This is a genomic window from Dialister hominis (assembly GCF_007164725.1).
GTDB classification, from domain to species: domain Bacteria; phylum Bacillota; class Negativicutes; order Veillonellales; family Dialisteraceae; genus Dialister; species Dialister hominis.
On sequence record NZ_AP019697.1, the window covers coordinates 2302710 to 2360380 of the forward strand.

General features: G+C 50.0%; 43 protein-coding genes (1 of these 43 only partly in view). 28 read left to right on the forward strand and 15 right to left on the reverse strand.

Annotated features, from left to right (window positions below; all coding sequences use genetic code 11):
• Positions 1–407: 407 nt before the first annotated feature.
• From Dia5BBH33_RS10565 to Dia5BBH33_RS10580, 5 genes are all read left to right on the forward strand, one after another.
• A complete protein-coding gene (locus Dia5BBH33_RS10565) occupies positions 408–1304 on the forward strand; it encodes an isocitrate lyase/PEP mutase family protein (RefSeq protein WP_022382174.1) in 897 nt (298 codons plus the stop codon).
• Positions 1305–2057: 753 nt separating this feature from the next.
• Positions 2058–3875, forward strand: coding sequence for a sulfatase-like hydrolase/transferase (locus Dia5BBH33_RS10570; protein ID WP_144269331.1), 1818 nt, complete (start codon positions 2058–2060; stop codon positions 3873–3875).
• A 393-nt stretch (positions 3876–4268) separates the two neighbouring features.
• Positions 4269–4433, forward strand: coding sequence for a PAS domain-containing protein (locus tag Dia5BBH33_RS11125; protein WP_162501808.1), 165 nt, complete (start codon positions 4269–4271; stop codon positions 4431–4433).
• A gap of 39 nt (positions 4434–4472) precedes the next feature.
• On the forward strand, positions 4473–5951 hold the full coding sequence (locus Dia5BBH33_RS10575) for a GGDEF domain-containing phosphodiesterase (protein ID WP_144269332.1): 1479 nt from the start codon (positions 4473–4475) through the stop codon (positions 5949–5951).
• 29 nt (positions 5952–5980) lie between these two features.
• Positions 5981–6553, forward strand: coding sequence for a peroxiredoxin (locus Dia5BBH33_RS10580; protein WP_144269333.1), 573 nt, complete (start codon positions 5981–5983; stop codon positions 6551–6553).
• A gap of 76 nt (positions 6554–6629) precedes the next feature.
• Here the strand turns inward: Dia5BBH33_RS10580 and Dia5BBH33_RS10585 are convergent, their stop codons facing one another.
• Entirely contained in the window at positions 6630–7151 is a 522-nt protein-coding gene (locus tag Dia5BBH33_RS10585) for a hypothetical protein (RefSeq protein WP_231939257.1), read from the reverse strand.
• Positions 7152–7336: 185 nt separating this feature from the next.
• On the opposite strand from Dia5BBH33_RS10585, the gene Dia5BBH33_RS10590 reads away from it, so the two are divergent.
• The 6 genes from Dia5BBH33_RS10590 to Dia5BBH33_RS10615 all read left to right on the forward strand — a co-directional run bounded on the left by Dia5BBH33_RS10590 (position 7337) and on the right by Dia5BBH33_RS10615 (position 16624).
• Positions 7337–8776: a class I adenylate-forming enzyme family protein gene (locus tag Dia5BBH33_RS10590; protein WP_108850284.1), complete on the forward strand. Its 1440-nt coding sequence runs from the start codon at positions 7337–7339 to the stop codon at positions 8774–8776.
• Positions 8777–9019: 243 nt separating this feature from the next.
• The gene (locus Dia5BBH33_RS10595) at positions 9020–10303 is read left to right on the forward strand and encodes an adenylosuccinate synthase (protein ID WP_144269334.1); all 1284 of its coding nucleotides are present in this window, start codon (positions 9020–9022) and stop codon (positions 10301–10303) included.
• A gap of 435 nt (positions 10304–10738) precedes the next feature.
• Positions 10739–11110, forward strand: coding sequence for a hypothetical protein (locus Dia5BBH33_RS10600; RefSeq protein ID WP_022381565.1), 372 nt, complete (start codon positions 10739–10741; stop codon positions 11108–11110).
• Positions 11110–11958, forward strand: a complete 849-nt coding sequence (locus Dia5BBH33_RS10605) for an IS3 family transposase (RefSeq protein ID WP_117899158.1) — start codon at positions 11110–11112, stop codon at positions 11956–11958. The genes Dia5BBH33_RS10600 and Dia5BBH33_RS10605 overlap by 1 nt, the downstream gene beginning before the upstream one ends.
• Before the next feature lie 612 nt (positions 11959–12570).
• Entirely contained in the window at positions 12571–14211 is a 1641-nt protein-coding gene (locus Dia5BBH33_RS10610) for an IS3 family transposase (RefSeq protein ID WP_144269335.1), read from the forward strand.
• A 328-nt stretch (positions 14212–14539) separates the two neighbouring features.
• A complete protein-coding gene (locus Dia5BBH33_RS10615) occupies positions 14540–16624 on the forward strand; it encodes a transglycosylase domain-containing protein (RefSeq protein WP_144269336.1) in 2085 nt (694 codons plus the stop codon).
• Positions 16625–16797: 173 nt separating this feature from the next.
• On the opposite strand, the gene Dia5BBH33_RS10620 is transcribed toward Dia5BBH33_RS10615, so the two are convergent.
• From Dia5BBH33_RS10620 to Dia5BBH33_RS10635, 4 genes are all read right to left on the reverse strand, one after another.
• Positions 16798–17673: an IS3 family transposase gene (locus Dia5BBH33_RS10620; protein WP_108850042.1), complete on the reverse strand. Its 876-nt coding sequence runs from the start codon at positions 17671–17673 to the stop codon at positions 16798–16800.
• A complete protein-coding gene (locus Dia5BBH33_RS10625) occupies positions 17670–18368 on the reverse strand; it encodes a helix-turn-helix domain-containing protein (protein WP_162297576.1) in 699 nt (232 codons plus the stop codon). The genes Dia5BBH33_RS10620 and Dia5BBH33_RS10625 overlap by 4 nt, the downstream gene beginning before the upstream one ends.
• Positions 18369–19664: 1296 nt before the next feature.
• Complete coding sequence (locus Dia5BBH33_RS10630; RefSeq protein WP_022382536.1) at positions 19665–20123, reverse strand: arsenate reductase/protein-tyrosine-phosphatase family protein; 459 nt, start codon at positions 20121–20123, stop codon at positions 19665–19667.
• A 113-nt stretch (positions 20124–20236) separates the two neighbouring features.
• Positions 20237–22102 (reverse strand): SEL1-like repeat protein, encoded by a 1866-nt coding sequence (locus tag Dia5BBH33_RS10635; protein ID WP_144269337.1) that lies wholly within the window; start codon positions 22100–22102, stop codon positions 20237–20239.
• Positions 22103–22526: 424 nt separating this feature from the next.
• Here Dia5BBH33_RS10635 and Dia5BBH33_RS10640 point away from each other — a divergent pair, with 424 nt between their 5' ends.
• The 7 genes from Dia5BBH33_RS10640 (at position 22527) to Dia5BBH33_RS10670 (ending at position 33478) form a co-directional block, all read left to right on the forward strand.
• Positions 22527–25904, forward strand: coding sequence for an EAL domain-containing protein (locus tag Dia5BBH33_RS10640; RefSeq protein ID WP_144269338.1), 3378 nt, complete (start codon positions 22527–22529; stop codon positions 25902–25904).
• A 63-nt stretch (positions 25905–25967) separates the two neighbouring features.
• Positions 25968–27329, forward strand: a complete 1362-nt coding sequence (locus Dia5BBH33_RS10645; RefSeq protein WP_144269339.1) for a sensor domain-containing diguanylate cyclase — start codon at positions 25968–25970, stop codon at positions 27327–27329.
• A gap of 535 nt (positions 27330–27864) precedes the next feature.
• Positions 27865–29232 carry a hemolysin family protein gene (locus tag Dia5BBH33_RS10650; protein ID WP_108850272.1) on the forward strand — a complete coding sequence of 456 codons (1368 nt, stop codon included), beginning with the start codon at positions 27865–27867 and terminating at the stop codon, positions 29230–29232.
• On the forward strand, positions 29216–29947 hold the full coding sequence (locus Dia5BBH33_RS10655) for a hypothetical protein (RefSeq protein WP_144269340.1): 732 nt from the start codon (positions 29216–29218) through the stop codon (positions 29945–29947). Before Dia5BBH33_RS10650 ends, Dia5BBH33_RS10655 begins: the two co-directional genes overlap by 17 nt.
• A 450-nt stretch (positions 29948–30397) precedes the next feature.
• Positions 30398–31201: a uridine phosphorylase gene (udp, locus tag Dia5BBH33_RS10660; protein ID WP_144269341.1), complete on the forward strand. Its 804-nt coding sequence runs from the start codon at positions 30398–30400 to the stop codon at positions 31199–31201.
• Positions 31202–31317: 116 nt separating this feature from the next.
• The gene (locus Dia5BBH33_RS10665) at positions 31318–32895 is read left to right on the forward strand and encodes an IS1182 family transposase (RefSeq protein WP_143332102.1); all 1578 of its coding nucleotides are present in this window, start codon (positions 31318–31320) and stop codon (positions 32893–32895) included.
• Between the two features lie 322 nt (positions 32896–33217).
• Positions 33218–33478 carry a hypothetical protein gene (locus tag Dia5BBH33_RS10670; protein ID WP_108850270.1) on the forward strand — a complete coding sequence of 87 codons (261 nt, stop codon included), beginning with the start codon at positions 33218–33220 and terminating at the stop codon, positions 33476–33478.
• 339 nt (positions 33479–33817) lie between these two features.
• Here the strand turns inward: Dia5BBH33_RS10670 and Dia5BBH33_RS10675 are convergent, their stop codons facing one another.
• The 3 genes from Dia5BBH33_RS10675 to Dia5BBH33_RS10685 form a co-directional block, all read right to left on the reverse strand.
• Positions 33818–34369, reverse strand: coding sequence for a hypothetical protein (locus tag Dia5BBH33_RS10675; protein WP_144269342.1), 552 nt, complete (start codon positions 34367–34369; stop codon positions 33818–33820).
• A 60-nt stretch (positions 34370–34429) separates the two neighbouring features.
• Positions 34430–35608: a Na+/H+ antiporter NhaA gene (gene nhaA / locus Dia5BBH33_RS10680; protein WP_022382545.1), complete on the reverse strand. Its 1179-nt coding sequence runs from the start codon at positions 35606–35608 to the stop codon at positions 34430–34432.
• 268 nt (positions 35609–35876) lie between these two features.
• A complete protein-coding gene (locus tag Dia5BBH33_RS10685; protein WP_144269343.1) occupies positions 35877–36767 on the reverse strand; it encodes an AraC family transcriptional regulator in 891 nt (296 codons plus the stop codon).
• A gap of 257 nt (positions 36768–37024) precedes the next feature.
• Between Dia5BBH33_RS10685 and mnmE the strand changes: the two genes are divergently transcribed.
• The 3 genes from mnmE (at position 37025) to rsmG (ending at position 41578) form a co-directional block, all read left to right on the forward strand.
• A complete protein-coding gene (mnmE, locus tag Dia5BBH33_RS10690) occupies positions 37025–38404 on the forward strand; it encodes a tRNA uridine-5-carboxymethylaminomethyl(34) synthesis GTPase MnmE (protein WP_108850267.1) in 1380 nt (459 codons plus the stop codon).
• A gap of 543 nt (positions 38405–38947) precedes the next feature.
• Positions 38948–40819, forward strand: a complete 1872-nt coding sequence (mnmG, locus tag Dia5BBH33_RS10695) for a tRNA uridine-5-carboxymethylaminomethyl(34) synthesis enzyme MnmG (protein ID WP_144269344.1) — start codon at positions 38948–38950, stop codon at positions 40817–40819.
• Positions 40820–40867: 48 nt separating this feature from the next.
• Complete coding sequence (rsmG, locus tag Dia5BBH33_RS10700; protein WP_144269345.1) at positions 40868–41578, forward strand: 16S rRNA (guanine(527)-N(7))-methyltransferase RsmG; 711 nt, start codon at positions 40868–40870, stop codon at positions 41576–41578.
• 368 nt (positions 41579–41946) lie between these two features.
• On the opposite strand, the gene Dia5BBH33_RS10705 is transcribed toward rsmG, so the two are convergent.
• Positions 41947–42432, reverse strand: a complete 486-nt coding sequence (locus Dia5BBH33_RS10705) for a hypothetical protein (RefSeq protein ID WP_144269346.1) — start codon at positions 42430–42432, stop codon at positions 41947–41949.
• A gap of 611 nt (positions 42433–43043) precedes the next feature.
• Between Dia5BBH33_RS10705 and Dia5BBH33_RS10710 the strand changes: the two genes are divergently transcribed.
• Positions 43044–43541, forward strand: coding sequence for a phage holin family protein (locus tag Dia5BBH33_RS10710; RefSeq protein ID WP_022382675.1), 498 nt, complete (start codon positions 43044–43046; stop codon positions 43539–43541).
• Positions 43538–44125, forward strand: a complete 588-nt coding sequence (locus Dia5BBH33_RS10715) for a GH25 family lysozyme (RefSeq protein WP_144269347.1) — start codon at positions 43538–43540, stop codon at positions 44123–44125. The genes Dia5BBH33_RS10710 and Dia5BBH33_RS10715 overlap by 4 nt, the downstream gene beginning before the upstream one ends.
• A 239-nt stretch (positions 44126–44364) precedes the next feature.
• Here Dia5BBH33_RS10715 and Dia5BBH33_RS10720 read toward each other — a convergent pair whose 3' ends face one another.
• From Dia5BBH33_RS10720 to Dia5BBH33_RS11130, 3 genes are all read right to left on the reverse strand, one after another.
• Positions 44365–45240 carry an IS3 family transposase gene (locus tag Dia5BBH33_RS10720; RefSeq protein ID WP_108850042.1) on the reverse strand — a complete coding sequence of 292 codons (876 nt, stop codon included), beginning with the start codon at positions 45238–45240 and terminating at the stop codon, positions 44365–44367.
• Positions 45237–45935 carry a helix-turn-helix domain-containing protein gene (locus tag Dia5BBH33_RS10725; protein WP_162297576.1) on the reverse strand — a complete coding sequence of 233 codons (699 nt, stop codon included), beginning with the start codon at positions 45933–45935 and terminating at the stop codon, positions 45237–45239. Before Dia5BBH33_RS10725 ends, Dia5BBH33_RS10720 begins: the two co-directional genes overlap by 4 nt.
• 113 nt (positions 45936–46048) lie before the next feature.
• On the reverse strand, positions 46049–46219 hold the full coding sequence (locus Dia5BBH33_RS11130; protein ID WP_157952058.1) for a hypothetical protein: 171 nt from the start codon (positions 46217–46219) through the stop codon (positions 46049–46051).
• 104 nt (positions 46220–46323) lie between these two features.
• Here Dia5BBH33_RS11130 and Dia5BBH33_RS10730 point away from each other — a divergent pair, with 104 nt between their 5' ends.
• The 3 genes from Dia5BBH33_RS10730 to Dia5BBH33_RS10740 all read left to right on the forward strand — a co-directional run bounded on the left by Dia5BBH33_RS10730 (position 46324) and on the right by Dia5BBH33_RS10740 (position 47484).
• Positions 46324–46896: an RNA polymerase sigma factor gene (locus Dia5BBH33_RS10730; RefSeq protein WP_157952057.1), complete on the forward strand. Its 573-nt coding sequence runs from the start codon at positions 46324–46326 to the stop codon at positions 46894–46896.
• 117 nt (positions 46897–47013) lie between these two features.
• Positions 47014–47220, forward strand: coding sequence for a DUF2922 domain-containing protein (locus tag Dia5BBH33_RS10735; RefSeq protein ID WP_108850259.1), 207 nt, complete (start codon positions 47014–47016; stop codon positions 47218–47220).
• 36 nt (positions 47221–47256) lie between these two features.
• Positions 47257–47484 carry a DUF1659 domain-containing protein gene (locus Dia5BBH33_RS10740; protein ID WP_108850258.1) on the forward strand — a complete coding sequence of 76 codons (228 nt, stop codon included), beginning with the start codon at positions 47257–47259 and terminating at the stop codon, positions 47482–47484.
• A 617-nt stretch (positions 47485–48101) separates the two neighbouring features.
• Here the strand turns inward: Dia5BBH33_RS10740 and Dia5BBH33_RS10745 are convergent.
• Positions 48102–49154, reverse strand: coding sequence for an IS30 family transposase (locus Dia5BBH33_RS10745; protein WP_144269349.1), 1053 nt, complete (start codon positions 49152–49154; stop codon positions 48102–48104).
• A gap of 268 nt (positions 49155–49422) precedes the next feature.
• Here Dia5BBH33_RS10745 and Dia5BBH33_RS11355 point away from each other — a divergent pair, with 268 nt between their 5' ends.
• Positions 49423–49557, forward strand: a complete 135-nt coding sequence (locus Dia5BBH33_RS11355; protein ID WP_232518055.1) for an ESPR domain-containing protein — start codon at positions 49423–49425, stop codon at positions 49555–49557.
• Positions 49558–49973: 416 nt separating this feature from the next.
• Complete coding sequence (locus tag Dia5BBH33_RS10750) at positions 49974–56315, forward strand: YadA-like family protein (protein ID WP_232518056.1); 6342 nt, start codon at positions 49974–49976, stop codon at positions 56313–56315.
• Positions 56316–56556: 241 nt separating this feature from the next.
• Here Dia5BBH33_RS10750 and Dia5BBH33_RS10755 read toward each other — a convergent pair whose 3' ends face one another.
• Both Dia5BBH33_RS10755 and Dia5BBH33_RS10760 read right to left on the reverse strand, forming a co-directional pair.
• Entirely contained in the window at positions 56557–57081 is a 525-nt protein-coding gene (locus tag Dia5BBH33_RS10755) for a hypothetical protein (RefSeq protein ID WP_144269350.1), read from the reverse strand.
• Positions 57082–57138: 57 nt separating this feature from the next.
• Positions 57139–57671, reverse strand: partial view of an IS256 family transposase gene (locus Dia5BBH33_RS10760; protein WP_144269351.1) — the final stretch only. The gene runs 715 nt beyond the window's last position; only the last 533 of its 1248 coding nucleotides appear in the window; its start codon lies beyond the right edge, outside the window — the gene reads right to left on this strand; its stop codon occupies positions 57139–57141.

The window sequence follows — 57671 nt, forward strand, 5'->3', positions numbered from 1 at the left end:
GCGATGACTGGGAATAAGTTTCTTTCCGAAATCACAGAGAGCCGGGCAGGTGGGAACCGGTATGGAAGAGGAAGCGTGTCGCCCATGAGCTCAGAGCCGAATGAAGTAGGCGAAGCGTCGATCCGCGTTAAGGATAACCAAGCTACAAAGCAGGGTGGTACCGCGCATAAGCGCCCTTGTCCGATGGGACAGGGGCTTTTTTGTTAGGCATCCGCTTTAGCAGGTGAGAAATAAGTGAGAGTGGTACCGCGCACATGCGCCTCCCGTGCAGGATTTTTTCTGCGCGGGAGTTTTTTATTAGGAGGCAGGGCATGACAGGCAGAAGGAACCAAGTCCCCTCGGGGACATATGATTTGATAGTCCAAGTCCATTAACCATTTTGTCTTTTCCCTGAGGAGGATCTTACTATGAAAACAGCTACAGAAAAAAGAATCGCATTCAGAAACATGCTTAAATCCGGAGAAATCATCGTTGCACCGGGCATCGGCGACGCACTGTCCGCCAAGATCGCAGCCTATGCAGGCATCAAAGCCCTCACCATGGGCGGCTACTCCGTTTCCGCATCCCGCCTGGGACAGCCGGATGTCGGCTTCCTTTCCTGCACGGAAATGGCTGAACAGCTGACCGGCATCTGCAACGCCACCGACCTTCCCGTCGTTGCCGACGGCGACACCGGCTACGGCAATGCACTGAACGTCATCCGCACAGAGCAGATGTTTGAACAGGCCGGCGCTGCCTGCATCTTCTTCGAAGACCAGGCATGGCCGAAACGCTGCGGCCACATGGACGGCAAGCAGGTTATCTCCGCCGAAGAACACGCACAGAAAATCCGCGCCGCCGTCGACGCACGCCTCGATAAAGAAACCATGATCATGTCCCGCACCGACAGCCGCGCCGTCTACGGCATCGACGACGCCATCGAAAGAACAAAACGTTACATCGACGCAGGCGCAGAAATCTGCTTCGCCGACGGCATCGGCACCAGAGAAGAACTCGAAAAATTCGCCAAAGAACTCTCCGGCAGCGGCGCCTACCTCGTAGCCAACATGATCGAAGGCGGCAAGACACCCCTCATCCCGGCCAAAGAACTTGAGCAGATGGGCTTCTCCCTCGTATTCTGGGCCTGCAGCGCCGTCTACACCATCTCCAAAGCCCTCTACGACCTCTTTGGAAACCTCGCCCAGGACGGCACCACAGAAAAGAGCCTGGACCGCATGATCGAATTCTCCCAGTTCAACAGCATGATCGGCCTCGACACCTACAAAGAATACGAAAGAAAATACAAAGTAGACAGAGACGACTGAGGATATATAAGGAAAAGGAAATAGAAGATAAATGCAAAAATGGAGCCCATCGAGGACTCCATTTTTGCGTGGGAATATTTCCCGAATTAAAACGTAAGCCTGCTTCAGCTCTTTGCTGGGCCTTTCACTTCACGACTTTTCTTGCCCCAAAACCGCCATTTCAAGACGGGGAAACGGAAATGCCAATGATTCCCTTTATAATAGGAACAGAGAGGACGGAGGATATGATGAAAGTCTCCAGCGGCATCCTAAACTCCGGCTGGGGCAGCAAACAAAGACACGTTATCTATACAATGGGTCTGCCAAGAGCATTCAGCCCCGCGGCAATCCGCCGCATCTATTAACCAGTTCTCCCTTATCCACTCCAAGGAGATAAAGCAGCAAATGAAAATCAGGTATTTCACTTCCCGGGAATACCTGATTTTCATTTGTGTAGGATTAAAACTGGAACAATGTCCGAAGTGCTGATAGGGTTGATCACCATGATCGAAGCGAGGTTTAGCTGTCCCCGTTAGGGGAAAGTGGCGCCGGAGGCGACGAAAGGGGTTCATTGCTTATTTTCTCGAGCCTCAGCTCGTTTGTCCATTTTTATCACCATCCTCCCATCTTTTTCCAATGTTTTATTCATTATTTCTTAGCTTATGCATATTTCGCATGATTATTACGTGAGTTTTATTTTTCATGATATAATAAGGAAGTTTTACGAAAACAGGAACATTTCTTGAATTCACGAAATATATTGCGAGGTATTGTATGAAAAAAGTCATTCTTCCGTCATTAGCCTGGACGGCGGGACTGTCGCTCTTGATTGCGCTGATCCTTCATCTGGGCGGGGATTTCCCGGACCTTCGAAGCTATGTCCAGCCGCGTCTGGGCGTGGGGGTTCTGGTTTTCCTCATTGTTTCCCTGGGACTTTTCTCTGTCTTTGACAAAGCGTTCCTGAAGAAATTCTTCCCATGGGCGGCGGTGCTGCCGATCCTCTGGATGGCGACCTTCACCTGGGCGTACGGTTTCGCGTCGCTTCCTGAAAAGAAGCACCTCGGCGATTACTATGTCCTGGGCGGCGTTGCTTTCGGGCTTCCTTACGTCTACCTGACAATTACGGAGGAAATCAATCAGCGCCTGCCGAAGCTCCGTTTCCTCTGGGAACTCATTGCGGGCCTTTTCGCCTTCTTCATGACAATCTGCCCCTTCATCTATATCGGCTACTACATCCTCTTTGGCGGGGAAATGGACATGTTCGCCATGATGGCCGTCCGTTCCACCCATATGAAGGAAATCCATGATTTCCTGGCCACGATGGGATCGCCTGTCAGAATCATCGGCGCCGTCTTTGCCTTCCTCTTTGTTCTTGCCGTTTCCTTCACCTTTGTCCATTCGATGGTAAAGGCAGCGCGCGGCATGAAATCTCCGCTCCGCGGCACGTCCAAAGGATACCTCATCGGACTTGGCGTCCTCTTCGTCCTTTTCTTCGGCGGCTTCTACCGTCAGATCATCCACGTCTTCCCGATCACTATCGTCCGTACGATGGACAGCAAGGGAAGCGAATTCCAGCTCCTCCAGAAACTCACGGACAACCTGGATAAGAACGTGAAGAAGATGACCTTCGTCGATCCCGGCGCAGGCATCACAGAAGGTACGCACATCGTCATCATCGGCGAAAGCGCGAACCGCGACCACATGAAAGTATTCAACCCGTCCTATCCGGAAAACACGACGCCATGGCTCTCTTTCGTCGCCAATACACCGGACTTCGCACTGGGCTACATGGCATACTCGAACTTCCCGAATACGCTGATGTCCCTTTCCTATGCCATGACATCGGCCAACCAGTACAATGACAAATCCTTCGCTGACGTCGTAAGCATGGTCGACGTAGCCAAAGCAGCCGGCTACCGCACGGACTGGATTTCCTTCCACAACAGAAGCTCCCTCTCCAGCGCCGGCGTCACCATGATCGCCGAACGCTCCGACGGCTCCTACTGGGAAAAGAACTACGACGGCTACACCTTGGAAGTCCTGAAGAAACTCCCGCCGGCCAAGAAACGCGTCATCTTCATCAACATCGACGGCAGCCACTACACCTACCTCGCCCGCGTTCCGATCGACAAGAGAGACGAACTCGGCATCCCGTCCAGCGACCCGTACCATGACTATGACCTGACCATTGCCTATGACGACGAAGTCATCCGCGACATCTTCGAATACGCGAAGAAGAACCTGAACCTCCAGACCATGGTCTACTTCTCCGACCACGGCGAGAACATGGAACACTACCACACAGCGTCCCCGTTCTACTACGACATGGTCCACATCCCGTTCTTCGTCTACCTCTCGCCATCCTACCAGGCAGCCCACCCGGGCCTCATGCCAGCCCTGAAGTCCCATGAACACCAGGTCTTCACCAACGACCTCGCCTTTGACACCGTCACCGGCATCTGGGATGCAAAGACGAACTACTACAACCCTGAATACGACTTCTCCTCGCCGAAGTACAGCCTCAACATGGACAACGCAAGAACCATGGAAGGTAAACACAAGATCTCCGACGATCCATTTTTGAAGAAATAGAAATAGGAAATAAGAAATAAGAAAAGGCTGTGACGAAATGAGCAATCATCTTGCCACAGCCTTTTTGCATCACTCTTCATTCTCAAAATCAATCATATTTCACTCTTCTGTATGACACTGATAACAAAAAGATAACGAGATAAAGCAAAAAATAGAAACGTTTGTCATATTTGGAATATAGTTCGAGTCTATGGTTAATTTCGGCGTTTTGTATTCTTTCGAATATGCGGAAATAGCAAATAAAATATAACTAAAAAATAAATAATGCATCCTAGTGAAATTGAGAATGTTTTGTGCTATATTAAGGCTAATAAGGCGCATATGCGCGAAGGTGGATATTCTTAATTCCCGGGAAAGCCCCTAGTTAAGAAACACTTTTTTATGGGATGAAAAATGATGAATGAGATAGATTTGACTAAGGTCGATTTTGAGAAGCCTTTCATGGCCGGTCTAATGGACGGGATGCCTGGAGGCTTTTTTGTGTACCGCGGGGATGAGACCAAGAAGATTATTTATGCCAATCAGAAGCTTCTGGATATTTTCGACTGCGATACATAGGATGAATTCGTCGAGCTGACGGGAGGGACATTCATCGGGATGGTCTATGCAAGAGACCGGATGATCGTCCATGATTACGTCCGCCGCGCCAGGGAATCAAGAAGGACGTCCGGCGTGACGAATTACAGGATCCACACGAAGAAGGGCGTCTTCAAGTACGTGCAGAATTACGCCAATTTCGTCAATGATTACGTGGAAGGAAGACTTGTCTACGTATTCATCGCAGCGGCAAGATCCACGCATGACCGTCTGACAGGTCTTCCCAGCATGCTGAATTTCCTTGACTACGCCAATTCGCCGAAGAATGAAATCTTCAGGAGCGGGAAGATTCCTGCCATGGTCGCTTTCGATTTCTTCGGCTTCAAAGTCTACAATACACGCTACGGCATACAGGAAGGGAACAAGCTCCTCGTCGAGTTCTCCATTATCCTGAAAGATATTTTCGGAAAGAACAGCGTCTCCCGCTTCGGCGAAGACCATTTTTATGTCCTCACCTGCGCCGGCGGGATCAGGGAGCGCCTCGATGAAGTCTTCGAACGCCTCTCAAAAGCCAATCATGGCCGCACCGTCCCCGTCCGTTCCGGCGTCTATATTTATGACATGGATGATGCCGTCAGCGCCTCGGAAGCCTGCGACCGCGCGAAGATGGCCTGTGACGTGGACCGCCATTCGTACATGTCCTTCTACAACATCTTCGACAAAAACCTCCTTGAGAAGGAAAGGACGAGAAGCTTCGTCCTCCTGAATATCGGGGATGCGCTCAAGAACCATGAAATAGAAGTCTACTACCAGCCACAGGTCGATGCCCGGACAGGGAAACTCTGCGGCGCCGAGGGACTTGCCAGATGGAATTCGCCGAAAGCAGGCTTCATGATGCCGGGCAAATTCATCCCCGTCCTCGAAGCAGCGAACCTCACCTACAAGCTCGACATTTACATCATCTGTCAGATTGCCAGAGACTTCAGGAAATGCATCGAAAAAGGCACACCAATCGTGCCCGTTTCCTTCAACTTCTCCAGAACCGACTTCGAGACCTGCAATCCGTACGAAGAACTCCAGAAAGCCGTTAAGGAATACAACCTCGAGCCGAAAATGTTCCGCGTGGAAATCACCGAGTCCACCCTGATGTCCGATCCGGCCAAGATCAAAGAACAGATGACACTCTTCTGCAAAGCCGGCTATGAAGTCCTGATGGACGACTTCGGCAGCGCCTATTCCTCTCTCGCTACCCTGCGTGACTTCGACTTCGACGAAATCAAGATCGACATGGGCTTCATGAGGAACTTCAGCGACAAATCCAAGAAAATCATCAGACCCATGATCATGCTCGCCCAGTCCCTCGACGTACACACCCTGACCGAAGGCGTGGAAACCGCCGAGCAGCTCAGCTTCCTCCAGCAGGCTGGCTGCGAAAGGATCCAGGGCTACTACTTCAGCAAACCCATTCCCTACAGCGAATTCGTCCAGAAACTGAAAACCATGGACTGCTGTGATGATCTCAAAGACTGCGAAAAATAATAATAACAATAACAAAGAGGAGAAAAACTATGTCAATGATCGATTCAGAAGCACAGGACTTCACCGTCAGAGCCTACCAGGACTACGAATTCCGCCCCGTTACCAAAGAAGACCTGAAAGGGAAATGGAGCGTATTCTTCTTCTATCCGGCTGACTTCACCTTCGTCTGCCCGACCGAACTCCAGGACCTCCAGAACCACTACGAAGCATTCAAGAAGATCAGCTGTGAAATCTACTCCATCTCCTGCGACTCCGTCTACGTCCACAAAGCATGGCACGACCACTCCCAGGCCATCGGAAAAGTAGAATTCCCCATGATTGGCGACCCCGGCCAGGTCCTCACCCGCGCCTTTGACGTCCTCGCCAAGAACGGAGAAGAATCCCAGAGAGCTACCTTCATCATCGATCCCAAGTGCCAGGTCGTAGGCTACGAAATCATCTCCTCCAACGTAGGAAGAGATGCCGAAGAACTCCTCAGAAAAGTAGAAGCCTGCCAGTTCGTCTACGAACACGGCGACATGATGTGCCCCGCAGCCTGGCACCCCGGTGACACCCCGCTCGTACCGGGAAATGACTTGATTAGTGATATTAAAAAAAAATAAGGAAATAAAAAAGGAGCTGTAGCAAAATGATTGCACATTTTGCCACAGCTCCTTTTTCGCTTTTTCTTTCCTTATATTATCTCTTCTTCAGTGACGGATTTCTTGTTTCAGCGATCCAGGACTTGAAGGTCTCTTCGCTGATGCCGAATTCCTGCTGGACGTAGGGAGCCCATTTCATGGACTTGCTGCGTGCTTTGACGATGTTTTCCATCAGGCTGCCTGTGTGCTGTTCGATGAGGTAGGCGAGGCGGAGCCAGTGGTTCGGGTAGCCTTCGGAAAGGAGTGTCTCTGCTCTCTTGGCATCCATGCCGTAGAAACGGTGGAGACGGTCGGCTCTGTGGGCGATGTAGCGTTTGCTGTAGATCTCCGGGGTCAGGCCGAGTTTCTTTTCGATGCGGCCCCATGGGTCGTCTTTTCTCATGTCGAGGATTTCGCCGGCTGTCTTGCCTGAGAGGCAGGAGAGGAGGGCGGCTTTGTCGACGTCGTTGAAGCGGAAGCCTCTGGAAAGGATTTCCTTCGCTTCGTCTTCAGGAATCTGGTATTTATGATGGATGCTGCGGATCTGGTCATCCATGGACATTTCGGTACTTCTCATCATGGAAAGTGCCTCCTTTATAAAAATTTTATGATACTTTCTAATTATATCATAAGAATTGAATAAGAAATTTCATAGGATGATAGAAAATAGAGATACAAAGTGACGGGTTCCGCATGAAATTTGAAACAAAACGTGTTTTTTGTTAAAATAACAACGTTATTCTATTTTTCCCCGAGAGGTGAATGATGTTTTTACATGAGATTATAAAGGGTGCCGATCCGGCGCATCTGGTGTTCGAAGGCGATGCCGTCGTCACCTATGGCGAGCTGGAAAAAACAGTCGCCCGCTACAGAAATACGCTGTATGAAATGGGAGTCCGCCAAGGGGAACGTGTAGGCCTCTATACCGCCAACCGCGCAGAATTCGTCTACGTATTCATGGCAGTGGTCAGCCTTGGCGCTATTATCATCCCGATCAACAATTCGCTCGTCGACCGCGAAGTGGATTACATCCTCCGCGATTCCGGTTCCATGCTGCTCATCACGGACACTGTGCTGGAAGTTTCCTGCCCGTCCATCGGCATCCATGACCTGGACTACAAGACAAAGAAGGAAATCGCACCGGCTGCCCCGGATTTCCCGGAAGATGTTACCGAAGATGACGTCTGCGCGCTGGTTTATACGTCCGGCACGACAGGAAGCCCGAAGGGTGCTATGCTGACGCACAGGAACCTCGTGTCGAATGTGGAGCAGTACCTGCAGCGCATCACTTTCGTACCGGAAGACAAGGTCCTCTGCGTCCTGCCGATGTTCCACGCTTATGGCCTCACGACCGTCGTCAATGCCGGCCTCTACGCGCATGCGACCATCGTCATCCTGCGCTCGAAGAGCCCGTCTGAAATCACGAACACGATCGTGGAACATTCCGTGACAATTGCCATCATGGTACCGCCGATGTACAACCTCCTGGCCCGCCGCGGCGAGCCGGAAGTCATGAAATCCGTGCATACCTTCATTTCCGGAGGCGCATCGATTCCGCAGCCTGTATCCCAGGCATTCCACAACCGCTACCACCATCCGGTTCAGGAAGGCTACGGTCTGACCGAAGCATCTCCGGTCGTCTGCATGATGCCGGCCGGAAAACCTAAGTACCTGACAAGCGGCCCCGTCCTTCCGGGCGTCGAAGCCTATGTCAGGACAGAATCCGGCGGCCCGTACGTGCCGGGCACCGTGGGCGAGCTCATGGTCCGCGGCAGCAACGTCATGAAAGGCTACTGGGAAAAGCCCGAGGAGACCAGGAAAGTCCTCACCGAGAACGGATGGCTCCATACGGGCGATCTGGCGTACATGGATGACGAACAGTACATCTATATCGTCGATCGTATCAAAGATTTGATCATAATGAACGGGGAAAACATTTACCCCGGTGAAGTCGAAGACTGCATCTACGAAGTGGAAGGCGTCGGCGAATGCGCCGTCGTCGGTCATCCGGACCCGCTCCGCGGCCAGGCCGTGTGGGCATACGTCGTCATGAAGGACGGCTATGAGTTCGATGAAATGAAGATCAGAAGGCACATGTCCAAGAACATCGCCAGCTACAAGATCCCGCGCCGCTTCATCCCAATGGATGCCCTCCCGAAGAACGCGACAGGAAAGATCCTGAAACGCGCCCTCCAGGACAACTAAGACTGACCGGAAATCCCCGAAAAAAGGGGAGCTGCGACAAAATCCGCAATCGTTTTGTCGCAGCTCCTTTCATGTCTTTATTGGACAAACGGCCGTTTTTGATTCGAAGGAAATCACGCCCATCGGGCGGGTTTATGCTATAATAATTTTGTATGGAGTCTTGAAAGACTAATATTTTTTGACTCCGCAGTTTCGCATGCAAGGAAACCGCGGGCATTCCTCAACAGGAAGGAAGAAGGACACATGGCAACAGCAATGGTAATCGGCGCCCAGTGGGGCGATGAAGGCAAAGGCAAGATCGTTGATTATCTCGCCGCGAAGGCAGACGTCGTAGTACGTTCTCAGGGAGGAAACAACGCAGGCCATACAGTCGTAACGGGAGGCAAAGCATATCCGCTGCGCCTGATGCCAAGCGGCATCATGTACCCGGGAACGATCTGCATCGTCGGCACAGGCGTCGTCGTCGATCCAAAGAGTCTTCTCGAAGAAATGGAAAACCTTGAAAAACAGGGCATCGACGCAAAACACCTTCAGATCTCCACGAGAGCACAGGTCGTATTCCCATACCACATCCGTCTCGATGAAGCCGAAGAATCCCGCAAGGGCAGCCGCAAGATCGGCACAACAAAGAACGGCATCGGACCGTGCTACGCAGACAAGATCAACCGTATCGGCATCCGCATCTGCGACCTCATGGACGAGGAAACTTTTGCTGAAAAACTGAAATACAACGTAGAACAGAAAAACCTGCTCCTCGAAAAACTCTACGGCATGGAAGGCTTCGACTACGAAACCATGCTCAATGACTACCTCGGATACGCAGAAAAACTCCGTCCGTACGTCAAAGACACCAACTACACCGTCCAGCAGCTCGTCAAAGAAGGCAAGAACGTCCTCTTCGAAGGCGCTCAGGCATCTATGCTCGACTGCGACAACGGCACCTATCCGTACGTCACCTCTTCCCATCCGACCGCCGGCGGCGCATGCATCGGCGCAGGCATCGGACCGCACATGATGCAGAACATCTTCGGCGTCGTCAAAGCATACAGCACCCGCGTAGGCGAAGGCCCGTTCCCTACAGAACTCCATGACGAAACCGGCGAATACCTGAGAAACACCGCTCACGAATTCGGCACCGTCACAGGCCGCCCGCGCCGCATCGGCTGGCTCGACACCCGCGCCGTCCGCTACGCAGCAGCCCTGAACTCCTTCGATTACCTCGCCATCACCCGCCTCGACATCTTAGACGGCATGGAAGAAATCAAAGTCTGCACAGGCTATGAATACGAAGGCAAAGAAGTAGAAGAATACCCGGCTGACCTGAAATTCCTGGGCAAGATCACCCCGGTCTATAAGACATTCAAAGGCTGGAAAGAAAAAATCAGCGACATCCGCGATTACAATGAACTCCCGGCCCTCTGCCGCGAATACCTCGAAGGCATCTCCAAACTCATCGGAGTACCGATCGGCATCGTATCCGTAGGCCCAAGCCGCGAACAGACCATTGTCCTCAAAGACGTATTCTAAGATTAGAATAAGAATAGGGAACCCCCCGAAGCCAAGCTTCGGGGGGTTTTGTCGTGGGGGGAAAAGGGGAGAGAAAACAGGAAAACCGCCCAGGGGCGAGGGAAAAGAGAAAACCGGACAACCGCTGCGCGGGAAAAACCGCAGAAAAGCAAAGGTACGCTTTCCGTTTAGAAAAGATGGGAAAGGAAGCTCTTTCTTATCAAACCTTCACAACCGCCCCAAGGTGCGAATGGGAACACCATACGACCAAGGCTTCGCCTTGTGGAGATGAACCTCCTCAGGCGCAATGCGCGCCAGCTCCCCCTACGGGGCGTCGAGTGCTATGCTAAAACTGGACAGGGGTGGGATAAGAATTTAGACAGCCTTTGTAGTATATTGGAATCAGAATTAAAAACATTGGACGCCACATTCAGATTTCATACAGGAGGCAGTCTTATGAAGTACACAAAGAAAGAGCGTATGAACATTGGTCGCCAGATTTATGAGGATCAAATCAATAAATACGAAGCTGCAGGCAAATACGGCATCAGTGCTCAAACTGCTAGAGAATATATGAGGATGTATAGGAACACAAACCATCTTCCACCTAAAACATCCAAGCCCCGTGATTACGGTCTTGCCAAAGCAAAAGTTATTCCTGAAGCGGCCAAACTCGATGAATACCAGAAAATGTCCAAGGAAGATCTCATCAGCGCCTTGATTGATGCCAGGATAAGAGAAGAGCGGCTGAAGCTTGGTTACGAAGTAGTAGAAGAAGATGATTCAAAAAAAAAGCTCATTACTTACGTCAAAAAGACTGCGAAGTAATCGTCGCGCTTTCCGGCTCCTTCCCTGTCGAATTGCTTTGTGAAAGGCTGGGTATTCCGCGTAGCAGCTTCTACTATTGGCTGTATCATACCAGGCATCCTTCTGAACAAAAGAATCGTCTTTTGGATACCATAGAACTGCTCAAGGAATGGCATAAGAAGTATCCATCCCACGGATACCGCTGGCTAAGGGCCAAGCTTCTGCTTGACACAGGCCTCTTCATGTCTGAATCATACGCCTATAAATGCTGTCGTTTGGCCGGGATCAAGAGTGTTTCCAAACACTATAAGTACAAAAAGCCTGGTGAATCCAGGACTTATCCAAATCTGCTGCTTGCAGGGATTAACATAGATGGGCCCTCGCAATGTATTGTGTCTGACATGACTGCATTCTACGTAAAGAACACATACTATGAGCTGACGATATATATGGATCTTTGGAATAACGAGATTGTCGCCCACGCACTTTCCTCAAGGCGTGGAGACCGTATGACATATATTAACGGACTGCACGACTACCTTGAATTTACGAAGAAATTCCCCGGCGTTAAGCATATTCTTCATTCTGATCAGGGATCAGTATATGCATCAAAGGATTTCAACCAGCTGCTCCCGGCGTATAACATCACACGATCCATGTCCAGAGCAGGAACGCCAACGGATAATGCAGCCATGGAATCCATTAATGGATGGATGAAAGCCGAGCTGTTTTCAGATTTTCATATTACTTCAACAGAGGGCGTAGCGGGTCAGATTGATGAATACGTCAAGTTCTTTAATGAAGAGCGCCCGGCATATGCACTGGAGTACCTTACACCAAAGCAGTACAGAGAAAAATATGGTTTTTAAGCAGGTTAATGCCTTTTGTCCAAATTAAGAGTTACACAATTTCATTTAATTTCACTTATTTAATTTTTTGACATCTAATTTTTGAGATTTTGTGTCCAAAATACGTTGACCAGTGCAAATGATTGGCTGACCGCTCCTTCCCCGCTGGGGCAGGTCAAAACCTTCCGCATCGACGCGAATCACCTTTATCAACTGCGATGTACTGAGTCCTGATTTTCAGGGCCGTAGGCCGGTCTTAACCTTGCTCCGGGAGGAGAAGGTGGCGGCGGAGCCGACGGATGAGTTGTATTTCCTCAAGGCGTCAGCCTTGGTTGTAAGGTTTTTATCGAGCAACGCGAGGTTTAAGGGAGTTAACCTTGCTCCGGGAGGAGAAGGTGGGAAATTTTTGCTTTTTAAAAATTTCTCGGATGAGATGTAGTTTCTAGGACATGGGCCGGCTGTATGGTTTTATCATCATTCCTCCGCTCCCGCCATCGCCGCTAAAAATCCAAGGTACGCCTCACACTCAATAGACTCTTTCCTATTACACCTTCACAATAGCGATGTACTGAATCCGGAGGGGACGCGGACAAAAAGTTGGACCAATTGACAGAGGTGTCAGGAGGTCAATTTATGTATTCGCATGAAGAACGCTTAAAGGCAGTCAAACTGCACGTCGATTCGGGCATGGGGCTCAAAGGCATTATGAGAACGCTCGGCTATCCTCACGACATAAAAGTGTTGCGTCAATGGTGCCGGGAATTCAAGTTCTCCAGAGAGATTCACGAAGTAGACGGATTTGATGACGGATATTCTCTCAAACAAAAAACATTAGCCGTCAAATACTTCGTAAATTGCGGCGATCTGCGGCGCACCATCAGGGAAATAGGCTATCCCAGCAGCACGCAGAGATTGAAAATATGGGTTGAGAAATACAACCTTAACGAAAACGATCATTGGCAAGCTGACCAGAACCCTGTAAAATGGGGGCAAGATCGACAGACGGGAAGCAGTCCACTGATTCAGGAGAATCCATTCGAAGAAATTGAGATAGCCTCTAACGCTATCTACAAGGACTTAGGCTTCCTCGAGGAATTGTTCCAAAGGAGGCTGGCAACAATGTCTAAAAAGGACTCGGAAGTAACGATTGAATCTTTAAAAGAAGAAATGCAAGTACTGCTTAGAAATATGGAAAACCTCCGCAAAGAGAATAAAGCATTGCTGAAAGCCAATCAGTCACTGGGAGAGAAGACGAAGTCTCTTGATGAAAAGTGCCAGACACTTGCGAAAGAGTATAAGGAGCTTGGCGAGCAGACTCTTATTAAACGGATCGAGTACGAAGCCCTCGAGATAGCTGCAGAAACAATAAAAAAAGAAGAGGGCATCAGTCTAAAAACACTGACCAATCGGGAAAAAGCCATCGTGATTGATGCCCTTCTGAGCCGCAGCAAGTATCCCCTGAAGAAACTGCTGACGGTGCTAAATATGGCTAAAGCCTCATATTTCTACCAGAAATCCGCTATGAAGGCGGGAGATAAATATGCGGAAATACGCGAAACCATCAAAGACAAATTTAAGAAGAACCGGTCGGTTTATGGTTACCGGAGAATCTGGTTAGCGCTCAGAAAAGATGGAAAAATTCTTTCTGAGAAGCTCGTCCGCCGCTTTATGAAAGAGGATCATCTGGTTCCATACCGCAAAAAAGCTAAAAAGTATAACTCCTACAAAGGAGAAATTTCACCTGCCCCTAATCTCGTTAACAGGAATTTTCATGCCGACGAATTAGGAAAGCTGCTTCTCACAGATATTACGGAATTCCACATATCTGCAGGGAAAGTATACCTGTCAGCTATAACTGACGTCTTTGACGGCAAGATTGTCGCATGGACGATCGGCACGTCGCCGAATGCCAAACTGGTCAATACCATGCTGGTAAAAGCGAGAGAGGCCCTGGGCGATGACAAGCATCCTATCGTTCATTCAGACCGCGGTATACATTACCAATGGCCTGGATGGATCGCCTTGATGAAGAAATTCGGCTGGACAAGATCCATGTCGAAAAAAGGGTGCTCGCCGGATAATGCTGCTTGTGAAGGTGTCTTTGGAAGAGTAAAAAACGAAATGTTCTATAATAGAAGCTGGATAGGTGTATCCATTAAAGAATTCATAGCTTACCTAGACGATTATCTTCATTGGTATAATGAAGACCGAATTAAAATTACCTTGGGCGGCATGAGTCCAGTAGAATACAGAGAAAGCTTAGGGATAATGTAAGTACTACCAGAATGGTCCAAAAAAATATCCGCACCCCCGGATCTCCTAGACGAGAAAGCTGTCCCCGTTAGGGGAAAGTGGCGCGCATGCGCCGAAAGGGGTTCATTACCACGCAGGAAAGCTGCGGTTGTCTGGTTTTCTTGTCAATATTTCCCCACATCCACTCCATTTTCACAAATATCCCCCTCCCTCATCCTCCCATTTCCTCTGATTTTCTTCTGATTGTGGGATTGTGATATAATATGAATGATTATTGTTTTTTTATCAAAAGTCAGCTATCCGTTTTGACGGGGCTCTCACAATTTGCATAGGAGTGCGCGTTTAGTTTATGAAGAACTCTGACATTCGCCGAGAACGGCCCAAGAAAAAATCTTCCATGTTCAAGAAGATTATCATATTTCTTGTCGTGATTTTCTTTATCGCAGGAGCAGGCGCTGCTGCGGGATTTTTTGTGTCCGTTTCCGGAAAGCTTCCGGATGTGACGGCTAATATTACGCCGAATGCGTCTTCGCGTATTTATGATACGAAGGGCCGCCTGATTACGACGGTGCATGCGGAGGAAAACCGTATCCCCGTACCGATCAGCGAAGTGCCGAAGAATTTGCAGAATGCATTCGTGGCAGCGGAAGATGTCCGTTTCTATGAACACCATGGCGTCGATCCGCGCGGTATTCTCCGTGCCATCTGGGCGAACGTGGTTTCCGGCAATGCGACGGGACAGGGCGGTTCTACCATCACCCAGCAGCTCGCAAGAAATGCATTCCTGACACAGGAACAGACACTGAAGAGAAAGCTCCTTGAAGTCGTCCTCGCTTTTGAAATCGAAAGCAAGTACACCAAGCAGCAGATTCTTGAAATGTACATGAACCAGATCTACTTCGGCCAGGGCTGCTACGGCATCCAGACCGCATCCCGCGTCTACTTCGGCAAGGACGTGAAGGATCTGTCGCTCGCGCAGTGCGCTCTGCTGGCAGGACTTCCGAACAGCCCGAACTACTACTCGCCATTCAGAAGCGTAGAAGCAGCGAAGTACCGCCAGGCGATCGTCCTCGATCAGATGGCTAAGTACGGCTACATTTCCGAAGCCGATGCTGCCGCTGCCAAGAAGGCCGACCTGCACCTTGCCAAACCGCAGTCTGCCAAGACGACAGAAAACACAGCTTCCTACTTCGTCAGCTACATCATTCAGACCATCAGCGACAAGTATGGCTCTGATACCATTTACAAAGAAGGACTCCAGATTTACACCACACTCGATCTGGATATGCAGAAAGACGCTGAAAATGCGCTGAAGAACGACCTCCCGGCAGGTTCCAAAGACTCCAAGGGCCTGACACAGCCGCAGGGCGCTCTCATGTCCATCGAAGTCGGCACAGGCCAGATCAAAGCCATGGTCGGCGGCCGCGGCGAAGACCACTTCAACCGCGCTGTCCAGATGGTCCGTCAGCCTGGCTCCGCATTCAAGCCATTCGTCTATGTCACCGCCTTTGAAAACAAATTCGAACCATCCGATCTTCTGAGCAATGAAAAGAAGACCTATGCAGGTGGCTGGACACCGAAGAACTATGAAGACGAAAGCGGCGGCAAAGTCACCCTCGAACAGGCCCTGATCGATTCCATGAACATCCCGACCATCGACCTCGCCAACCGCGTAGGCATGTCCAAGATCCTGAAAACCGCACAGGACGCAGGCATTTCCACCCTCGTCATGAGCGGTAAGCAGAACGATGACAACCTCGCAGCAGCCATCGGCGGTCTCACTAACGGCGTCTCCGTCTACGACATGGCAGAAGCATACTCCGTCTTTGCCAACGACGGCAAACTTATCAAACCAATCGCCGTCCTCAAAGTCGTCGACAGGAACGGCAGCGTCCTCGAAGACCACACCGGCACACCGGAATCCACACAGGTCATCAATGAAAACGCAGTCTACAAACTGACCTGCATCCTCCAGGAAGTCATTTCCAGAGGCACCGGCGGAAACGCATACATCGGCCGCCCGGCAGCAGGCAAGACAGGCACCACCGACGGTGAACACGACGCATGGTTCGTCGGCTACACCCCGCAGCTCGTCACAGCCGTCTGGATCGGCGACGACACCTCCAGCAACGCAGGCTACACCGGCGGCACCATCCCGGCAGCCATCTGGAGAGACTACATGAAAGCAGCCCTCTCCGGCTACTCCGTCAAGAACTTCTACATCCCGGAATCCATCCGCCAGCAAATCGAACAGCAGCGCGCAGCCAAAGCAGCCGCTGATGCAGAAGCCAAGAAGAAAGCCGAAGAAGCCAAGAAAGCAGCTGACGCCAAAGCCAAGGACGACAAATCCGCAGGCAGCAAACTCCTCGACCGCATCACAGGCAAGGACGCCAAGACGGATAATACAGCTGATGCAGCAAAAGATACAAAATAAGGAAATAAAAAAGGACCGCATGAACTTCGCGGTCCTTTTTACGTGGAGTGGGGAGGAGGAGGGAAAAGGGGCCGTAGGCCGGTCTTGACCTTGCTCCGGGAGGAGAAGTGGTGCGGATTTGTTAATACAGACAAATAAATATCATAAAAAATCTAATCGTACCTTAATCTTAATCATGCAGCCATTGGAGCTGCGTTGAATACTTCCATTGGGGCTAAAAGATGTAATTTGCGCTGAATGCGTTTGTTGTTGTAGAAGTAGATGTAGCCGTTGATCATGCTTACCACTGCTTTGCGGCTGGTGAATTTACGTGTGTAGTAACGTTCGCGCTTCAGCATTCCCCAGAACCCTTCCATCAGACCGTTGTCTGCACAGCAGCCTACGCGGGACATGCTGTGAACCAGTCCTGCTTTTTCAACGATCTTATGGAATCCGTTGCTTGTATACTGGAATCCGCGGTCAGTATGAATCATTGGATGTGCTCCTGGATTCTCTTTAAGCGCCTTTTCCATTGTCTCAAAAGCCAGTGCAGTATTGTTTCTGTCGCCGATGACATAAGAGACAATCCGACGGTCATGGCCATCAATAATGGCGCTTAAATATAACTTATGCAAAACTCCATCAGCCGTTGTGTATTTGAATTCGGTGACATCCGTCATCCATCTTGCATTGGATACGCCTGCATCGAAATCACGGTTCAGCAGGTTTTCAAAAATGTACTTTGGATCCTTTGCGTTACGAGTGCAGCCATCGGTCTTGTATTTGATCACGGACTTAATATTAAGTATCCGCCTGACACGAAGAACCAGACTGTCACTTACCATAAGGTGGCTCTCGCTATACTTCTTGATCCAATCGTTCATCCGGCGGTATCCCATATCCGGATATTCCTGATGGATTTTCACGACCTCCTGTGCGACCTTTTCTCTCAGCAGTTCACGGCCGCTCTTAATATGATTCAGCCAGCCGTAATAAGCTGCCCTGGAGACCTTTGAGAGTCGGCAGAGACTTTCTATGGAGATGTTGGTTTCTTCATGGACTTCTTTTATGGCTTTAAAATCTCTGAGAAGGTGAGTAAGGCTGAATCCTTCGAGGAACGCAACCTTTCCTCTATCTCCATCTTTTTTTTTAGCAGGGCAATCTCTGCTATAAGATCCTTCTTCTCTTCAAGAAGTCTGGCATTCTCCTGACGCAGCCGTTCTTCTTCGGTCCGGGGCGTTTGGAGCCTGATTGGCTTTCCTCTGTAATCCTCAAGACCAACTTCTCCCATCTCCTTGAACTTTTTTACCCATGTGTAGAGTGTTTGGTAGGACATGTTGTACTTCTTGGCTATCTTGTTGTAATCGCATCCACTGGCGATGCACTCCTGAACGATTCTGACTCGCTCTTCCTTGACCGATTGCTGGCGTTTGCCCATAAGATCTCCTCCTTCAGAAACGAGGTCTGTCAACTTATGCTCATTATACGCCTCAATCCATGTTTTAAGGGAGAGAGTGCCGGAAATTCTGTATTTGGCACAGACGGAAAGCATGGAAACGCCGCCTTTAAGATATTCCTTTACGGCCTGGATCTTCATCTGATTGGAGTAGTAAGACAAATGCTGCCTGGGCCGCAATCCCTTAAAGCCCTCCTCTTTATACCGGAGAACCCATTTTCTGAATGTTATGCGGCTCATATGAAGATTTTCAGCTGCCTGGGTAATCGTAACACCCTGATAGAGATATGAAGCAATCTGGTCTAACATTTCCTCCGGGGACGCTTTGGTTTTACATGGCATAAGAATGACCTCCTAATATATTTATGATATTATTCTGTCTTTCTTGTTGAATCATACCAAGGGGGCGGCGGAGCCGACGGATGAGTTGCATTTCTTCGAGCTTTAGCTCGGTTGTATGGCTTTTCAATTTCCCCATCTCTCATTTCTCATCCCCAATTTCCTCTTTATCAATAGATTACTTAGAAATCATTTATTCCCTTGCATGATTTTTAAGCAGTTACAGAAAAATTCAATAGTATTTAAAAGCCGATAGTATCGTTACTTTTACTGTTTGTCACCCTTAAGAGTACTTTTACGGCGCCAATTTTCTTCAAATGTTGTATAATAATCATAGGCAACTGCCCGCAGTTTACCTGAAAAGACTGTTCCCAGGGGTGAGTCTTTGGAAGGGAGAGTGCCCGGTGAGGTTCCTCCGGTATCGTTACCCGGAAGGAAAGCAGCCGATCGCCGACCCGGACAAGGAATAGTCCCCATGAGGCCTAAGCCTCCGAAACTCTTTTTCGATTGCAGATATACCTGCCGCTTCTCCGAGCATTGTTTGTTTTGTCCGGAGGGGTCCAATGCCTCAATGAAGCTGCCGTATATCCGCCGGCGCAAGCGTACGCCTCGCAAGCACCGGTCCTCTTTTCCAAAGAAGAATAAGGAAGAAGATGCGAAAGCTCTTTCCTCCCTGCCATCAGGCCAGAGTCAGGCCGAAAAGCAGCAAGAAGAAACCTTACGTCTCTCCGCCCGTATCGGACGCCAATCTTCCCGCTCCCGCACGCTGTCAGTGCTTCCGTGGAAAAGTCATTCATGCCGTCTTTCACGTATCCCGCAGACAAGAGCCAGCCGCTGATGCAGCGGCGCGATGGAATCCGTCTTTCCTCCTTCCAATCGCAAGGGTCTCCTAACCCATGCATCTCTTTCGCAGCAGCATAGTTGATATGTTCCTGTGACTAGATCATTCCCAAACTCCAAAAATAAAGAAGCCCTCCCTGCCGGCTGCCATCCGGTAAGGAGGGTTTTTACGTGGGAATTGCGTGTGGATGGAGGCGAGGATGTGCGGTTTTCCACGAGCAACGCGAGGTTGGCATGTTTTCCCTTTGCGAAGCAAGGGAGGGTTAACTCCCTCAAACCAGCCTTCGGCTGAAGAAAAACCAGAAAAGCCTGCGCTGCTCGCAGGGCAGGCTCAGCTCCCCCACGTAAAAGAGCCATGAAGCGTAAATCTCGCTTCATGGCTCTTTCATTTCCACAATTCACTGCTGCAAGGGGGGATGCAGTGAATCATTTCATCCAGCTTGAGAGCTGGTCGATGAGGCCCTTGCAGGCTGCCTCGGAGGCCTTGATGGCTCCGGCGAAGGTGCCCTCTTCATAAGGGTTCTCAATGTCCCCTTCAAATCCTGCATATTCGGAGAGCAGGTGGATCTTGTTGTCGACGTCGCCGCCCATAGTATTGAAGAGGGCGGGGTTATCGGGGTTGTCGACGAGAAGGATGAGGTTGTAGTTGTCATAAGTCTTCCATTCGAGCGGAATGGGGACTTCGGGGGTGACTGGGAAGCCTGCAGCCTCGAGAGCGTTCTTTCCTTCTTCACAAAGTGGTTCACCTTTGCAATCTTCGATTCGGGCACTTTCTGCTTCGATGCGGTCTTCGAGGTCAGCATCCTGAATGAGCTGCCTTGCGATGAAGAGCGCGGCAGGCGGCTGCCCGGTGCCGGTGTGGGTCAGAAACAGGAGTTTAAACATTGTAAGCTCCTTTCCAAGTGGAACAGAATATAAAGGGGTATGTTTTTAGTATAAAGGAGTTTTGTAAAGATTGTGTAAAGAAATAAGTAAAGTTATGGGTAAGGAAATGGGGATCAGAGAGCGGCGAGGGCCTCTTTGGCGGGCGCATAGCCCAGGGCTGCGGCTTTCGTGAGGAGCTGGCGGGCGAGGGGGAGATTTCTTTCTCCGCCAAGTCCCTTTTCAAGGAGCAGGGCTTCGTCGGTCATGCCCGGGGCGGCGATGATGTCGCCTCTTTCCGCAGATTTCCTGTACCATTTCAATGCAAGGGCATAATCCCTTTCTACACCTGTCCCGTCCTCATAGCATTTCCCGAGGAGGTACTGGCTCGTGATGTCGCCGTCTTCCGCGCCTTTCTTGAACCAGGAGGCAGTTTCCTTGTCATTCTTCGGGACGCCGCGGCCTTCCTGATAGAGGAGTCCGATGTAGCGGGCGGCTTTCATGTGGCCTAGCTTGTCAGCTTCCTTGAAATAGGCGAGTGCTTTGGCTGCGTCTTCTTCTGTCTTTCCATTATAGAAACGGAGGCCCTGGCTTAGGACTTTGCCGGCAATTTCATGCTTCTCTCCCTGGGAAAGGCCGCTTTCGTTGAAGGAAACGGGAGTGTTGTCCAGTGTCTGGAGATAGAGCCAGTCACGGATGCCCGGGATATTGTAGGCAAAGGTCCATGTGTACATGTGGTTGCCGTTCTGGAAGACGGTGTAATTGATGGCAGCGTCCTGCTTTTCGATCTGGCGCACGAGGTCGGCCATGGACTTGGAGTCAGCGTGGCTGTTCCAGAGGGGAGCAGTGGCTACTTTCGTGCCCAGCTTTTCCCAGCGGGAGACAGCGTCGTTCATGCCCGGATACGCTTTCGTGTCGCCTTCGCTGACGAGGATCCAGAGGTTCTTGTCCTTCAGCGCTTCCATTTCCTGCGTGTTCCACTGGCAGGCGACAAGGAACTGTGCGGCAAAGAGGTCCGGATACTTATCGCTGATGGCGATGTTTGCCATGCCGCCCTGGGACTGGCCGGTGCCGTAGATGCGGTTCGTGTCGACGGCGTACGTGTTCGTGACATCATGGATGAGATCGGTGACGAGGGTGAGGCCCTTTGTCCAAACGTTTTCATCCGTCGTCATCATGCCGAGGGAGTCGACGAGTTCCTGTGGATACTGGACGGCAAGGACGATGGAAGGATGCTTCTTCTGCTCTTCCTCCGATGCCCAGACGGTCGCGCCGTTGCCCTGGACGAGGGTGATTTTCGGATCGCTGATATTCGTGCTGGCATCCGGGATGAAGACGAGAAGCGGGTAGCTCTTCGATTTGTCATAGCCCTTCGGAAGGTAGAGGTAGTAAGGGATCGTTGCCTTCAGGGCCGGATCAGTGTAAGTGTGCTTGATGAAACCGGAAATGTCCGGCTCAAGGACGGAAGTGTCCGTATAGACCGTCTTTCCAGCAGGGATGGTCTCCCCCCCCTTGGCCGTGCGGATCGGGCCGGTCTGCGTGACCTTCACGGAGAGGTCAGGCATGACGCGGTCGCTCTTCATGGACGCATCACCGTTCTTGGGGCCTTCCTTTCCTTTGGAGCCGCCCTGCTTAAAGGGCATATCGGACTGCGGATTCGTGTTCTTGATATTGATGATGACATACCTGCCGGCTTCCGTGGGTTCGCCCGGGGATGCCGTGGTCGCTGCCCAGACGGAGGCGATTTCCTTTCCTTCCACGGAGAAATCTTCCGCAGAGAGGGAAGTTGTCAGGATTTTCTCAGGATATTCGAGAGCGATTTGGGAGACCTGCTCGCCCCAGCCATAGTTGCGGGCGATGGAAGTGACCGAAGAAACGAGAGGGGCTGCTGTTTCAGCTGCCGGCGCAGTACTTGCCGGAGCAGGCGCTGCTGCCAGACTTGCGCCGCCTCCCAGAAGACAGAGCGCACATGCCAGTGCGCAGATCATTTTTTTCTGTTTCATGGATATTCTCCTTTCGAGCGGATGTCTGCTGTCCTCATTGTAGCACCGGGGAATATAAAAAAGTCAAGAGAAATACGTAGGGGAGGAAAGGAAAGAAATCGGGAGGAAATGGGAGCCATCCGCAGGAAATCCAAAAGTGACCACTCAGCCGAATGATAGAAGTCTTACGGATATAATAAAAAAATAAAATAAAAAATCAAAAGTTATAAAAGATTGGTAAGGCACGAAAAATCCCGATTGTATCGGATTTTCTTCGATATCTTTCGTTCTTCCGGCGCGAAACTGGCCGTTTGAAATAATAGACTATTTACTTATTTTGTCGAAAATATTAAAATAAAAATGAGACATAAGCATTCTTTGTGCAATGCTTATTTGATATATATAAGGACGTTCTAGGGTGAACGATTCAAGGCGGTGAATATGGATGTTGGATGAGAAAACGATTGAAGAGCTCCATTCCTATTATGACAGGCTCCCCGGGGGCATTTGTCTGGTCAAGGCAGATGATTCCGAGGAAATTTTGCTTGCCAACGCGGAGCTTCTGAATTACTACCAGTGCGCGAACTGGCAGGAGTTCAAGGAGCTGACCGGAGGGACGTACCGGGGCATGGTGGAAGCATCCGACTATATTCCGCTGAAAGATATCGTAAGAGTGAAGGGGCAGCCGGAGGCAAATTATGCCTACTTCCAGTTCCCGTACAGGACGAGAGAAGGCCATTTCAATAAAGGAAATGCGCTCCTGATCCGCACGACGCAGAAGGGGCTCGGGGACATCTGGTCCATCAATGTCATGAAGAGCAAGTACAGCCGCGCGCCCGGTGAGACGGAAAATATCACAGGGCTCCTTGGGGGTACTGCGTTCTACAAGCGTGTCAATGAACACATCCAGATGGAAAAGATCGACGGGACCGGCGGACTGTACTGTTCTGTCTATTTCAACCTCACGAACTTCAAATTGTACAACTCCAATTACGGCATTGAGCAGGGCGACGAACTGCTCCGGAAGGTGGCGGACGTACTGCGCGCGCATTTCCCGTACTCCATCATCGCCCACTTGAATGCCGATAATTTTGCCCTCGTTGCGCCGCGTGACGGCGTCATCGAGCAGGTGGAAGCCGTCTGCCGCGAAGTCGATGAAATGATCGACAATTTCAGCATCACACTGAAGGCCGGCGTCTTCTTCCGCGACCCGGACAATCCGTCCGAATATACAGCCAACAGTGCTTTCGATATGGCCAAGATCGCCTGCGACTCCATCAAGGGCGATGCCAGCAGGAGCTGGGCCACGTACACCGAGACGATGGGGAAGAACCTCGCTGCCCGCGCGTACGTCCTGGAGAATTTCGACCGCGCCCTGAGAAACGGCTACATCAAGATTTTCTACCAGCCTGTCGTCCGCACCCTGACAGGGAAGCTCTGCGGCATGGAAGCGCTCGCCCGCTGGGAAGATCCCGAAAGAGGCAGACTCACGCCGGACATGTTCGTTCCGGTCCTTGAAGATGCCAAGCTCATTTACAAACTGGACTCCTACGTCGTCGAGCAGGTCGGGAAACGTTTGCGCACGATGGAAGATTCCGGCATGCCGGTCCTCCCGATTTCCGTCAACCTGTCCAGCGCCGATTTCGATCAGGTCGATCCCCTCGACGTCGTCGAAAGAGTCGTCAGGAAGTACCGCCTGCCCAGAAGTTATATTCGCATAGAAATCACCGAAAGCGCCCTCGTCAAAAACGGCAAGAAGCTCCAGCGCGAAATCGACCGCTTCAGGAAAGCGGGCTACCAGTGCTGGATGGACGACTTCGGAAGCGGCTACTCCTCCTTCAATGTGCTGCAGAATTTCCACTTCGATGAACTGAAGATCGATATGGCCTTCCTGCGCAATTTCAATGACCAGAGCCGGAAAATCATCAAATCCATCGTCCTCATGGCGAAATCCCTCGGCGTCCATACGCTCGCTGAAGGCGCCGAGACGCAGGAACAGGTGGATTTCCTCCGCTCCGTCGGCTGCGAAAAGATCCAGGGCTACTTCTACGGTCGTCCGATGAAGTATGATGACCTCCGCGTCCACTGCCGCGACAAGAACCTGCGCGAAGAAACGCGTCAGGAAGAATTTGCCTACGACAAACTCGGCCTCATCAATGTCCTCACCGGTGCGCCGGTCGCCCTCTGCGCCGTCAATGACAAATCGATGAGAATCCTCTACGAAAACGACGCCTACAAGAAAGTCCTCGAAGACGTCAGCGTCAGCGACCTCCGCCAGGCCAATGCCAATCTGGCGGCCGACGACCTGCCGATGCACAAGAAATTCAGGACCTTCGTCGACAAAGCTGTCGACAGCATGAAGAAAGAATCGATGACCTACGTCGACAATGGAAAGTACCTGCGCGTCAATATGGAAATCGTCGCCAGGACGAACCAGATCAGCGTCGGCCGTCTGGCCCTCTACAACATCACATTTGACGATAAATTCAAGGAAACGAAGCGGTATGACGAAATCTTCAGAAACGCCATCCTCTTCTACGACGGGATCTACTATGTCCACATGGACACGGGCGTCCTCGAAGTCCTTGAGACCATTAATCCGCTCCTGAAAGCAGGTGACCGCATCCCGTATGCACGCCAGCTCATCGCGCGCTATGCGGCCCGCTTCATCCACAGGGATGATCAGGAACGCTTCATGCAGTATGCAGATGCCAAGAGACTGTATGAAATCGCGAAGGCATCGAAACGGTCCGAAGCGAACAACGTCTTCCGCGTCAAGCAGAAAGACGGCAACTACCGCTGGAAAGAATTCGACGCCATCGTTCTCTATAAATCCCAGTCCAAGGACCTTCTCCTCTGCCTCAGAGACGCCACCATGGAACGCCTCCGCGAAAGAGAAGAGAAAGTGCCTGAATTCTTCGAATCCTTCGGCTACGTGCCAAGAAATGAAACAAGGGACTACAACCAGCAGAACAGCCAGATTTTCATCAACAATGCCCTGCAGTCTTTCCTCGACTTCTCCGGCATCAAGTTCTTCTGGAAGGACAAGAACCGCCGCTTCAAAGGCGCTTCGAACGCTTTCCTCAATTACTACGGCCTGAAGCTGGAAGACATCCTTGGCAAGACGGACGAAGACACGGGCTGGCATATCAACGAAGGCCCGTACAAGGACGACGAATGGGCCGTCCTCCGTCATGGACGCGTGAAACGCCACGTCATCGGCCACTGCATCGTCAAAGGCGTACCGCACACCATTGCTGCCTCGAAATTCCCGATTTATGACGGCAATGAAATCGTCGGCCTCGCCGGCTACTTCAACGACGTCGACAAAGGACTCTGGCGCCAGGAGCAGCAGGTCAAGATCGGCCTCACCGATCCGGACACTGGACTCTTCGGCTTCCGCGGCATGATGATGACAGGCCTCCAGTATGCGGACAACTACCGCCTCCATGGAGAAGACTTCTGCGCTATCATGCTCGACGTGCCCGACTTCGATGCCACCGTCCGCATGTACGGCCCGCAGATCAGGAAGAAACTCCTGAAACGCATCCAGAAAGCGCTTGATACCTTCGACGTACAGAAACGCGCACTCGGCCATATCGGCGAAGGCGGCAATTTCCTCTGCTTCGTCAAAAGACAGGATGCCAAATCCATCCACAAGTACCTCATCCAGCTCGCCAAGAATATCCATGAAATCACCAAGATCGACGGATACGACTGCACCCTCTACCTGCGCTATTCGACCGCATGGTGCTCCGAGTCCAAGAACCTCGACGGCATGCTGCACCTCCTCATGGAACGTCTGAATGACCAGAAACTCTAGAAACGCAGCGAATCCGACTACATCGGCGACTGCATCTCCTTCGACAGGAGAAAGTTCGACGACATGGACGAAAGAGTCGCCATGAGCGATCCCGATACATACAACCTCGTCTACCTCAACAAAGCCCTCCGCCACGACCTGGGCCTGACAGAGGATGAAGACATCACAGGAAAGAAATGCTACGAAGTCCTCGAAGGCGCCAAGAGCCCGTGCGAATTCTGCACGAACGAACGCCTCTCCAGAGACTACTTCTATAAGTGGGTCCACCACGACGCAAGAACCGGCCAGGACTACATCATGCGCGACACCCTCGTACCGTGGCGCGGCAAGAACTACCGCTTCACCTTCTCGACCTGCCTGAAAGACTACGTAGGCAAGTACCTCAAGGAGAACGGGGAAATCGTCGGAAAATCCGCAGCGAATGAAATGATCGCCATTGCCCTCGACGAAAGAGATCCCGACGCCAGCATCGACAAAATGCTCGAAAGCATCGGGGAAGCCCTCAAAGCCGACAAGGTCATGATCTTCGAAGAAGATGAAGAAAACGTCTCCGCTACCTATGAATGGAAGAAGGAAGGCGTTCCTTCCACCATCGACAAACTCCAGAAAATCCCGCGCGAAAAGGCGAAAGCCCTCTACCAGGGCTACGTCCCCAGCGAAGTTACCATCATCAACGACCCGGAAAGAATGAACAAGGCCTTGAAAGACGGCAACATCAGTGCCGTCAAAATCAACAGCCTCGTCTCCGGGCACCTTGCCATCAACAGGAAATCCTTCGGTTTCGTCGAAGTCGTCAACCCGGCACCCGACAGACTGAAAGACGCCTCCCTCCTCCTGACAGCCGTCACCAGATTCCTCAGCGTCCTCATCCGCAACAGAGACATCTACAAACGCTTGAGACAGCTCGGGAACACCGACCAGCTCACAGGAGTCATGAGCAGGCACCGCTTCATGGGACTCATGCAGCACATCCCGCAAGGCGAACCCATCGCCCTCATCTACGCTGACTTCAATGACCTCAAAGACATTAACGACACCGACGGCCACGAAGCAGGCGATGAAGCACTCAGGAAAATGGCCTGCGCCATGTGCTCCGTCGTAGACCAGAACCGCGTCTTCCGCGTAGGCGGCGACGAATTCATAGCCGTCGCAGAAGAAGTCAACCTCGACGACGTCAAAGAAATCGTCAAGAAAATGAGACAAGCCTTCGACGAACAAGGCGTCAGCGCAGCCCTTGGCTACGGCATCTTCAAAATGCCCATAGACGACATAGAAGCCGCCATCGCCGAAGTCGACCACTGGATGTACTACGACAAACGCCGCGTCAAAGAAGAACAGCACAAAGACCAGGACTTCATCCCCGACCACCTGCCGGAAAAAACCGCAGGACAGAAGGAAGAAGGAAAAGAAAACCCAGAACAGTAAAAGGAGAAAAGGATAAGACCTTCACAACAGGGGGAAGGAGATCCTTTATATCTTCAAAAAGATAAAACCTTTACAACTGGGAAAGCAGAACAACCCGAGAACCGGGGGGAAAACATACAACCGGTAAAAACGAAAACCGGGAAACCGGGAAAAGCTAAGACCGGGAAATAAAAAACCATGCCAGACCAAAATGCTGGCATGTTTTTTCAGCCGAAGGCTGGTTTAAGGGTGTTTGACCTTGCCTCGTAGAGGAAGGTGGCGGCGGAGCCGACGGAAACATCATTTCCCAGCCTGTAAGGCGGCTGTATGGTTTTTAATCTCTCCTCTCTGCTGTCCGTTTTTAAGCCTTTCCTACTTTGCCATTTCCTCGACTCACCATCATAAAATTTCCTATTTCCTCAAATCACTCCCGCGGCTTGCTGTCAAAAAGTCGCATTTTGTCCAGCATGCGTGGTACATGCATGGGATTTACTAAAAATTATGATATAATAAAGAAAAAATAATTTATTTTTCTTTATAGGAGGAAATCACAAGTATGGATGACGGCCACATATGGGGCGAATTATTGATCATCATTTTGCTGGTACTGGCCAATGGGGCTTGTTCTCTGGCGGAGATTGCCATCGTAGGCGCCAGGAAGACGAAGCTGCAGGAAATGATTGACGCGGGCAGCAAGAACGCTGTCTACGCGCTGCGTCTGGCGGAGAAGAAGGAAGAACTCTTCTCCACGATCCAGGTGGGCATCACGACCATCAGCATCATCACTGGTATGTTTTCGGGCGCGTCGCTGGCGGGTCCTTTGGGGCGCGAGCTGGAGAAAATCCCGTTCCTTGCCCCGTATGCGCAGGGCGTCAGCATGGTCACCGTCATGGTGCTTGTGACGTACTTTTCATTGATTATCGGCGAGCTCGTCCCGAAATGGGTCGCGATCGCCATTCCGGAGAAAGCAGCCTGCGCCATTGCAAGGCCGATGATCCTTCTTGCGACCGTCTGCCGTCCGCTCGTGCTTTTCTCCACGTGGTCGACGAAAGTCGTCGTCAATCTAATCGGCGTGAAAATGGGCGGTGAGCAACCGGTCTCCGAAGAAGAAATCCGCGTCCTCCTCCAACAGGGGGCAGAACTCGGCACCTTCGACAAGGAAGAACCGGAAATCATCGACAATGTCTTTGAACTCAACGACCGCACCGCCGCTGACTGCATGACCGCGCGTCCGCAGCTGACATGGCTCGACCTGGAAGACACCGAGGAAAAAATCTGGAAAGACATGATGGAGACCACCCATTTCAGGCTTCCTGTCGGGAGCGGATCCCTCGATGATTTCAAAGGCCTGGCCGACCTTTCCGAAGTCCTTATGGACCAGCACCTTTACCCGGACAAACCGCTGAAGGCATCGCTCATCGAAAAAGTACGCCAGCCGCTCTTCATTCCGGAGACACTCATCCTGACGAAACTTCTCCGCTTCTTCCGCACGAAGGGCGTCCACGAAGCCGTCGTCATCGACGAGTACGGGACATTATCCGGCCTCATCACACTCCATGACGTCCTCGAAGAAATCGTGGGCGACATGCCGGGCGACAAGCAGGACATCATTGACGAGAAAAACAAATTTATCCGCCGCTCCGAAAACTCCTGGCTGGTGGAAGGGCTCTGCTCCATCGATGAATTCAGGGAATATTTCCACATCGAGGAAGAGCTGCCAGGCGAAGCGGAAGACTACTACAAGACTTTGGGGGGCTTTATCACCTACCTGCTCGGCTACATTCCGAAAGAAACGGAAAAAGCAACCTATGACCGATTCACATTCGAAGTCATGGACTGCGACAACCGCAGAGTGGATAAGGTATTGGTAACGGAAGGAACTCCTTCCGAGAAGGAGCAGAAAGAAAATGGCAAAAAAAATTGATGAAAAAACCATGCTGGAGAACATAGAAAACCTCCGCAGTGAACTTTCTGAAACAAAAGGATTCCTGCAGACATACATGCTCGATCCAGATCCCGACTCCCGCCCCGCTGAAGACGAAAGACTGAAAACCGTCGTCCGCCTCGCAGGAGAAATGGAAGATATCCTGGCCCAGCTCACCGGCGGCGTCCACACAGAAGAAGTCAAAGAAGAAACTCCGGAAGAAAAAGAAGCTGCTGCTGAAGAAGAAAAAGACGAAGAAGTCATCAAAGAAGCAGAAGAATCCGAATACACCGAAGAAGAACCAAAAGAAGAAGCTGATGACGAAGAAGACGAAGAGGAAACCGAAGAACCGGAAGAAGTCTCTCTCGAAGGCACTCCTGAAGAAACAGAAGAAGACGCAGAAGACGACTCCATCCCGGTAGCCCAGGACATCTCCGAACCCGCCGACGACATCAACCTCGAATACAAAACCCACGAACTCGGAACACCTGGCGAAGACGAAGACAACATCGAAGCAGACTGGAACCTGAACGAAGAAGACATGATGCCAGCCTTCCGCGCCTACGCCACCAGCGAAGAACTCGAAGAAAAGAAAAAAGAAAAGAAAGCAAAGAAAGACAAGAAAAAAGACAAAAAGAAAGCAAAGAAAGACAAAAAGAGCAAAAAAATGAACAAAGAAGCCGGCCTCTTCGCCGACGTCAAAACATTTGAGTAACAGAGAAGAGGTCACCGGAGACGGGGATGCAGCATTTCCTGGGCCGTAGGCCGGTCTTAACCTTGCTCCGGAAGGAGAAGGTGGCGGCGGAGCCGACGGATGAGTTGCATTTCCTCAAGGCGTTAGCCTTGGTTGCAAGGTTTTTATCGAGCAACGCGAGGTTTAAGGGTGTTAATTTTGCTCCGTCAGGAGAAGGTGGCGCCGAAGGCGTCGGATGAGATGTAGTTCCCAGCCTGTAAGGCGGCTGTATGGTTTTCTCATTTCTTGGCTGTCCCCGTTAGGGGAAAGTGGCGCCGGAGGCGACGAAAGGGGTTCATTTTCACTCCCTCCATCTTGCTTGTACGCTTTACACTTTCGTTCCAATTAAAGAGGATGTACGACGATCACTCGTTACTGCATCCCCTTTTTCATCTCAAAAGACAATTTGTTTCCATGAAAGAAGGAATCATTATGCCGAATTATGCCAAAGATGGCGAAGTCATGTACCACACCGGCCTGACCAAAGAAATGATAAAAGGCGCCAAATACGCCCTCGTTCCCGGCGACCCGGGACGCGTCGAAGGCCTTGCCAAAGCCCTTGATCCGAACGCCGCCTTTGTCGCCAGCCACAGAGACTTCACCACCTGGACCGCCGAAGTGAATGGACAGCCTATCCTCGTCATGTCCACCGGCATGGGCGGCCCCTGCGTTACCTTCGCCGTAGAAGAACTCGCCCGCCTCGGCGTCAAAACATTCATCCGCGTAGGCACCACAGGCTCCATGCAGGAAGACCTGAACCTCGGCGACATCGTCATCAACAAAGCAGCAGTCAGAATGGATGGCGCCTCCAAAGCCTACGCCCCCATCGAATACCCCGCCGCTGCCGACATGCGTGTCACACTTGCCTTAGAAGAGGCCGCAGGGACCCTGAAGATCCCCTTCAAAACAGGCATATCCGTCTCCACCGACAGCTTCTGGCCCGGCCAGGAACGCTACGACAGCTACGCCGGCTACGTCCGCCGCGCCTACCAGGGAAGCCTCGAAGAATACCAGCACCTCGGCTGCACCAACTTCGAAATGGAAAACGCCACCCTCTTCACACTCTGCGACGTCATGGGCCTTCACGCAGGCTCCGTCTGCGGCGTAGTCGCCAAAAGAACCGACAGCGAGACAGTCGCCCCGCACGACGTCTACGAAGAAGCAGAAAAAAGATTCCAAAAGACAGTCAAGCTCGCATTAAAAATGCTCACAGGACACTTTCTCGTGAGGATTTGAGGATAGAAAAAATAAATGGTACGAAAGGGGATGTGACAAAATTCATCCCAACAAAAAGGGCTCTGCCCCGGATCATTTGGTCCGGGGCAGAGCCTTTCGTGTTATAATTTTTTACAATGAAAAATAACAACACTAGCAATCATTTTACCGCAGAACAAGGCATTTTGCCAATGTTTCCCTCTGAGATTCTCAATGTCGATGATCCTGTTTTAATGTATGACAGATTTATGGAGGAAATCGATCTTAAAAAGTACCTTCGTTACATACCGACGCGTGGCGCTGGCAGACCCAGGTATAATCCCGTCAACATGCTGAAAACGATCATCTATGGTTTCGCAGAAGAAGGATATTGCTCTTTTAGAAAACTTGAAGATAATTGCAGGGTTAATATCAGATATATGTACCTGATGAATTATGAAGCCCCATCCTATCGGACATTCTGTCATTTCGTGAAGGGCTTTCTTAAGTATTCTCTCAAGGATATCTTTTATTCAATTACGAAAGAACTCTGCGGCAAACTCAACGTGGATTTGCAGCATATATATATTGACGGTTCCAAGTTTGAAGCGAACGCAAATAAATACAGCTGGGTATGGAAGAAATCCGCTGAAAAATCCCGCTACAAGCTTTTTGCCAAGATTACCAGCCTTTTTGAGTTACTCAATGATGATCTTAAGTATGACCATATGAGTGTAAACATCAATACAGAATACGCTCCGGACTATCTGCGTCTGGTATTGGATAAATTAAAAGAAATCTGGCAGATTGATGAGACGGCCTTTGTTCATGGAAGCGGGCATCGCAAGTCCGATCATCAACGCAAGTATGAGCAGCTTAAGGCATATACATCAAAACTTGAAGAATATGTTGAGAAGATACAGATATGCGGTACTTCCAGAAACAGTTATTCGAAGACCGATACGGATGCAACATTCATGCGAATCAAGTCGGACTACATGGGAAATGATCAGCTTCTGCCTGCATACAATGTCCAAATAGGTGTTGCCGATGAATTTATTGCCGTAATTGATGTTAACCAGTATCGTTCAGATATGGATTGCTTCGTACCGCTGATGGAGGAATTCCACGAAGTCTATGGGGCTTATCCTAAGTATCCTGTGGCAGATGCAGGATATGGATCTTTCAACAATTACATCTATTGCGAGCAGCACGGTATGGAAAAGTATATGAAATTCCCCATGTACAAGAAAGAAACGAAAGACAAGAAATACCATACCAATCCGTTTCGGCCAATAAACTTTAGAGTTGATGAGAATGGAACCATCCGTTGTCCAAATGACAGGGCTTTCAAATTTATCTATAGACATCTGGTCAGAGGGAACTTATACGGCAGGCAGGAGGAAGTATTTGAATGCGAAGACTGCCAAGGATGCCCGCTGGCAGAGCAATGTAAAAAGACCCCGAAGAACAAAAGAATCTCATTGAGCAGAGAACGGAATAACATGTACCAGGAGGTTCAGGATAATCTGGAAAGCATCCATGGAGCCCTGCTAAGAATGAACCGGTCAATCCAGGCTGAAGGAACTTTTGGAATCATGAAACATGACAGATGGTACAAAAGAATCGTCAGAAAAGGGATAGATTCTGTAAAAGCCGAGTTATACCTGGTAGCACTTGGCTATAATTTAAGGAAATACATCACAAAAATAATGCGTATAAGGATTGCCGCCTAAGACAATATAATTAAAAGTCTTATGGGGGTAAGGGGGCTTACGCGCATTTTTACGTAAAAGGCTTACAGCAGAGCTAAAAATGATGAAATAAAGACGCAAAAAAGAGGCTGCAACAAAATGATTAACCATTTTGTCACAGCCCCTTTCGTTGTCAGACTGCGCTGACGCCGCTAACACTCGCCTTCCCAGGGGAAGGGCCGTAGGCCGGTCTTAACCTTGCTCTGGAAGAGAAGGTGCGCCGTATACCAGTTGGCAATGATGGTAGGAGCAAGAATGACTCGAAAGTTTGTGTACGGGGCAGATGAGTTGCATTTCCTAGGCCATGGGCCGGCTGTATGGTTTTATCATCATTTCTCTCGCTCCCACCATTGCTGCTAAAATGCCAAGGTACGCCTTCTGTTTAGAAAAGATGGGAAAGAAGGCTCTTTCTTATTACACCTTTACAACCGCCCCAAGGTGCGAATGGGAACACCAACAACCGAACTTCGTTCGAGGAAAACAAGCCAACCTCGTTCCACTCGCAGAACCTTTTTATATGAAAGAAATTAAGGGATACTACACTCTTTCCCCCGGCAACAGCTAAAAGATTAGCCGGGCCCCCTTCCTCTCCGAGGCAGGTTTTCTCGATTCTGATGGATAGTATCGAACGAGCATCATACGATTATCATTTACGGTGAACGTATTTAAATCACTATTGATAATAGCCGTTCTCGCCGTTGCGGAAGGTTTTGACCTACCCCAGCGGGGAAGGAGTACCGGACTTCAACTGTTGCCGGGAAAGGGGTGCAGTATTCATTGGTTTTTATAAAAGGTTCCACGGACGAAGTCCGGTTTTCCGGTTTTGTGAGCAGAGCTCACCATCAAAAAAAGACCCTCGACGGGTCATTTTTTGATTCCTATTCTTCTATTCATATTCATACCATTACAATTTCGTCGTCATTCTCTTCACATCCACCGCATATTCTCCATAGTTGGACCAGGAGTTGATGACTTCTTCGATCGGGAAGATGGTGTTGATGGAGCGTTCGTCGGTGACGGTGAGGAGCTGGGAGAACCAGGTGTCCCGGGCGAGCATGAGGGTCTTCTTGTCCATGTGGAAGAGGAGGGCCATGTCGAAGGAGACTTGGTAGGCTCCGTGGTTGACGTTGACGTAGTCGGTGACGATTTCTACTGAATTGATCTTGCCGCCTACGGGGAATGTGCTGTAGGGGAGGTAGAATTCGTCTCTCTTCAGCTGCCCCTCGTTTCTGAACGGGTGGCAGGTGAAGCAGGTCATGCTTTCCATGGCTCCGAAGAAGGGGAGCTGTTTCGGTTCATTGGCGACTTCTATGATTCCGTCATTGAGATGGATCCGGCAGTTTCCGTAGGTACGGGAAAATCGCTCGTCTTTCGCACATTCGTAAGAAAGGAGTGTGGATCCCTTGGTGCGCGAAAGCAGCGCGCGCATGCTCTTGGTGAAGGTAGCTTCTACCATGATGGTTCCCTTTCCCCCCGGCGGGTGCCGCATCCGGTTCTATGCAGGGGAATGGCCGGCTTAATTCACGTTGGTTATCGGACTTGCCTCCAAATTTTGTGGGTGAGGCGTGGCCGCGAAGCGGAGAACCAGGTACCCGGCGATGCCGGATAGAAGTGATCCGAGGAATATGCCGACTTTCGCAAGTTCGCGGGCGTCGCCTGGAGGAAATGCGAGAAGGTCGACGAAAAGACTCATCGTGAAGCCGATGCCGCAGCAGAGTGCTATGCCGTAGACATGTGTCCAGGTCGCAGCTGCCGGCATGGGAACCAGTTTTGTTTTGACTAGGATATACATTGTCCCGAAGACTCCGACCTGCTTGCCCAGGAATAGTCCGATGGCGATGCCAAGGACCACGGGCTGGAACAGATCCGAGATCTGGAAATGACCGAGATAAACACCGGTATTCGCAAATCCGAAGAGGGGCACGATGAGGAAAGTGACCCAGTTCGTGAGGGCATGCTCCCATTCCTGTACCGGGGAGACTGTGCGCCCTTCCCGCATGCCGCGGAAGGGAATGGCGGAGGCGAGGATGACGCCTGCCAGTGTCGCATGAAGTCCCGAGCGGAAGACGCAGTACCAGAGGACGATGCCAAGCATGAGGTAGGGGATCGGACGGATGTAACCGATTCTGTTGATGTAGAAAAGGAGAGCCGTGACCGCCGCTGCGCCAAGAAGGTACATCCACGCAAGTTCCTGCGTGTAGAAGAGAGCAATGATGACGATGGCCATGAGATCATCCATGACGGCCAGAGTCGTCAGAAAGACTTTCATGGATATGGGAACCCGGGAGCCCAGGACGGAGACGATGCCTATCGCAAACGCGATGTCGGTCGCCGTCGGGATGGCCCAGCCGGAGAGATACTCAGGATAAGAGAAATTCACGATCGTGTAGACGATGGCCGGACAGATGAGCCCGAAGAAGGCCCCGATGCCCGGCAGGAAGCGCTTGGCATTCGTGTTCAGCTCGCCATGGATCATTTCCCGTTTCACTTCCAGTCCCACCTGCAGGAAGAAGATGGCCATCAGCACATCATTGATCCATAAGTGCACAGGAAGAGGACCCAGCTCAGCATGAAGGAAATGCTCGTAGTAAGGAGCAAGACCGGTATTCGCCATCACAAGGCCCAGGATTGCGGCCAGGAAGAGGAGCACTCCGCCCGCCGACGCAGATTGAAAGAAGAATAAGAGTGGATTCATAGGTTAACCTCCGATTTAGCTTCTCTTTGGAGAGAAAGGAACATTTCCGTATAAGAAAAGGATTTGTCACTTCCTATACGTACGCAACAGATCCTTTCCCTGAAAGATGGAGTTATAGTAGGGGTAACACATTCGTGTTTATCTATATCTATTTATATTATATCATCACTTTTCGATATAGCAAATTATTCGCAAATAAATTTTCAATAAAAAATCGCGAAACCCGAAGGAAAAAAGGGATTTCGCGACGATATTGCTAAAAATAGTCTTATATAGAGATTTTCTTTGTACTATTCCTAAATTCCGTAGGAGTCATGTGGAACGTCCGGCTGAAGAGCTTGGTGAAATAGCTCTGACTCGTGAAGCCGCAGTTGAAGGCGATGTCTGCCACGGAGGTGTCCGTGTACTGCAGAAGCGAGCGGCTGACCTCGAGACGGTAGTCGTTCACGAAGTCGATCGGCGAGCTTCCCATGTAAATCTTGAAAAGCGAGCAGCACTTGCTGCGGGACACCTTGCCGGCCGCGGAAATGTCCGCCAGCGTGATCTTTTCCTGGTAATGCTCGTAAATGAAATGGACCATGTCCTTCTGGACAGCACGGTCCGAGAAGGAAGGCTGCGGGAGCGCATTCAGCATCGGAGGGAATGAACGGTAGAGGTAGTAAAGAAGCATGTGGATGAGAGCCACCGTGCGGAAAGGCGCTGCCGGCTCCTTGCTGTCCTTGGAAGCCTGCAGTTCCCTCAAAAGGCGCTGCACCTTGGGTGCATCATCCGAGCCCGCAGGGATGTAGAAATACTCCCGGCTCGCATTCTGGAGGAGCGGGCGGACCAGCTTCTCCCGGATTTCCTCATTTGCCGTCAAAAGCGCAGGATTGGCCAGGATGCGCATGAAGACTGTATCCTCCGGCTTCGTCAGGTTCCTGTGGATCGCTCCCGGAAGGACAATCAGCGTCGAACCCTTCTGCAGGGAAATAACGGATTCGTTCAGCTGGAAATCCAGCGTCCCGTCCAGGATCGTCAGACATTCCAGCTCGTCGTGCCAGTGAGTGATCGTTCTGTATGATTTCTGCTCGCCCTTCTTCTCCTTCTGCACATAGAAAGGCGAGGCTTTCGCACCCGGCATGGCAGGCGCGTCGGGCAGAATCGTGAATGGTTTATCCATGAAAGTCTCCTTATCCAAAAAAGCGATAGAGTACGATTGTTATAAAAATAAGTCTTGAAAAAATCTTTACAAACTTGAGTGCACATTATTATTATAACAAATATAGAAAGATTTGAAAATAAACATGAGAATTACCATCAATTCCATAAAACACCTATGGAAATTTCCACTGTATCTGTTACAATAAGATAATATATAATTTTTTCAATATTACAGACACATTGTACGGAAAATCCGCGTAAAGACAGGAGTTTTACATGTACGAAGAAACAACCATCGCAGCGATTGCGACAAGCCCGGGCGAAGGCGGCATCGGCATCATCCGCATCAGCGGCATCGACGCCTGCTGCATCGCCGATAAAATATTTCAGGCCAGGGGCGGGAAATTCGCCGAATCCACGCCATACCTCATGCGCTTCGGCCACGTCGTCAGAGGAGACAAAACCATCGTCGACGAAGGCCTTGCCGTATTCATGAAAGCGCCGCACTCCTACACAGGAGAAGACGTCGTCGAAATCCAGATCCACGGATCCATGGAAGCCCTCCGTCAGACACTCGCGCTCGTCCTTGAAAACGGCGCCGTCCCGGCAGCCAGAGGCGAATTCACGAAACGCGCCTTCCTGAACGGCCGCCTCGACCTCACACAGGCCGAAGCCGTCATGGACGTCATCGAAGCCAAAGGTGCCGCTGCGCTTTCCCAGGCAGAAAGCCACCTCTCCGGGAAACTCTCCAGCTTCGTCCACACCTGCCGCGACGAACTCACCGACCTCATCACGAAACTCGAAGTCACCATCGACTACCCGGAAGAAGACCTCGAAGACCTCACCAACGAACAGATGGAAGAAGGCCTCGTCACCATCCAGAAATCCCTCGCTGATCTCCTCCAGAGATCCGAAGAAGGACGCATTATCAAAGACGGCCTTAGGACAGCCATCGTAGGACGCCCGAACGCAGGGAAATCCAGCCTTCTGAACGCCCTTCTCCAGGAAGACCGCGCCATCGTCACCGACATCCCCGGCACCACAAGAGACACCATCGAAGAATCCATCAAAATCGGCGGCGTCCCCTTAGTCCTCATGGATACAGCCGGCCTTCGCGAGACAGACAACCGCGTCGAACAGATCGGCATAGAAAGAGCCAGAGCCTCCATGGAAAAAGCCGACCTCATCCTCGCCGTCATCGACGGATCCCAGCCGCTCACCCCGGATGACAGGAACCTCCTTTCCTCACTCAAAGGAAGAAACGCCATCGTCATCCTCAACAAATACGACCTTCCGCAGGAAACAGAAATCGAAGACGTCAGAGAACTTTCCGGAAACATCCCCTGCATCCGCCTCTCCGCCCAATACGGAAGCGGCATGGACGACCTCAAAGAAGAACTCAGAAAAATCACCGGTCACCAGGACGCAGACGCAGGAAGAGAACTCTTCCTTACCAACCTGCGCCACGTAGACCTCGTCAAGAAATCCCTGGCAAGCGTAGAAAGAGCCTTAGAATCCGTCAGAAACGGCATGCCCGCCGACTGCATCGTAGTCGACCTCACCGAAGCCTGGACCCAGATGGGCGCCATCACAGGCGACACCGTAGACGACGAACTCATCAACGGCATCTTCGAACGCTTCTGCGTAGGGAAATAAAAGAACAAAAACCAAAGCGCCAAGGTACGAACGGAAAAACAGAACTCGCTGCCCTCGTCATTCCAGAGTCCTGCACTGCTGCCGCAGCGCAGAAAAAATCCATGGTACGATTTAATATCTAAAAGCTCTTTCTTATTACACCTTCAAAACCGCGGCGGAGCGCGAAGGGGGAAACAAGCAAACTTTGCTGACGCAAGCGGAAAACATGCCAACCGAGAGGTGTTCATTGCGTTTTTTTCGAGCGAAGCGAGGTTTAAGGGTGTTAACCTTGCTCCGAAGGAGAAGGTGGCGCCGGAGGCGTCGGATACAGCAGTTCCTCAAGGCGTCAGCCTTGGTTGTATGGTTTTCCAATCCTTCCAATCTTTTCCCATCCCTTTCAATCTTCCATCCAGAGGATGTCCCTTTCATCCTCTTTTTATTTTTCTGCCCTATACTTTGAAATAGAGCTATTTTTCTTATATAATATGGTATTGTGAATAGAGCAGAATTTCTTCTTACGAAACACTCTGCTTTGCTTTTTTTGAATCAGAAAGAAGGATACCCATGTATCTGATAGATACGTATGACGTGATCGTGGTCGGCGCCGGCCATGCCGGATGCGAGGCGGCGCTTGCTGCTGCCCGGATGGGCATGAAGACGCTCCTTACCACGATTTCACTCGAGAACGTGGCCATGATGCCCTGCAACCCTGCCATCGGCGGACCGGGCAAGAGCCATCTTGTCAAGGAAATCGACGCACTGGGAGGAGAAATGGGCATCGCTGCCGATGCTACCGCCATCCAGATGCGCATGCTCAACCTTGGAAAAGGCCCGGCTGTCTATGCCCTGCGCGCCCAGTCCGACAAGAGCGAATACCACCGCTATATGAAGAAAGTCGTTGAAAACACAGATAATCTTGACCTCAAACAGATCCAGGTCATGGACATCATCGTCGAAGACGGCAAATGCGTCGGCATTACGACCGAACTCCATGAAGAATACCGCGCCAAGGCAGTCATCCTCTGCACAGGCACCTACCTCGACAGCGAAATCATCATCGGCGAGACCATGTACTCCGGCGGCCCGAACGGCATGAGACCCTCCGTCGGACTCTCCGAAAACCTCAAGAAGAGAGGCATCAAGATCCTCCGCTTCAAGACAGGCACACCGAGCCGCGTCGACATCAGAAGCCTTCACCTCGACCACATGCAGCTCGAAGAAGGCGACCCGCAGAACCATGCCTTCTCCTTCATGAACGAAAGAGAAGACAGGAACCAGAGAAACTGCTGGCTCACCTATACAAATGAAGAGACCCACCAGATCATTTGCGACAACCTCATGCGCGCACCCAAGTACGCAGGCCTCATCCATGGCGTCGGCGCCCGCTACTGCCCGTCCATCGAAGACAAAGTAGTACGCTTTGCCGACAAGAAACGCCACCAGCTCTTCATCGAGCCGGAAGGCCTTGATACGAACGAAATGTACGTCCAGGGCATGTCCACATCCATGCCGATCGACGTCCAGTACGCCTTCCTGCGCACCATCCCGGGCCTCGAAGACGTCAAAGTCATGCGTCCGGCCTACGCCATCGAGTATGACCTCCTGGACCCGCTCCAGCTCTATCCGACCCTCGAACTCAAGAAACTCCCGGGCCTCTACTCCGCCGGCCAGGCCAACGGCACAAGCGGATACGAAGAAGCCGCGGCACAGGGCCTCATGGCAGGCATCAACGCAGCCCTCAAGATCCAGGGGAAAGATCCCTTCATTCTCGGCCGCCACGAAGCCTACACAGGCGCACTCATTGACGACCTCGTCACCAAAGGCACCAACGAACCGTACCGCATGATGACAAGCCGCAGCGAATACCGCCTCATCCTCCGTCAGGACAATGCAGACCTGCGCCTCACCGAAAAAGGCAGACAGATCGGCCTCGTCGACGACGCAAGATACGAACATTTCCTCAGAAGAAAGAAAAACTTCGAGGATGCCATGGAATACATCCGCACCGCGCGCTTCACACCGAAGCCGGAAATCAATGAAGCCCTCGAAAAAGCAGGCACAGCCCCGCTCACCACAGGCATCGGCGCCGACCAGATCCTGAAACGCCCGGAAATGACATACAGAAAAATGATTGAAATCCTGGGATGCCTCGAATTTGACCCTGAAGCCATAGAGGAAATGGAAATCACCGTCAAATACGAAGGCTACATCGCACGCCAGGAAGCAGCCGTCAGGAAAGCAGCCAAGATGGAAAGCGAGAAAATGCCCGCTGACATCGACTATCTCCACATGGATGGCATCTCCATCGAAGCACGCCAGAAACTCGACGAAGTCCGTCCGCTCTCACTCGGACAGGCCTCCCGCATCTCCGGCGTATCACCAGCTGACATGTCCGTCCTGATGGTTTATATTAAGAGAAGAAAAGCCGAAAAATAATTATAAGGGAAATGAGCCGCAAGGCTCCGGTTTGAAGGGGGGAAACATATGACAATCGCAGAAATGATGCAGCTGTCCGTACTTGCGGGGCGAGAGGACGCCGCGCAGAAACTCTTCGCCTACAATGACCTCGTCATGGAAATGAGCGGAAAGATCAATTTGACGGGCATCAAGGACCCTGAGGAGAGTCTGATCAAGAACGTCTACGATTCACTGACCGTCTACGAAGAAAAGTATTTTCCAGAAAACGCAAAACTCCTGGATCTTGGCACAGGCGCCGGCTTCCCCGGCGTACCCCTTGCCATTCTCCGGCCTGACATCCAGGCAGTCCTGGCAGATTCCATCCAGAAAAAACTCACCTTCGTCGAAAACGCATGCCAGAAACTAGGCATCAAAAACGTCAAGTGCCTTCACATCCGCGCCGAAGAAGGCGGAAGAAGAAGAAAAACCAGAGAATCCTTCGACATCGTCACAGCCAGAGCCGTGAAAATGCTCCCCGTTATCTCCGAATGGGCCCTCCCATTCGTCAAGGTCGGCGGCGTCTTCGCAGCCATGAAAGGCCCGGGCGCCTTAGATGAACTCAAGGAATCCGGCAAAATCCTCCGCGAACTCAACGCAGAAGTAGAAGAAGTCAAAAACCTCGAACTTCCTACAGGAGAAAAACGCTGTATCCTCTACATCAGGAAAACAGCCCCATGCCCCAAGACATACCCAAGAAAAATCGGCATCGCAGAAAAGAAACCGATACTGGGGGAATAATAGTAGTTACGAAAAAAGGACCCATCGAGGGTCCTTTTTTCGTTGTCAGGCTACGCTGACGACACCGGAAAACCGCGGTAAAACCGCGTGGAACTACATCTCATCCACCGCAAGCGGTCCCCCTTCTCCTGTCGGAGCAAGGTCACCCGTCGAGAGTCCTTTTTTTGTTGTCAGACTACGCTGACGACACCGGAAAACCGCGGTAAAACCGCGGAGAAATGCAACTCATCTACCGCAAGTGGTCCCCCTTCTCCTGACGGAGCAAGGTCAAAGGCATTCTTCCCCGCTGGGGCAGGTCAAAACCTTACGCATCGTTGCGAACCGATATTATTAACTGCGATGTACTGAGTCTTGTCTTTTCCGTTCCCTCACTCAATGGCGGCCGGTATCCTTATGGGATTCTTCTCCGGGGCTTTCCACTCGAGTTCTTTTCTTCCTGCTTTCGGGGAGAGGACGTCTCTCACCAGGCGGATGTGGCGTTCTACGGTGGGGAGGGACCAGTGGGTCAGAAGCTCTCGGCCTCCCGAAAGGCCTATGATGCATTTTCCCTCGCCATCGGTGTAAAGGCTCCGGATGGCGGACAGGCGCACGTATCCCAGTGATGGCGCTTTGTCCGAAAGTTTGACCTGTACAAATATAGATCCGTCGTTAAAAAGAAGACCCGTCCCTCTCTTTCCTTTGAAAAGCTTCCTGCATGCCTGATTGTCATTCCCCATGAATGACGCCATCGTCTGCATATATTTTTCTACCGTGCAGTACGACATACTCTCCCACCAGTCCTCATAAATCACCAGGCACGAGGAAGCAGGGCCGGTGACGCAGGGGACAAGCGCAATGATCCTTGATGGTTCCACTTGCTACTCCTGTATTAGACTCACTTCGTTCCGAAAATCCGGCAAGGCTCCGGGAAACAGGAGCCAGCAGGGAATGGCAGCCTTCCCCGCGCCGTCAGGCGGCCGCATCTGCCGCCTCGGGTCTTGATGACCTCTTTAGCAATTATAAACATTTGTTCTACTTTTAGCAATACTATCAATTTCACCGAAGCTTTGCAGCTACCAGTCGTGATGAAAAACACTGTTTCTCCTTTCCCGAGAGCCGCTAACCTCGCCTTCCCAGACGGGGAAGGGGGACCGCTTCGCGGTGGATAGGGTTAATTACCGACAGCCGGAGGCTGGTTTTATGGTTTCTAAAGGTGCAGTAATAAGTAAAAGGATAGGGTTAATTACCAACAGCCGCAGGTATATAAGTTTAAGACAAATAAGAACTGAGCTCTTTTATTTCTTCATCGCAGAGCTGCCCCCACGGGGGAAGTGGCGCCGTTAGGCGACGAAAGAGGTGTAGTTGTTTCTAAAAGGCGAAGCATCATCGCACAAGGTTTTAAACCCTCCCCGGACTTTTTCTCCTCTTTTTCCGATTTTCTTATTGAAGGCCATATCTATATATAAGGAAAAGGAAAGGAGGTGGGATGATGTGGCGTGATATTGAAGAAGCGGCGCGGCGGCTGATGGATTTGTTTCCTTTGAAAGCGGCGGCCGGGGTCTGCTTATTGTCTTTGGAGCAGCATGCGCTGATGTTCCTGGCGTTTTCGCTCCTGGTGGCTATGGACTGCCTTTCGAGGTGGCTGGCGATCAGCGCGGGGATGCTGAAGGAAAAGTCGGGGGAGATTCCTCCCCTGCTGCTCTCGCTTCTCTCGATTCCGGAGGCGCGGCGTAAGGGTTTGATATCCAGTAAGGTGATGAAGGAAGCCGGGCTTTCGAAGCTCTTTCTTTACAACATTTGCGTGATTGCTGCGGGCCTCGGGGATTATCTTCTGTCATCAGCCGGAAGCCCCTCGGGCCTCTCGGCCATCGCAGTCAGCTATTTGTCATCGGCCGAAGCCCTGTCCGTGACGGAGAACCTCTCCGAGGCAGGCGTGAAATCCATGGCAGGATTATTGGAATTATTCAGGAAGAAAGAATCATGAGAAAAGGAATTGACGTATCTTGCTTCAACGACGGAGTCGACTGGAAGGATGTGAGAGGAGCAGGGATGGAATTCGCCATCATCCGCCTGGGCTATGGCCACAGGCACCTGGACGAACTCTTCTACAAACACGTGAACGGCGCCCTCGACGCCGGCCTCTTAGTCGGCACCTACTATTACAGCTACGCCCTCTGCCCCGAGGACGCCAAAGACGAAGCCCGCTTCACCGTAGACATCTTAGAGGACTGCGGCCTTCCGCCCGAACGCCTCGCCATGGGCTGCTGGTTCGACATGGAAGACGCAGACGAATGGAAAACCAAACATGATGCCCTCGATCCATTCCTGTTGACCGACATGTGCGCTGCCTACGTAGAACAGATGGAAGACCTCGGCTACCCCGCCGGCGTCTACGCATCCCTCTCCTGGCTCGAAGACCTCATCGAAACAAGAGACCTGCCCCTCGGCACACCCCTCTGGTGCGCCCGCTGGGGAAATGAACCAGGCTTCCCAGGCGTCCGCCTCTGGCAATACACCGACAAACTCCCCATCGGAAACCAATACTTCGATGGAGACATCTGGTTCTAAAAAGAATAACTGATGAAAATCAGAAGAACACATGAAATAAGAAACAGCTGTGGAAAAAGCAGCTGTTTTTTAGTGCGGGAAAGAGAGTAGATTCCCAAGCAACGCGAGGTTGTGCGGTTTTTCTTCAGCCGAAGGCTGGTTTAAGGGTGTTGACCTTGCTCCGGCAGGAGAAGGTGGTGCGGATTTGTTAATACAGACAAATAAATATCATAAAAAATCTAATCGTAACTTAATCTTAATCATGCAGCCATTGGAGCTGCGTTGAATACTTCCATTGGGGCTAAAAGATGTAATTTGCGCTGAATGCGTTTGTTGTTGTAGAAGTAGATGTAGCCGTTGATCATGCTTACCACTGCTTTGCGGCTGGTGAATTTACGTGTGTAGTAACGTTCGCGCTTCAGCATTCCCCAGAACCCTTCCATCAGACCGTTGTCTGCACAGCAGCCTACGCGGGACATGCTGTGAACCAGTCCTGCTTTTTCAACGATCTTATGGAATCCGTTGCTTGTATACTGGAATCCACGGTCAGTATGAATCATTGGATGTGCTCCTGGATTCTCTTTAAGTGCCTTTTCCATTGTCTCAAAAGCCAGTGCAGTATTGTTTCTGTCGCCGATGACATAAGAGACAATCCGACGGTCATGGCCATCAATAATGGCGCTTAAATATAACTTATGCAAAACTCCATCAGCCGTTGTGTATTTGAATTCGGTGACATCCGTCATCCATCTTGCATTGGATACGCCTGCATCGAAATCACGGTTCAGCAGGTTTTCAAAAATGTACTTTGGATCCTTTGCGTTACGAGTGCAGCCATCAGTCTTGTATTTGATCACGGACTTAATATTAAGTATCCGCCTGACACGAAGAACCAGACTGTCACTTACCATAAGGTGGCTCTCGCTATACTTCTTGATCCAATCGTTCATCCGGCGGTATCCCATATCCGGATATTCCTGATGGATTTTCACGACCTCCTGTGCGACCTTTTCTCTCAGCAGTTCACGGCCGCTCTTAATATGATTCAGCCAGCCGTAATAAGCTGCCCTGGAGACCTTTGAGAGTCGGCAGAGACTTTCTATGGAGATGTTGGTTTCTTCATGGACTTCTTTTATGGCTTTAAAATCTCTGAGAAGGTGAGTAAGGCTGAATCCTTCGAGGAACGCAACCTTTCCTCTATCTCCATCTTTTTTTTTAGCAGGGCAATCTCTGCTATAAGATCCTTCTTCTCTTCAAGAAGTCTGGCATTCTCCTGACGCAGCCGTTCTTCTTCGGTCCGGGGCGTTTGGAGCCTGATTGGCTTTCCTCTGTAATCCTCAAGACCAACTTCTCCCATCTCCTTGAACTTTTTTACCCATGTGTAGAGTGTTTGGTAGGACATGTTGTACTTCTTGGCTATCTTGTTGTAATCGCATCCACTGGCGATGCACTCCTGAACGATTCTGACTCGCTCTTCCTTGACCGATTGCTGGCGTTTGCCCATAAGATCTCCTCCTTCAGAAACGAGGTCTGTCAACTTATGCTCATTATACGCCTCAATCCATGTTTTAAGGGAGAGAGTGCCGGAAATTCTGTATTTGGCACAGACGGAAAGCATGGAAACGCCGCCTTTAAGATATTCCTTTACGGCCTGGATCTTCATCTGATTGGAGTAGTAAGACAAATGCTGCCTGGGCCGCAATCCCTTAAAGCCCTCCTCTTTATACCGGAGAACCCATTTTCTGAATGTTATGCGGCTCATATGAAGATTTTCAGCTGCCTGGGTAATCGTAACACCCTGATAGAGATATGAAGCAATCTGGTCTAACATTTCCTCCGGGGACGCTTTGGTTTTACATGGCATAAGAATGACCTCCTAATATATTTATGATATTATTCTGTCTTTCTTGTTGAATCATACCAAAGGTGGGAAATTTCTGCTTTTTAAAAATTTCTCGGATGAGATGTAGTTCCTAGGACATGGGCCGGCTGTGCGGTTTTTATCATCACTTCCCCCAAAAAATTTTCCTCTTCCCACCTCTCTCTAATCCCTATTTTTGCTCTTACAGATTCTCTAAGCTCAAATTTCGCTCTTACAGAATCTGTAAGCCTCATAGATGGCTCTACAGGAGCTGGTAGCAAACTTGTGTTCGCACCATCGTTCTTGTATCCTGAAACCATCCGGAAATAAAAAAGAGCGCTCGGAAAGATTACAAGCGATGAAGAAAGGAATCACGTATAACGAAGAAAGTTTTGAAGAAGACAGGAGACTTGTCAGACTCTGGAAGGAAGGGGACAGGGACGCAGCCGAGGAGCTGCTCAGGAAGTATGATCCCCTCATCTGCCGCGAAGCGGCCAGTGCGAGAGAGGAGGACCGCGAAGACCTCAGGCAGGAACTGCGCCTCGCATTTCTTGAAATCAGCAAAGCGTACGACGAAAAGAAGAAAATCTACTACGCCTACTTCATGAAAATCCGCCTCCACTACGCCAAGGTCGACTACATCGACCAGGACAACCGCCGCCGCGGCAAGGACACCGCCTGGCCCGAAGGCTTCGACCCCGCAGACGAAAAAGAGGAGGCCCCGGATATGAAGGACCTTCTCCTCTTTGTTAAAGACCTGCCCCTGGGACCCGTCGAGAGGACACTCCTGGACTCTATCCTGGCAGGCGACCCCAACAACGTCCAGATGAAAAAGATCCACAAGAAACGCTCCGGCTACTACAGCGCCAAAGCCCGCCTTGTAGACATCCTCCGCCAGCATAAAGAAGAACTTAGAGAAATTTTAAAATAATCCCGGACTTTTCTTATCCAAATTCCGATTATATAAACAGAAGGGCAAGAAGAAAGGAACAACCCGGCCGGCAGGTTGAAAAATCCGAAGCATCCCTTCAGGAAAGGAAGAATAGACATGAAAGAACTCGTAATGGTATTCGACACCAATGGCACATCCAAGATGACCATCTCCATCGACAACCCGAAAGAGGAAATCGCCCTCTCCGACGTACAGGCAGCAGCTGAAAAACTGATCCCGATCCTGATCACCAGCAGCGGCGCAGAAATCACCGCCCTGAACAAAGCCTCCATCGTCACCACACAGACCGAAGTCCTCGAATAATTTTTTGGCCGATAACGGCAGAAAGGAAACACAACTATGGCAGTCAAGAAAACAGTCTCTGACGTAAAACTTCAGGTTCGCCTCAACAACGGCACCACATCCGGCGGCAACATCGCCATCAAGAACATCAACCTGAACAACCTGAAACTCGACGCTACCGAACAGCAGCTCATCGACGCAGGCAACGCAGTAGCCGCCCTCGTCTCCCTCCCCCTCGTAGGAGTCAGACGCATCGAAGACGGCGACCTCACCAACGAAGAATAATCGCCTGGTGAATGATCTGGTGAAACCTCCCAGAGAGAAATAGATCCATTAAGAAATCCCTCGCCCCGCGGGGGATTTTTTAATGCGCGGAAAACCGGATGCAGGGAGTCGATCCTGCTCTGGAAGGGGAGAAGGGCCGTAGGCCGGTCTTAACCTTGCTCCGGGAGGAGAAGGTGGTGCGGAGCCGACGGATGAGTTGCATTTCGGACAGACTTTAGTCTGGTTTTGTGGTTTTCAACGAACGAAGTGAGGTTTAAGGGTGTTAACCTTGCTCCGAAGGAGAAGACCTGCTACACAAGAACAAGCCCCAATTTTAATTTTTTGGTATTTTTTGAATTTCTTATAGAATTTCTTGTCGGATTTCCTGACTGATCCTAACTGATTAGATTTTGGAGTTTGCCTGACTAATTCATTGCACTACGAAAAAGCCGATCTCACACTCGGCTTTTTCCGCTTTTCTTCACTTGTTTGCCTTATTTACGCAGCAAGGCCTAAGTCGCGATACAAATGCATCACCCGGCCGTAGTATATTCGTAAAAACTTAGCCATTCCTGCTACTTTTGCTACTTTTTTATACTTCCCGAATTGCAATAATAAGTTGAACACCCGGCGAACCTTTATGCAGTAAGTGCTGCAAGCATTTCTTCCCTAAAGCACTCCTCGGGTGTCTTATAGCCGAGTATTTTTCTTGGCAGGGTGTTGGCCCAGCACTCTACTCTGGAAATGTGTTCCACTGGGTAATCCTGGATTTTCTTCCCTTTGGGAAGAAATCGACGGAATAAGCCGTTGTGATTCTCATTCGTACCTTTGTCGCTGGAGCAGTACGGATGCGCATAATAGATCCGTGTGTGACTTAGTTTCTCTAGCTCCGACAGGCTAGAAAACTCACTGCCATTGTCTGTCGTAATGCTGAGGAACACTTGGCTGAAACAGCCGCGGAACATTCCATCCTTCAATTTTCTGAAGGCTGCTATTACAGAGGCACTTTCCTTGTTGGGCAGTTTTCTGATGAGGGAACAGCGTGTCTTGCGCTCAACCAGAGTCAGCAGTACTTCGTCCTTTGAGCGAGATCCCAGTACAAGGTCACACTCCCAATGCCCGAAATCCTGACGCTCATCCACAGAAGGATCGCGCTCATCTATACTGCGGCCGAACTTCTTCTTACGCTCACGAACCCGCTTCCTGGCGTTTTTTCGCTTGACGCGCAAGGGCAGGTCAATACTCTTGATTTTTCCTAGGAGCCCCAGCGTGACATAGTTGTACAGGGTTTTCGTACAGACCATCTCGCCACGTTGAAATTCTCCCGTAACCAGTGCCCTGCCAAAGCAGGCATCGAGCGACCAGTGATGTTCCTGAAGTCTCTTCTGCACATAGTCGAGGAATGCTTCCTTTGCTATGGCGTCGCATTTGCGACCACAGTTTTCGCGATGCGCCTCATAGGTGCTTTGCCCGTCTGCTGCGCGATAGCGTTCCACCTTGCCGTTATAGCAAAGAACCTTGCCACGCTTCACCTCGTTGCGTACCGTATTGACACAGCACCCAATCTCACGGGCTATGCTCCGATACGATTGCTTGTCGCGGAGACGCGTTTGGATAATGACTCGTTCCTCAAAAGTTAAATGAGCCCCTTTTTTGCGTAACGTATCCGTGGTAAAATGATTTTGATCCATAGCGATTCTCCTTTGTGGTTGTGTTTTTTGTGCAACTACATTTTACCACAAGGGTTCGCTATGGATTTTTAAGTGTTCAACTTAATTATACAATCCGCCTTTTTTAATCAATTATAGCTTTATAAAAAAATAAATAATCTAGAGGAATGCTTTGTTTAGGAAGTGAAATGATGTTAAAATAAGAAAAAATGCACCGTATAAAGTTTAAATCTATTAGAGGCGCTGAGTATTATTTTATGCTATTTTTAATATAAAGGAGGCGATTAAATTGAATAGAATTTACAAGGTTATATTCAATCGCGCAAAAGGGCAGCACCAGGTTGTTTCAGAATTAGCAAAAAATGGCGGGAAAACGTCGGGTAATTCTCTATTAAGAACAATTATTAAATCGGGGGGGTACTGACTAGTACCGTATTAACAGCTGTGCTTGTATTTGGAAGTGCACTTTATGGTAGCGCTGAATCTGTTCAAGACGGTGATATTTTGAAGGCCGGAACTAACATTTCTGTAACTAAAGACGAAACAACAAAGACAATCACAATATCCACTGATGGGGTCGCAACCAGTGTAGAAGTGGATGCAGTAAAAAAAGACGTACAAAAGAACCAAACAGCTATTGCTGACAATACGGGCAAAATTGCGGATAACAGCACAGAGATCGCTAACAATAAGATTAGAATCAATCAAAATTACAAGGACATCCAGCAAAACAAGACGGATATTGCGGCAAATAAAAATGCGATTACAGCCAATACAGGAAAAATCAAAAATAATACGGACGATATTACAGAGCTAAAAAATGTGAATTCTGCTTTGGGCTTGGATCAAACAAAACCGGGAATAAAGTATTTCCGTGCCAATTCCACTGGAGAGGACGCTGCGGCTGCGGGCGAAGATGCTGTTGCCATTGGTGTCAGGGCAAAAGCGAATGGCAAAGATTCTGTGGCTCTGGGCGATGATGCTCGTTCTGCTTCATCTGCTGAAAACAGTATTGCCATTGGCAGGAAAGCTGTCAGTGGCTCCTTTAATGATATGACCGGTGATGGCGACAGTTCTAATGTGGTTAAAGACGGAGGCAAAGCAAGCATATCCATCGGTGATGCAGCCAATGCTCGGGGAAACTCTTCGATTGCACTGGGGGATGGAGCGACGGTCTATAATGATGGGACCAATGATCAGCTCAACGATAACAGCATGGCAATTGGAACTAAGGCTAGTACGGTTGCTTCCAACAATGCAATTGCGATGGGCAACAATGCTGCTGTGACGCAAAACAGTCATAGTGCTGCAGCGATTGGAGACAGCGCAAAGGCTGAGGCGGAAGGCGCACTGGCTCTGGGCAAAAGTACGGCTGCTTCTGGAGCTGACAGCATTGCGGTTGGAACAGAGGCAGCAGCCAGTGGAGCAGATGCCCTGGCTATGGGTAAGAATGCGCAAGCTAGTGGGGCAGATGCCGTTGCTCTTGGAAACGGAGCTGTTGCTGGGGGCAGTGCTTCTGTAGTTTTGGGTAAAGATGCCAGTGCCAATGCCGTCCGTTCTGTCGTACTTGGTCCAAGTGCAGGCGTGGGTATGGTAGGACACGTATTAGGGACGAAGGGATCCCATGTAGTCATTGGAGACGGTGCTGGCAACAATATTGACGGACAACAGAACATTGCAATTGGCTACAAAACGGGAAATGATGTCAAAAGCGACCATAATGTAGCCATTGGTTCTGAAGCTGGGACCAATATTGGGTCTAGCGGAAACACATCTGAAGGGAAAAATGTTTCCATTGGCTATCATGCTAATAAAAACGATTCTGCTGTATCGCGGATCCAGTCTACGGCTTTAGGCAGTGAGACGAAAGCTGCTGATGATGCCGTTGCAGTCGGGTATCAGGCACAGGCGAATGGAAATGGATCTACGGCAATCGGGTTTAACGCCCAGGCTGCAGATGCGGCCAGTGTAGCTTTAGGTCAGGGCGCCCAGGCTGCAGGCGGTAATGTTGCCATAGGCAATGACTCCGTGGCCAATGCCGCTATGATCAGTGGGACTGGGTATCTGACAGGACAGGCGGCTCCCAAGACTGCCGTTTCTGTCGGCAATGCATCGGCGCTGCGCCGTATTACCAATGTAGCTGACGGGGCACTGGATCAGGATGCCGTTACTGTGGCACAGCTCAAAAAATCAATAGACGCTACGGTAGCTCAGGTCAATGCGAATGTTTCTTCTGCAACGGCAAGCGGGGTATATTATGATACGGTCACTTCTGGAGATGGAGACAGTATTACCCTTCGTAATAATGACAATAAGGGAACGAAAATCCATAATGTCGCCGCAGGGACACTGGGGACTGATGCAGCGAATGTAGCTCAGGTCAATAAGATTGTTGATACGGCAAAAACACATTACTACTCTGTAAAATCTACCGATTTGAATAATTATGATAACAATTTGGCTAAGGGTGAAGACTCTATGGCAGCTGGCGTGAGCGCCAAAGCTTTAGGGGACAGGAGTGTTGCGCTGGGGAATAATACAGGAGCGCAGAGTCTTGGCAGTATTACAGTGGGAGCCGGTTATGAAGATCCGGCTAACCCGGGAAGCCTGAAACAGACTTTAGCCATCAGCGGTTATCAATATAACACGGCAATCGGGGCTGGCGCTCAGGCAGCCGGAAATAACTCACTGGCTATAGGGACTCTTGCGACGTCTTCTATAAAAAATGGTGGAAGCAGTGTAGATAAAGCGGTTGCCATTGGTTATTCTGCAGGTGTTTCTGATGACAAAGCCATCGCCATCGGCAGTGATGCCAAAAGTAACAGTAAAAGTGCTTCCGCTATGGGAGATACGGCTCAGGCACTGGCAGAAAACGCGCTGGCTATAGGAACAAACGCACAGGCAGCCGGTGTTTCTTCTGGGGCAATTGGCACCCAGAACCGGGTTACTGGGGCAAATACCTATGTCCTGGGCAGCCAGAACAGCACGGCTGCAACAGGTACAGCTGCTGATGTAAGTGCTTCGAATTCGGGAATCTTTGGGAATGAAAACCGTATGGAAGGGGACAGCAATCGTATTGTAGGGAATCAAAACGTGCTGAAAATGGAATCCCTGTCCAATAATTCTTCCAACTCGAAAACCTTTGAAAATATTTTTGTAACGGGTAGCCATAATACGGTTACGGGCGATCCGGATACAAGCACAGCAGGCGATGCAGGCAGCGTATCTGATATTACTGTTACAGGTTCGAAAAATACCATCCAGGCCAAAAACCAGAAAAACAGGAATCTGACGGATATCCAGATCGTGGGGAACCAGAATACCGTTGATGCCACGACTCAAAACGCGGATTTGTCCAATACCCAGATTCTGGGGAGCCATGTAACGGCAACCTTGGGGAATTCCGTCTATCTTGGCAGCAATTCGGCTTATGTTGTATCGGGAGCCACTACAAAAGGAATGGATGTATACGACAGCGACGGGACATATCAGTACGCCGGGGGAACCCCTGCAGGTATTGTAACGGTGGGCTCCGCAGGGAAGGAACGACGCATCCAGAACGTTGCGGCCGGTCTGGTCAGCGCAAAGAGTACGGATGCTGTGAATGGAAGCCAGCTTTACACCATGACTCGGCCTCTGCGGTTTGCCGGAGATAATTCGACCATCGGGACTACCTCAGGATCTGATGTCAATGTCCTCCATCGCGGTTCTGACCAGGCTATGTCCCTTTTGGGCGGCGCTGACGGTGATAAGCTGAGCGATAACAATATCGGTGTCGTTGCCGATGCGGCTAATAATAAAATGACCGTGAAGCTGGCCAATAACATTACTCTTGGCAAAGCGGATCCCAATGGCTCAGATGGATCTATTTCTGTCCTTGCAGAGAAGGGTGGTGAGGTTCGGATTTACGATGGTTCAGTTATGCTGCGAAATTCCGGCGATTCAGATGCTATTTATCTCCAGAGCCATATAGCGGGAGCAACGAGCTTGGATGGTTCATCCAAAGCTCGTCTGTATGTCATACAGGGATCAACGGAGAGTCCGCAGGAAGTGGCCCTCCTGACAGACGGCATGATTTATGGCGGTGATGCGGAGTCTGCCGGACTGGATCCTGCAACCAATAAATCCAATACAGGTAAAGAAATCAAAAAGGTGTTGAATCAGCAGGTCAATGTCATCGGCGGCATTACGAATACGACAAAATTCACGGCAGAGGACAATCTGGGCGTCGTGTCTGACGGTACAAACAACCTGAAAGTCCGTCTTGCCAAAGATTTGCAGGGAATCAGCAGTATTTCCAATCAGACGACGACCGGCGGAACTACCACCGGGACGAAGATTACATTGGGGAACACAACCAATATCGTCAACGTGGGTGGCGCCAAAATCACCAACGTGGCTGCTGGTGATGTAAACAGTATGTCCACCGATGCAGTGAATGGCAGCCAGTTGTACCAGACTAATCAGAATGTAAAAGCAGCTAAGACAGTAGTGAAAGCCGGAAGGAATGTGACCGTGGATTCATCAACCGGCGCTGATGGGCAGTCTGTTTATACGGTAAATGCTGATCTCAGCTCCGTTGCCAGAGCTATCGGCGGAACTTCTAGTGTAGATATTGCGACCGGTGCGGTTAAAGCCGGGCTGACTGTCAATGGCAAAACCTATAACAACGTGCAGGATGCTGTGAATGCAGCCAATACGACTGTTTCTTCTAAAGACGGTTCTGTCAAGGTGACACCGACCAATAACACCAATGGTTCACACAACTATGATGTATCCGTAGACTATAGCAAAGTCGCAGAGAATGCTGCTATTTCCTATAAAGCCAATAACAGTACGGCTCAGACCGTTACCTTGAAAAAAGGACTGGACTTCACCAACGGCAAGAATACCACCGCTTCAGTCGGGGCTGACGGCGTTGTCAAGTATGATCTGAATGATGATATTAACTTGAACAGTGTGACAGCAAAAACAATTAATGGCGATACCATCAAAGCCGGCGATACCACCATTACTACAGATGGCATGACCATCACAAACGGTCCGTCCATTACTAAGACCGGTATTGACGCAGGCAGTAAGAAGATTACAAATGTGGCAGACGGCGATATATCGCCTACATCAAAGGATGCTATTAACGGCAGTCAGCTGGTATCGTATGTAGCTGCCAATAAGACCATTCTGAAAGACGGTAAGAATACCACTGTTACCGGTAACGGCACAAAAGATGATCCCTACAAGGTGAATGTAAATGATAATCTGAACCTTGGTGAAAAAGGAACTAATGGTAAAGACGGATCCATCGGCGTCAACGGTACAAACGGCTCTTCTGTAACTATTAACGGTAAGGATGGCTCCATCGGTATGGTCGGCGAAGACGGGAAAGATGGCCTTACCATGAAATCTGCGAAGGGTCAGGATGGCGTGGATGGTGCTAATGGTATGACCCGTATTGTTTACGAAGATGATGGGCATGTCACCCATGAAGTTGCCACATTAGATGATGGACTGAAGTTTGCTGGAAATACAGGATCTGTGGCCAAAAAACTGAACAGTACCATGACCATCAAAGGAAATGGAACGAAAGCGGACACGGAATATGATGCGTCCAACATCAAGACTGTAGTGGATGCACAGGGAGATCTGGTCATCGGATTGGACAAGAATCTGAAGGCAGATACTGTTACCGTGGGCGGCCAGGGCAAAGACGGCGCTGATGGCATCAATGGGGCTATTGGTGTAAAAGGTGCTGATGGCAAAGATGGGGTTACCATTTCTTCTATAGGTAAAGACGGAACCAATGGTACCGATGGTCATATTGGCATTAATGGCAAGGATGGTGCTTCTGCTGACATCCATGTTGTAAAAGGGGCAAATGGAGTAGACGGCACGGATGGCTATAATGGCACGGATGGTATTGATCGGATCGTCTATGAAGATCACAATGGGAATACCCAGACGGTTGCCACTATGAACGACGGAATGAAGTATGGCGGTGACGTAGGGAATGTGATCAATAAAAAGCTCAATGGCCAGGTAAATGTAGTCGGGGGCATTACAGATTCTTCTAAACTGTCAACGGAAGACAATATCGGAGTGGTATCTGATGGAAGTGATAACCTGAAAGTGCGGCTTTCAAAAGATTTGAAAGGACTGGATTCGGTTACTACGAAGACTGTTACAGCAGACACTGGGAATATCACGACGGTAAATGCCAGCACTGTCAACGTTGGAGACACCACCATAACGACGGGAGGGATGACAATCCAAAATGGTTCCGCAGGTCAGGATGTTACGCTCAATAAAGATGGGTTGAATAATGGTGGAAATAAGATCACCAACGTAGCTCCTGGAGATATTTCATCGACCAGTACGGATGCTGTAAATGGAAGCCAGTTGTATGGCACGGAAACCCGGATTAATCGTTTGGGCAACCGAATCAATCATGTTGGCGCTGGGGCGGCAGCTCTGGCAGGGCTCCATCCTCTGGATTTTGATCCGGATGATAAATGGGATTTTGCAGCCGGGTACGGTAATTATAAAAATGCCAATGCAGTTGCTATTGGCGCTTATTATCGTCCTAATGAAGATACCATGTTTAGCGTAGGTGGGTCCTTCAGCGGCGGAGAGAATATGGTGAACGTTGGTGTCAGCTGGAAATTTGGGCAGAAGAGCCATATCTCCCGTTCACGTGTTTCCATGGCTAAAGATATGCTGGCTATGAAAAACCAGATTGAAACGCTGACGAAAAAATTGGCAGCCTATGAATCGGGTCAGCCTGTGAAATTGGCTCCTATAGCAACCGGAGCTATGACCTTCCCAGATGTACCGGAAAATCATTGGGCTTATGAGTATGTTAAGAACTTAGCGGAACGAGGTTATCTGAAAGGATATCCGGATGGAGAATTTAAAGGCGATAGAGCGATGACACGTTATGAATACGCAGCCATTATTTACAGGGCTTTACAAAATGGAGCGCCTTCGGATGGTAACATGACCCGTTCTGTAGATGACTTTGGTCCTGAATTGGTTAAAGTGCAGAATATCGATCGTTTCCGCGTAGACCGAATTTCCGGTAAAGATAATGATCGGCATAAGGTGGAACGTGTACGGGTAAATGATAAAGATGATAAAGCCCAAAATGTGTACCGTGATGTTTACGGAAACCATATTCAAAAGTAGGGCACAGTAGATAAGAAGTATAAAAGCGCCAGTTGCTCGAAAGGAGTGACTGACGCTTTTATATTAGTGTTGAATATAAAGTTGGGCTTGAAGATGGGTTACCAGTAGAAGTGTATAAGTATATAAAATATAGTTTTTTTATGATAGTGTTGATAGATGATATCTGGGAAAATTTTAAATTCTGATTGCAGTTTGACTTTTTTATTCATCATCACTTGGTTAATTTAATAGTTGGTGCATATTATAAACCACCAACACGGTTTAGAATATATTGGTCATTATTTTTGATTAAATTATAGAATTCGGATTTGCTATTTACCCATAGGCCTTCATTTTTTCCATTACCTGCAATCCAAGCCGGAGCTATGGTTTTTACTGAATATGATACATCATAATAGTGATTGTCTGTCTTACTGGTATCGTTTGTTGGGCCATTAATTCGATTAATTTTATAATCAAAAATTTGATTTTTAGTGAATAATCTCTCGGATTTATAATAGTCAAATTCTTGGATTAGTATTTTGTTAACAATTTCTTTTTCTGATAATCCCTCTACGTCTGATATTGCTATGTGATTATATTGAACCTTTTCGGATGGTATGGATTCATACGAATAGAATAATAAATATACAACTCCTATTAGTATAATCACTATAGTTTTTGTTTCTATTTTCTTAGCCTTAATGCATTTATAGATGGTAATAATTATCACAAGAAAAGTGACGATATATAATAAAAACAAAGAATCACTTATAAATATAATCATTTTTAATATCACCTATTTTCGAAGCACGGGTGTGTCAAGAGTTTTGTGTAAATCGATTCAATAAGCAACATCGTATTGCTGCATAAGCTGAGACATCCTGTCGTCCATGAGCAGCTGGTTCCGGACCATCGCCCAGTTTGCGACGTGACGACCCTTCCATTTTTTATAGAGCTCTTGGATGCGTAGGTAGAAAATCTTGAAGACTGCATCCTCGTTGGGGAAAGCGCCTTTCTTGGTCACCTTGCGGAAGCTAGAGTTGACACTCTCGATGGCATTGGTCGTGTACATGATCTTGCGCACGGCACTGCCATAGTTATAGAGCTGCTCGACGTGTGAGAAATTGTTTTCCCATACGCTGACCGCGCCTGGATAAGCCTGCCAGTCGGTCTTGAACTTCTCGAATTCCTGACGGGCCTGCTTGACGTTGATGGCACCATAGATGAGCTTCAGCTGCTTCGTGAATGCACTCCACTGCTTGCGTGGGATGTGGCGGATGGAAATGCGGATGAGGTGTACGATGCAGCGCTGAACCGTGGCATGCGGGAATACAGCCTTGGCACCTTCCTCCAATCCGCTCACGCCATCCATGG

What these genes read in the sequence shown, in the direction of transcription:
- Dia5BBH33_RS10565 (WP_022382174.1), top strand. Translation starts at nt 408, where the DNA reads ATGAAAACAGCTACAGAAAAAAGAATCGCATTCAGAAACATGCTTAAA.
- Dia5BBH33_RS10570 (WP_144269331.1), top strand. Translation starts at nt 2,058, where the DNA reads ATGAAAAAAGTCATTCTTCCGTCATTAGCCTGGACGGCGGGACTGTCG.
- Dia5BBH33_RS11125 (WP_162501808.1), top strand. Translation starts at nt 4,269, where the DNA reads ATGATGAATGAGATAGATTTGACTAAGGTCGATTTTGAGAAGCCTTTC.
- Dia5BBH33_RS10575 (WP_144269332.1), top strand. Translation starts at nt 4,473, where the DNA reads ATGGTCTATGCAAGAGACCGGATGATCGTCCATGATTACGTCCGCCGC.
- Dia5BBH33_RS10580 (WP_144269333.1), top strand. Translation starts at nt 5,981, where the DNA reads ATGTCAATGATCGATTCAGAAGCACAGGACTTCACCGTCAGAGCCTAC.
- Dia5BBH33_RS10585 (WP_231939257.1), bottom strand. Translation starts at nt 7,151, where the DNA reads ATGATGAGAAGTACCGAAATGTCCATGGATGACCAGATCCGCAGCATC.
- Dia5BBH33_RS10590 (WP_108850284.1), top strand. Translation starts at nt 7,337, where the DNA reads ATGTTTTTACATGAGATTATAAAGGGTGCCGATCCGGCGCATCTGGTG.
- Dia5BBH33_RS10595 (WP_144269334.1), top strand. Translation starts at nt 9,020, where the DNA reads ATGGCAACAGCAATGGTAATCGGCGCCCAGTGGGGCGATGAAGGCAAA.
- Dia5BBH33_RS10600 (WP_022381565.1), top strand. Translation starts at nt 10,739, where the DNA reads ATGAAGTACACAAAGAAAGAGCGTATGAACATTGGTCGCCAGATTTAT.
- Dia5BBH33_RS10610 (WP_144269335.1), top strand. Translation starts at nt 12,571, where the DNA reads ATGTATTCGCATGAAGAACGCTTAAAGGCAGTCAAACTGCACGTCGAT.
- Dia5BBH33_RS10615 (WP_144269336.1), top strand. Translation starts at nt 14,540, where the DNA reads ATGAAGAACTCTGACATTCGCCGAGAACGGCCCAAGAAAAAATCTTCC.
- Dia5BBH33_RS10625 (WP_162297576.1), bottom strand. Translation starts at nt 18,368, where the DNA reads ATGTTAGACCAGATTGCTTCATATCTCTATCAGGGTGTTACGATTACC.
- Dia5BBH33_RS10630 (WP_022382536.1), bottom strand. Translation starts at nt 20,123, where the DNA reads ATGTTTAAACTCCTGTTTCTGACCCACACCGGCACCGGGCAGCCGCCT.
- Dia5BBH33_RS10635 (WP_144269337.1), bottom strand. Translation starts at nt 22,102, where the DNA reads ATGAAACAGAAAAAAATGATCTGCGCACTGGCATGTGCGCTCTGTCTT.
- Dia5BBH33_RS10640 (WP_144269338.1), top strand. Translation starts at nt 22,527, where the DNA reads ATGTTGGATGAGAAAACGATTGAAGAGCTCCATTCCTATTATGACAGG.
- Dia5BBH33_RS10645 (WP_144269339.1), top strand. Translation starts at nt 25,968, where the DNA reads ATGGACGAAAGAGTCGCCATGAGCGATCCCGATACATACAACCTCGTC.
- Dia5BBH33_RS10650 (WP_108850272.1), top strand. Translation starts at nt 27,865, where the DNA reads ATGGATGACGGCCACATATGGGGCGAATTATTGATCATCATTTTGCTG.
- Dia5BBH33_RS10655 (WP_144269340.1), top strand. Translation starts at nt 29,216, where the DNA reads ATGGCAAAAAAAATTGATGAAAAAACCATGCTGGAGAACATAGAAAAC.
- udp (WP_144269341.1), top strand. Translation starts at nt 30,398, where the DNA reads ATGCCGAATTATGCCAAAGATGGCGAAGTCATGTACCACACCGGCCTG.
- Dia5BBH33_RS10665 (WP_143332102.1), top strand. Translation starts at nt 31,318, where the DNA reads ATGAAAAATAACAACACTAGCAATCATTTTACCGCAGAACAAGGCATT.
- Dia5BBH33_RS10670 (WP_108850270.1), top strand. Translation starts at nt 33,218, where the DNA reads ATGGGCCGGCTGTATGGTTTTATCATCATTTCTCTCGCTCCCACCATT.
- Dia5BBH33_RS10675 (WP_144269342.1), bottom strand. Translation starts at nt 34,369, where the DNA reads ATGGTAGAAGCTACCTTCACCAAGAGCATGCGCGCGCTGCTTTCGCGC.
- nhaA (WP_022382545.1), bottom strand. Translation starts at nt 35,608, where the DNA reads ATGAATCCACTCTTATTCTTCTTTCAATCTGCGTCGGCGGGCGGAGTG.
- Dia5BBH33_RS10685 (WP_144269343.1), bottom strand. Translation starts at nt 36,767, where the DNA reads ATGGATAAACCATTCACGATTCTGCCCGACGCGCCTGCCATGCCGGGT.
- mnmE (WP_108850267.1), top strand. Translation starts at nt 37,025, where the DNA reads ATGTACGAAGAAACAACCATCGCAGCGATTGCGACAAGCCCGGGCGAA.
- mnmG (WP_144269344.1), top strand. Translation starts at nt 38,948, where the DNA reads ATGTATCTGATAGATACGTATGACGTGATCGTGGTCGGCGCCGGCCAT.
- rsmG (WP_144269345.1), top strand. Translation starts at nt 40,868, where the DNA reads ATGACAATCGCAGAAATGATGCAGCTGTCCGTACTTGCGGGGCGAGAG.
- Dia5BBH33_RS10710 (WP_022382675.1), top strand. Translation starts at nt 43,044, where the DNA reads ATGATGTGGCGTGATATTGAAGAAGCGGCGCGGCGGCTGATGGATTTG.
- Dia5BBH33_RS10715 (WP_144269347.1), top strand. Translation starts at nt 43,538, where the DNA reads ATGAGAAAAGGAATTGACGTATCTTGCTTCAACGACGGAGTCGACTGG.
- Dia5BBH33_RS10725 (WP_162297576.1), bottom strand. Translation starts at nt 45,935, where the DNA reads ATGTTAGACCAGATTGCTTCATATCTCTATCAGGGTGTTACGATTACC.
- Dia5BBH33_RS11130 (WP_157952058.1), bottom strand. Translation starts at nt 46,219, where the DNA reads ATGAGGCTTACAGATTCTGTAAGAGCGAAATTTGAGCTTAGAGAATCT.
- Dia5BBH33_RS10730 (WP_157952057.1), top strand. Translation starts at nt 46,324, where the DNA reads ATGAAGAAAGGAATCACGTATAACGAAGAAAGTTTTGAAGAAGACAGG.
- Dia5BBH33_RS10735 (WP_108850259.1), top strand. Translation starts at nt 47,014, where the DNA reads ATGAAAGAACTCGTAATGGTATTCGACACCAATGGCACATCCAAGATG.
- Dia5BBH33_RS10740 (WP_108850258.1), top strand. Translation starts at nt 47,257, where the DNA reads ATGGCAGTCAAGAAAACAGTCTCTGACGTAAAACTTCAGGTTCGCCTC.
- Dia5BBH33_RS10745 (WP_144269349.1), bottom strand. Translation starts at nt 49,154, where the DNA reads ATGGATCAAAATCATTTTACCACGGATACGTTACGCAAAAAAGGGGCT.
- Dia5BBH33_RS10755 (WP_144269350.1), bottom strand. Translation starts at nt 57,081, where the DNA reads ATGATTATATTTATAAGTGATTCTTTGTTTTTATTATATATCGTCACT.